The following is a 48260-nucleotide window of genomic DNA, read 5'->3' on the forward strand; positions in this document are numbered from 1 at the left end:
AAGCGGTATTGCGACTTTATAGAAAGTTATTGATTATGGAGCAATAACAAAGGACATCTTGCGATGTCCTTTAGTGTACTATTTAATTTGTTTATTGCTTTTTTTAATCCTTCCAGTCATCGTATGGATACATAGGACGCATAATTCGTTTGAACTCTAAGCGTTCTGTACGTTGATTGGTAGGTCCGTCTGTTAAAGACATAATGGTGTATTTACCGACCTTTGCAAAATCGGGAGATATATAGCCTTGCTTGGCGATAATTAGATCATATTGTGTCCAATCGATATTACTGGACGTAAACTGTTCGATTTCCGTATAGCTATAAGATAAGCCCAATACAACGACATCGATCGGATATGTATCAAGTGATACAGTAATAGCTTTACCATAGCTTCCTCGATCTTTAAATTCAGGTAATACATGCCCGATATAGCGAATCTTTCCTTCTATATGGATAGGAGCGGACAAAGCATCTTCGCCCATTCCAAGTTCAAAGGATACATGATTGCCGATGGATTCGTTTTTCAATACATCAAACGCCTTGGGATCGGTGATGCCGCTTACCAATATCTTTTTGTTGTGGGGCTTTTTGTAATCCATGATCTGACGTAATACAAAATTACTATAACCGGTAGCACCGGCTCCGCAATTATCGCCGGAATCGGTTAGGAATACCGGACGTTCCTGATGCTCCATAACCTTTTGTAAAGCTTCCTCTGCTTCTCCCCATACGCCTGTGTAATGGAAATCATGACGATGCTCAATAGCAAATTTAGCAATCTTGTCTGCCATTTCATTTGCATAAGCGACATCGTTTTCACTGTTTGGCACAACAATGACACCGGCACCGCACGTATCGTTATCATGTCTTAGATATCCGATGTGATAGGAACAGCTCATGATGCGCTCATCAGCTTCGATTTCATTTAACAGCTTGTTGATGGAAAGCATCGGTTCGTCCCATGAGCAGCATCTTTCTCCTCCCAATAACAGTGGAAGCTTACGATAAACAGGGTGAATGTTGCGACGGTTTTTCAGTAATTCTACAAAGCGCTGTGCAACAAAGCGATAGGTTTCCTTTATATCCGTATGTGGAGATTCCCGATAACAACGTACGATTTGACAGTTATTAACAAACTCGGAGGATAGATTGCCATGGGGATCCATGACGACGGCAATAGGTAAATAAGGACCTGTTAGCTTTCGAATTTCTCGTACGATATAATGCTCACCGGAGCCGCCTTCCAAACCGATAACATTACTGGCACCATGAAGAAATAAGAAAATACCGTCAATTTCATGTAAGTGCTCCTTTACGCCCTTTAGGATACGAGAGGAAATAAATGCAAAAGCATCTGATGCTACCAAACCTCCCGGGTGGCCGACAGCCATAAAAGAAGGGATTGGAGTAATGCCGGCATCTTCAAAAATATCTCTGACACGCATACTGTCCAATAGGTCATCGCCTGTTTTGTAAATATATTCATCGTATGTCATTTGGGCACTGACGTGTGCATTGGATTCTGATGAAAAATAACCCATCAATACTTTCATTTTTCAACCGCCTCAACAAAGCTCTTAACCAAATGAACGTCTACAACATCATAATCACATATATGTTCTCCACTGAGATAGGCATAGCTTACCTTTTCGGATAATGTTGTCGGATCACTGCAATAGGATTTACATGATGAGTGAAGCTGATAAAGTCCGCTTTCTTCCAACATTTGTTTGGCGTTGGCAGCATTGATTCCGCTTCCGGCAAGAATTTGAATAGAATCACCGTATTTGCTTTGTAAATCATGCAGTAATTTTGCACCGTCAATAGCTTTTGCCTCTAAACCACTGGTAAGTACACGATCAACTCCGCATTGAATGAGATCCTCCATTGCTTTGTATGGATCTTTGCATACATCAAATGCGCGATGGAATACAGCGGTTTTGTTGTAGGAATGAATTAGATCTACCATGTTTTTGGTTTTATCTGTATGAATGGTAAAATCCTCGTTTAAAAAACCGAATACGATCCCATCAGCACCGTTTTCCAATAGGATACGTGCATCTTCCATCATGGTATCGGTATCAACGTCATCATAACAAAATCCGGCAGCTCTGGGGCGTACCATGCAGATTACACTTAAAGAGGTATCACGTTTTACTTTGCGTAGGGTTGCGACACTTGGTGTTAGTCCTCCTACACTCAATGCACTGTTTAGTTCGACTCTGCTTGCTCCGCCTTTTTCCGCAGCAATGCAGTCTTGATAGCTTCCTGTGCAGATTTCAACAATTTTATTCATTTTCATCACCGTTTGCCACTCTTACGATACTTAATGCATAGATTTTGGCATTTTGAATAATATCTTTGCGATCCATCCATTCGTTCGGTAAGTGGCCGATTCCTTTCTGTCCCGGAAAACTTGGGCCAAATGGGACAATGTTTGGCATCAATTTCGCATACGTTCCTCCGGTCGTGGTTACCGGTGTTCCGTCCATTCCTGTTATTTTTTCATAGGTATCTTGCAATGTACGACATAAGAAGCAATCCTTTTCAAAACGAACGGGATCATAGTTTTGTATGCAGGTTAATTGCAGATGGGAAGGTAATTTGCTGCGAATCTGTTCTTCGATTTCCGCATTGGTGATAACCGCAGGATAGGATAATACAAATTCAAACGCCAACGCATCTTCACAATCTGCTAAGCATCTTCCACGTAGCTGCATTTGTCCGAATTCTTCATCATGAATATCCAATCCCAAACGATCGGCATGCTCATTGCTGGATAAAAGATATTCGTTTACAAAGGCATTGAATTCTTTTTGATGCTCATAAGAGCTGCTAACTCGATAACAGCATCGACCTCTTTCGGCATAGACCACAGGGTATTTGCAATCCGGTGTCCACCCCATGACCGGAGGCTTTTTAACTGAAAGATAGTGTGTTAAATCTTCAAAGCCGGTTTCTTCGTTGGTACCGAATAAAATCCATACCGGTCTTTTTAAATGGATTTTCAGCTCTTTTATAGCGTATAGAGCATACAGGCAAGAAAGGATAGGACCTTTGTTATCTAGGATACCACGTGCATAAATACGACCGTTTTCTTCATGAGCCGAGAATGGTGGATAAAGCCAACCATCACCGACAGGAACGACATCTAAATGACCGATAATTCCGATATAATCAGAATCATCGCCCTCTCCGTATTTGGCAATTCCCATTTTATGATCAACATTTTCTATTTCAAAGCCTAACTCCTGAGCAAGCTTTAAGGTTTCTTCCAATGCGTTGTTTACACCTTCACCAAAGGGCATATCCGTTTTCGCCGTTGATTGCACGCTGTCAATGCGTACGATTTTTTTAATGCCTTCGATCATACGATCGGATATTTCATCAATTTTATGTAAAAGCTTCTCTTCCATAAACGCCTCTTATTTGCGAACAAGTGGAGCGGTTCTGGTTTTCATATAGTTTTCTAACCATTCTTCACTTGCTACTTCAAAATATTGTTTTCCCGCTTCGTCAAATTGAACCAAATAAACCGTAGGTTCTTCTTTTTCGGTTGCTACGGCAAAAGAGAAGCCCTGAATGTTGGTCGCAACGCCCCATTCACCTTTGTTATTCATCGCAATCAAGGACATATCACCGGCTTTTCCACGACGTTTTTTCAATTCCTTATCGAAATTTGTAACCGCAATATCACAAGCCTCTTGTGGTGTTTTTCCTTCTTTCATCAAACGGACGATTTCATAGGAAACACAGCCCTTCATCACATCTTCGCCCAAACCGGTAGCACTGGCACCGCCCACCTCGGAATCGACATAGAAGCCGGAACCGGATATCGGAGAATCACCGACACGTCCCGCACGTTTCATGAATAAGCCGCTTGTGCTTGTTGCAGCACTCATGTGAGCGCCTTGATCTACGCAAACCATACCAACGGTGTCATGTCCGGAATATGGCTTTAGTTCCAAGTCCTTGGATTCCTTCACTCGATTGTGATAATGGATCTTAGCTCGTTCAGTCAACATGTTTTTGCGTTCAAAGCCATTGCGATGGGCGTATTTTTCAGCTCCTGCTCCAACCAGAAAGTTGTTTACCGGCTCTTTGGATAAAGCGCGGGCAATACTTACGGGATTTGCGTAATCTTTAATCGCACCGACACAGCCGATATCCAGTGTATCTCCGTCCATAAAGGCAGCATCGAGCTCTACCTCCATTTCTTCATTTGGAAGTCCTCCATAACCGACGCTTTTGTAAAACTCAAAATCTTCAACCGCACGAACGGCTGTTTCGATGGCATCGCCGCAAGAAGCGCCGTCTTTTAACATTTCTTTTGCTTCTGTAATACCTTCTAATGCCATTCGCCATGTTGCTATAATACCAAACATTGTCTTTCCTCCTATTTCCAAGTATGTACTTCTTATAAAATAATTAAAATCGCCTATCCAGCGATTTTAGTTGTTTTTAAACTTTTTCATCTGGACGATTGCTTTTTTCAATACTTTTTCTGCGTCCATCATTCCGTAATCAGCTGCATCAATAACAGCTACAGGAATCTTATCTCCGTATTTTTCGTTAATTTCATTATAAAGGAATTTTGTCTGCGGACCGATTAGAATGCAATCTAATGGTGTTTCTTCGATAATATCCTGAATTTTCTTGTAGGAGAATGCCTTGCATTCAATTGGCAGGTTGTTTTTGTCAGCTACCTCCTGCATACGCTGAGCCATCATGCTGGTAGACATACCGTTGTCGCAAAATAAGTAAACTCGTTTCATGTTATAGTACCTCCTATTTATTTTCTAGAGCTTGAAACTTTTTGAATATTATAATCTGTTGTTGGGCAAATGCTTTAAAGCTTTCCGCAGCCATCAACTGATCTTCTGCGTGCATCAATAACATATTCGGTGTTACAGGTTCTCCGCTGGCTTCCTTTTGAATAAGTGAAGCATGCGCCTCATGACCCTTAATAAAAATCTCTTCACCTTCTTTAATGAGTGCCTCCGCTTTTTCGAAATCATAGTTTTGAGCTGCCATAGCTGCTTCCATATACATTGATTTTGCAGAACCGACACAAGAGATTATTTGGAAACTAATCATTTCCAATCCTTCCATTTTGTTCCCTCCTTATACCTTTCGCTGTAATTTTACAATATTTAAGTGATGTTTTCATTCAACTCGGCTTCCTAGTGTTAGGAAATAAAGGTTCTACCTTCCTATAGGTAGGAAATAATTAAGCTAATTTATCTATCTATCTTTATTATAATAAAAATACCATAACAAAGAAAAGAGGAAAACTATGAAAAATTATGAATGGAGCTTAGATGCATTGTATAAGGGGTATGATGACCCGATTTTTCTTGAAGATATAGAAAAGTTGAAGAATTGGAAATGTACGTTATCCGATGTATGTCAAAAACTTCAAAAAGAAACAAAGGAAATAAAACTGCATGAGGGGTTAGCACTGCTAGAAGAAATACGAGAATATACTTATCGTTTGAAGATGTACACGCAGTTAAGATTAAGTGTTGATTCCAATGATGAACAAAATAACGTATGGTCTTATACCGTAAACAATTTGATTGCGGATATCAGCTATTATGAATCAATGGTATGGAATATCTTATTGGATATTGAGAATTTAGAAAGCTTGATTGAAACCGATGCAAAAGCAAGGGATTATCGTTTTCTTCTGCATGAAAAAATCCAAAAGCGTAAATATGATTTAAATGAACAGCAGGAGCAAATCCTATCCATGCTGTATCCTACCGGTATAAAGGCTTTTTCGGATATGTATTATGCCTTGACGGGGAATGCCAAAGTCAATTTCAGAGGGGAAGTTCTGCCTTTAACAAAAGTTAAAAATATGTGTCATGATACTTGTAAGGAGGTAAGAAAAGACGCATTTTTGGCGGAATTAAAGGCGTATGAAGCAATCGCAGAGCCATTGTCTTTTGCGATAAGCGCAATAAAAAGTCAGCAGCTAAAGGAAGCAAGATTACGAGGTTATAAGGATCCCTTAGAAAAGATGCTGATAGAAAGCAGAATGCGTAAGAATACATTAGATGTCATGATGAAAAGTATTGAAGCATACCTGCCGATGTTTCGTACCTATTTAAAGAAGAAAGCATCATTGTTAGGATATGCTCAAGGGCTTCCATGGTATGAAATTTATGCGACATTAGGAGAGTGCGGCTTTCATTTTTCGATTGAGGAATGCAATGCTTATATATTGAAGCATTTTAAACCGGTTAGTGAGCATTTGTATCAAATGGTCAAGCGCGCATTTGAAGAGGATTGGATCGATTATCCTACAAGAAAAGGAAAACAGCCGGGAGCTTTCTGTGAGAATTTAGGTTGGATCAAGGAAAGTCGAATGATTACGAATTATAATTATACGTTAAGTGATATCGTAACCGTTGCTCATGAGCTGGGACATGCCTTTCATGGAATGATGATTGAGAATCAACCGATTTTAAATCGGGAGTATTGTATGCCTTTGGCGGAAACCGCTAGTACATTTAATGAGAATATTATATACAATGCCTTAGCGGCGGATATGAATGCAAAGGATCGATTGTTGGTATTGGATACACAGCTATCTGCATTATGCCAAAATATATTGGATATTTATGCGCGTTTTCAATTTGAAAAAGCAGTTTTCGAGCATGTTGAAAAGGGCTTTTTAAATGCTTCACAATTATGTGAACTGATGAAAGAGGCATTGTTAAAGTCCTTTGGTGATGGCTTAGATCCGAAGTATTTACACCCATATCGTTGGATAACAAAGGTGCATTATTATTTGCCGGATATTGCTTATTATAATTTTCCATATACATTTGGGGCATTGTTTTCCAGAGGCTTGTACGCTAAATATCAAGCGGAGGGAAGTACGTTTATTCCAAAATACGAAGCATTGCTTCAAGCAACGACAACCAATACGGTGGAAGATGTAGCAAGGATTGCCGGTATTGATATAACAACCGATACCTTTTGGAAACAAAGCTTACAATCCATTGTGGATCAAATGCAGGAATTTTTGAAGTTGATAGAAAAGGAGTAGTTTATGTTTTTCGCAAATTTACATGATGATATCGGGAATGATATTTATGAGCATCGCTTTCAAGAGCCGAATCGTTTAGATGAATTTCATTATCCGCGTTTTAAACAAGGAAAGATGAAGTTTTCCGCAATTGTATGCTGTTTTAGCGGCAGTGAGGATTGGAAAGCTATGATGAATACTGTTTTATATGTGGAACGTAAGATTCAGGAAAGCCGTTATTTTTCCTTTCGAGAGGATAAAGAAATACAGGTGTTTCTTGCGGTAGAAGGAATGTGTGGTATTCAAGAGGAGGTGGAAGTGAAAATCCAATGGCTTTATGAGCATCATGTTCGTCTGGGCTCTTTGTGTTGGAATGATGAAAATGCTTTGGCAATCGGAGCTAAAAAAGGAAACAAGCCGCTAACGGAAAAAGGAATTCGGGCAATTAAAGAAATGAGTAGGCTACATATGGCGATTGATACAAGTCATTGCTGCGAGTGGAATTTTTATGATATCGCTAGGGTAAGTAAGGAAGCAATCATAGCTTCGCACAGCAACGTAAAGGCCTTGTATAATCACTATCGCAATTTAAGTGATCCGCAATTACAGGTAGTGAAAGCTAAAAACGGCTTGGTTGGCGCAATATGTGTACGTTGGTTCGTGAAGAAAAAAGAGGATAAAGCAACCTTGCAGGATTATATTGAGGTTATAAAATATCTGAAAGAAACGATTGGAGTAAAGCATATTGCATTAGGCTTTGATTTTATGGATTATATAGAAGGAATGGAAGAAAGCAATGTGACTGGGATAAAGGATATTACAGAAATCGGCAATATTGCAGCTGCGCTTAAGGAAAACGGATTTCAGGAAGAAGAAATCGAGAAAATCTGTTTTCAAAATGCAGTGGATTTTATGAAATCCTATCTATAAAGAAGAATGTGTTTAATGAAAGACCGGTTTACGTTTATGATGAAATTTGTTTTTTATAGTAATGGTGATGAGTATGATTCGATACGCAAAAGCCTTAAATAAGATAACCGATACTTTAATTTCTTTAACATGTTTTGTAGCATTGCTTTTTCATGATTATTTAACAGTCTATGCGTTTTTTATGCTATTGCCTTTTCTATGTGTTACTTCGTTATTGAACATATATGCATATTGGAAAGATAAAAGCTATGGGATCACAAAGCTATTGACCGGTTTGTTTTGGATAGCGGTTATCATAGTGGCGGTTATTACAAATATTTATAATTAGACAGTGAGAGGAAAGAAAACATAAAAAGAGTAGGAGGTATTGGTTTATTGCTTCCTACTCGTTTGCTTCTTATTCTTTTATTCAATAGGCTTTTGATAAAATTTGCCATAGAAATTCAAAGTGCTGTATGTATTGATCAATGCGTCGGGCTTTACGCTGCGGATACAATCTACGACATCTCGTACTTCATAGCTGCTGACAACGGTTTTACAAAGGTAAAACCGTTTTTTGCTGTACCCTCCATAAGCGGTAATAACGCTCATACCATGGTGAAAATTATTCATAAAGGCTTCGGTGATGACTTCCGGATCGTTGGTGGTTATTTCGATAGTAATTTGTTCATAACGCTGATAGAAGTTAGAAATCGTTCTCGTGGATATTAGCTGAAATATAATGGAGTAGCCGGCATGTTCCCAACCGAACAAATACCCGAATATAATCAGCATGGAGCAGTTAAATATAAAGACATAATCCCAAATGCTTTTATGGATTTTATTGGATACATATAAGGCGATGAAATCCGTTCCGCCGGTTGAACCATTTGCACGTAGTGCCAATACAACACTCATGCCGTATAGGAAGCCGCCAAACAATACATTCAATGTTAAATCATCGAATAACGGAGAAAAATCCAAGAACTGAAGAAATACTGATGTTAAGATGAATTGAATGCAGCTAAGTAAGGTGAAGCGATGGGAAACACTTTTATAGGCAAGCAGGGCAGCGGGGATGTTCAAGGCTAAAATCCCCAAAGAAGTGGAAAAGTTGAAACCGAATAGGTTGCTGATTTTGTTTAATAAAATCGCAACACCCGTAAATCCGCTAGATAATAAATTGCATGGATCCATGAAAACATTGATTACGTAGACTTGCAGAAGGCTGCTTGCGATAATCATAATAATAGATATAATAAAACGAATCGATTTTATTTTTTGAAGATCCTTTATTTTCTTAGCCATGAAAGCACCCCTCTTATAATAATTGCATATCCATTATAGGTAAAATAATACATTTGTTATATAAGACTGTTTCCTAACATTCGGAACAAAAGTTCTATTTCCTAATATTAGGAAATTGTAGGAGTTAAAAAAGCGTGGATTTGTAGTAAAATAATGTTTATAAGGAAGGTGTTTCTATGCTAAATAAGCGTCAGGAAAAGATTATTCTTTTATTAGATGATTCGAAAAGCTGGATAACAGGTAAGGAAATATCGCGTTTGATGAATGTGTCGGATCGTACGATACGTAGTGATATCGACACAATAAACAGATATTATGATAAACCGTTGATTGAATCGAATTTAAGAAGTGGGTATCGTATCAATCAAGAGGTATTGGTTACTTTGCCGATAGAGTTAAATACGGTAATTCCGCAGACACCGGAAGAAAGATGTATTTATATTATTCAGGAGCTGATGTTTGAGAAAAGCGAGATCAATCTGTTGGATTTGCAAGATCAAGTATTTATCAGTGGTTATTCCATTGATAATGATATTAAGCGTATCAAGAAAATGTTGGAGCCTTACGATGATATTAAGCTAGTTCGCTCTCGTAATTATATTCATTTGGAGGGGAGTGAACAAAGCAAGCGACAGCTGTATAAGGAGCTGTTATCTCAAGAAACACAAGGGAATTTCCTGAATTTGAATAGATTATCCAGTATGTTTCAGGATTTTGATCTATTAAAAGTGAAAAAAGAATTGGAAGATGTTTTGGATCATTATAACTATCATGTCAGAGAAATGTCGATGCCGATGCTGATGATTCATGTAGGTATCGCTGTTGAACGTATGCTGCGTTACAATTATATCGAAACTTCCAGATCGGTTCCCGAATTAGAAGAACATAAAGAATATTTGATTGCGAAAGAATTTTTTAAACGTCTATCCAAAAGAATACGCATTGAGGTTGTTGATGATGAGGTGAAGCTGCTTGCGATGCAGCTTATGGGGAAAAAGTCGGTTACGTTATCGAACGACTTGGTTAATTCCTATAAGAAGGACTTAAATGTGGATACACTGGTTGATGAGATCATTGAAAATATACATAATAATTTTGATATTGATTTTTCTAAAGATACCGATTTAAAAAACGGTTTGGCAGTGCATTTGCAGGGACTGATTGAAAGAAGAAATAAAAATATCAATATTTCCAATATCTATTTGCAAGAGCTGAAAAGAAAATATCCGTTGGTGTTTGAATTGGCAATCAGGGTAGGCGAATTTTTAGAACAGGTGCTGAAAACGGATATTTCGGAAAATGAATTGGGCTTTTTGGCATTGCATTTAGGAGCTGCTTATGAAAGATACAACACGAATAGTAAATATCGAGCAGTCATGATTTATCCGATCGATCAGGCATTGAGTGATTTTTGTGTAAAGAAGATTGAAAACTTATTCTCGGAGCGTATGGATATCGTGGCTTGTGTCAGCTTCTTTGAGGAAAAAAGCATACAGAGCATAAAGCCGGATATTATTTTAACAACCTTACAGCTAAAGCATAATTTGGAGATTCCTACGATTCAAATTTCGTTATTTTTGAATAATGAAGATGAAAGTAAAATCTTTCAAGCTTTAAATATCTTAGATAAAAAACGCTTCCGTAAAGAGTTTGAAGAAAGTCTGGTAAAGCTGATTGAAAAGAAAAACTTTTATTACGATTTAGATTTACAGACACCGCAAGAGGTCATCACGTATATGTGTGATCGCTTAGAGGAAGCCGGCTATTGCAATGAGGATTTTAAGAACTCGGTATTGCAAAGAGAAAAGATGGCAGCAACCAGCTTCGTATATTCCTTTGCGGTTCCCCATTCTTTAAATGTCGCAAGCATTTGCCCGTCTATCTCCGTTGCTTTTTTGAAGAAGCCGATTCAATGGGGAGATTTTGAGGTAAAGATGGTAATGCTGCTTGCTACAAATGAGGAGCAATCGAATATTTTAAAGATGTTCTTTTCTTGGTTAAGCAATATGATCAACGATGCAAATCATTTTGCGGCGTTATTAGAAACCAAAAGCTATGAAGAATTTATCGCAAAGATAATAGAATAAGAAAGAGGTACTTATGAAAAAAATGAATTCATTTCGAGCAGGTGTTAAATTAGGCGTAGGTAACATCAACAACTTTTCACGTTTATTTGCATATTTGATTGACTGGTATATCGCAACGATGATGGCAGGGATTCCGATCGTGTTGATCAATTCCTTTGTTAAGCACTCCACCGATGTATCACAGGATCTATCCAAATTACCGAAAGATATGGCGATCTTAGCCGGAATATTGGGGATTGTTTTCTATATCGGATATTTTGTTGTTTTGGAGTTGTTTGTGTATAAAGGACAAACCTTCGGTAAGCGCATCATGAAAATAAAGGTCGTTAAAAATGATGGAAGCGATGTGGATTTTTGGACAATTATCAAAAGAGAGGCAATCGGTGTTATGTTGATTGAGGGATATATTGCGAATAGCTCCAGTTATCTGCGTCAGGTGATATCCATTGCGACAGGTGTAAATATTATGGAAATGGCAACGTATCTGTTTGGTATCATCAGTGTTATTTCTATCTTGATTGGCTTGGCAAGCACATCTAGGAAAATGATTCATGATTATGTTGCCGGTACGTGTGAAATCAGCAATAAAGAGGAACAAAGTGGTGAAGCATTTCACGCATAAACAGTTGAAATATGATTTTTGATGCTGAAAGAATATGAAAAAGGACATCGTCGGGTGTCCTTTTGTGTATGGATAATGTATAAAGCTTGTGGACTTCTTTTGAGCTTTTGATATGTTTTAAAATCATGCTTAAACGAAGAAAAATAACGATTAGACTTTTTTTTGTTCTCTTAAATCTTTTCGTCGTATTTGTCGTGTTTAAATCCTATTTCGTTTCTATAATCATTTCGAAGGCTTTTTAAATTATGTTCTTCGGCAAGGCTTTCCCAATTTTTATTTAAGACCGCATCGATTTCTTTTCCATCTTTTGTCAGAATGAGTGATGATAAATCAGTTGAAAAGTCATTTATTGGGATATCATAGGCTTTACATTGTTTTAAAAAGATTTTCAGTTTTTCATAATCTCTTGATTCGAAACTCAATTTTAATCCTTTTTTTGTTTCTAATGTTAAACAAATGAAATATGTATTCGTTGGAAAACTAAAACCTGCACCCTTTGTAGGTAGGATACGTGAGTAAGCAGAAACGTTTACTTTTCCCAATGAAGAAAATGTAATCGAAATTTTATTTTCGACAAAAACTTTTCCAAAGAAAACAATACATTCTTTTTCAATCTTAGCATTTAATGAAAGGGGTGAGGTTTGTTTTGTGCTAAGCAAATTCATAATAGTGGTTGCTTGGTCCTTTTCTGAAAATTCTATTGACATTATATATTTATTCATTAGGGATAAAATTTCGCTTTTTTCCATTGTCATACCTCCTATCTTCGACTCTATTGCTATTAAAATATATTTTGATTTGTTTGGTTGTTAAATTTTATCAATGTTGAAGGATTATAATATTGTGAAATTAGAAGCTGTTTATTTTTTCTTTCTAGGTTTTGGCGCTGGCAGTTCATCATACATTGCATCAAATAAACCTATTAGAAAATCTTTATTATCAACTTCTTCCACGAATAACATTTCTTTGGCATTTTCGTATGGTATCGCATAGGTAACTGTTGGCATATATGAAATTGCAGACCTTGTTGGTTTAACAAGCAGTCTATCATCGTAGATACCGCCAATGATTTTTCCACGATAATAGAGGATATATTCTCCCATCATTGCTCGATATGTTATTTCTTGTAATTCTGATAATTGTTCTAAAATAAATTGCAGATACTCTTTACTTGACGCCATTTCTAAACCTCCAATCTTACACTTTATTATTCTAATGCTTTCTTTAAATCCATAACAAATTGCTTTTGTTGCTTTTTCAAATAAGCTTTTATAAAAGGTTTCATAAACCGCTTTTTAGGTATCACATATTCTGTGAAGTCTATTTCTGTTGCATTCCCTTTGTCTGTAAAAATACCGATCCAATGACCTTTCATGTTACTGTTCTCCATATCAAATTCCCAGCGTTTATATGGTTCTACAACGGTAACGGTAAATGTAGTAGCATATCCATTTTTAGTGTATTCGATAAATTGTTCGTCATTGATTATTTCTGTTTTGCTTACATCACTTCGCCATAAGGTATATCTATCAACAGCTAAAACAATACTCCAAACTTTTTGAATATCATGATTGATAATTGTATTTATATTTGAAACTGCCATTTTTATACGCCCTTTCAAATTTGATTGGTTACTTTCTTCTTAACTATATTATAACTATCTTCTATATCGGTCGCAATAAAAACATTAACGTTTACCTACAAGCGAGTTGTAAAAAAATAATCAATCATTTCCTAGAGATAGGAAACGATTTGATTTCTAAACTATGGGAAATCATGGTAAAGTTTTAATCGGAAAGAAAGAGAGGTTTCATTATGAATAAACTTGAAAAATTTTTGATGCCTTTAGCCGATGTTCTAACCAAGAACAGGGTGTTGATCGCAATTCGTGATGGTTTCCTAATTACTACCCCATTGCTGATTGTCGGTTCTATTTTCTTGTTGATTGCGAACTTCCCGATTCCAGGTTGGGAAAGTGCGATTGCCAATGTATTAGGACCGGATTGGACCGAATGGTTTACAGCGGTTTCAAGAGCATCATTTAACTGTACCGGTTTATTGACTGCATTAGGTACAGGGTATGCCATGGCTCGTGAGTTTGGCGGAGATAAGATTCAGGGAGCTGCTGTTGCGGCAGTTGCATTCTTTATCTTAATGCCTACATCTCATATAGCTACAGATGCAGAGGGAGCATTGGTAGAGGGAGCAACTGTTTCAGGTCTATCATTTGATTATATCGGACCAAACGGTATCTTCATGGCATTGATTTGTGCGATTCTCGGTGTATGGTTATTCTGCTATGCTTATAAAAAAGGTTGGACAATTAAAATGCCTCAGGGTGTTCCTCCTGCAGTAATGGATTCTTTTGCGGCATTGGTTCCAAGTGCAATCGTTATGGCATGTGCGTTCTTGATTCGTATCGTATTCTCATTTACGGAATTCGGTACAATGCAGGACTTCATCGTTGCTATTTTGCAGACACCGCTAGAAGGCTTAGGGGATACACTAGGTGCAAACCTGCTATATACATTTATGTGTTCATTCCTATGGTTCTTCGGTATCAATGGTCCTGCCGTAGCGAACTCTGTTTACTTTATCGGAAACGTATTGACTGCAAAACAGCTGATGGCATTTGAAGCCGGTCAGGCATTGCCATATATCTTTACCAATCCGTTCAGTAACTTCTTTACGAACTTTGGTGGTGGAGGCTCCACGCTCTCCCTTGTAATTCTGATGGTTACGGTATGTAAATCAAAACGTATCAAACAGCTTGGACGTTTATCTATCGTACCTGGATTCTTCGGAATCAACGAACCGATTATTTTCGGTTTGCCGATTGTATTAAATCCAATCATTATTATTCCGTTTATTTTTGTGCCAATGATAAATTTGACATTGTCTTATTGGGCGACGTTGGCAGATATCATTCCACGTACAACGGGTGTTAGTTTACCTTGGACAACACCGATTGGCTTCTCCGGTTGGTTATCTACCGGCTCATGGAAAGCGGCAGTATGGCAGATTTTCTTATTAGTGCTTGGTATTCTTATCTATTATCCATTTATTAAAACACTGGATAAAAAATACTTAGAAGATGAACAAAAGGCGGAAGCAAACGCTGAGGAAGCAGAAGAAGATTTCGATTTTGCGGACTTGGATTTAAGCGATCTATAAAATTTACAATAGATTTTCTATGGAATTGCTAGTTTTTCGTATATAATATTTACTAGATTAGGAGTGATGGGTATGATGAAAGTAATGATGATCTTTGATCAGACACAAGCCGGACTTGGCGGAAAAGAAAGTCCCGATTTACCAATGGGCGGTAAGCCTATGGCAATTGGTTCTTGTGGAATGTTTGAACGCTTCATGGAACAAAATGACGGTAAAGTAGTCGCAACGCTTTGGTGCGGAGATGGAACCTTTAAAGCCGATCCGGAATTGAATGCTAAAAAGTTTGCTGCAATGGCAAAGAAATTCGGACCTGATGTCGTTATATGCGGACCTTGTTTTAACTACGGAAACTATGGGTTGATGGCTGCAAAAACAGCAATGACCATCAATGAGCATACCGATATTCCTGCCTTTGCGATTATGTCAAAGGAATGCGAAGAAGCTATATCCGAATACAAGGATAAGGTTACGATTCTTCAGATGCCGAAAAAAGGCGGTATCGGGTTAAATGAAGCATTGAGCGAAATGTGTGTATTTGCGAAAATGTTGGTGGATAAACAAGATACAACCGATTTTATCGCTCAGCACGCCTATAAGTAAACATGATAAGGGATAATTCGATAAGAGTTATCTCTTTTCTGTTTTTCTACGAAAGAAAAGATTGCGAAGGAGTGAACAGCAGTTTCCTACCTTTAGGAAAAAAGGTTCATAAATATATTGGATAAAAAGACTATAATTAAAGAATAAGGAAGGGTGAGTAAAATGGAACAAAAAAGTATAGCTCTATTAGAAGAATTGACACAGGCGATTGGTATTTCGGGAGATGAGAAAGAAGTATCTCGCAAAATGAAGAATCACTTGGAAAAGTTGAGTGATGAAATTATATATGATAATTTAGGTTCTGTATTTGCAGTGAAAAAATGTGGTAAAGAAAATGCCAAAAGAGTAATGGTTTGTGCACACATGGACGAAGTAGGCTTCATGTTAAATGAAATCGGTGATAACGGACTTGCCGGTTTCATTAAAATCGGTGCTGTAAGTGATGCTGCTTTGTATGGTAGTCGTGTTCGTGTAAAAACCAGAACCGATGAAGTACATGGAATTATTGTTGCTGATGAAGAAGGTGCAGCTAAAGCGCTGGGAAAAAATATGAAGATTGATCTAGGTGTAAATGATTCCAAAGAGGTAGCAAAACTGGGTGTGATGGTTGGTGATAGCGCTGTATTGGACGGCAGCTTTATGACCTTAGGAAATCGAGCGATCGCAAAAGCCATTGATGCTCGTTTCGGCTGTGCTTTGGCAATTGAAATTTTAGAAGCGTTGAAAGATGAATGCCTTGATTTTGATTTGTATGTCGGTGCAAGTGTTATGGAAGAAATAGGACAACGTGGAGGAACAACGGCAACCGGATTGATTCAACCGGATCTTGGAATCGTATTAGATGGCGGTGCAGCCAATGATTATGCTGGAAAATCCAATGCGGTAGGACAGTTGGGTAAAGGTGTATTGGTACGCTACTATGATAAAGGAATGATGCCAAATCGTGCTTTGCTAGATGAATTGGTTTCGGTTTGTGAAAGCAATCAAATTGATTATCAGCATTATTATTCAATGAGCTTAACCGATGCTGCATGGATACATAAGCTATTTGCCGGTTGTCCGACATTGCATGTTGGAATCTGCGCAAGAAATCCACATACGGCCAATGCGGAAATTGATTTGCATGATTATGAATGTGCGAAGCGCTCTGCACTTGAGGTTCTTAAAGGCTTAAACGCTTCGAAAATCGATGCATTTAAGGAAGCGAATCGCTAAGAGGTAGTGCGTATGACAAAAGAAATTATTGGCGATATCAATTTAAAGATGCTGGAGGAATTCAGTGAAGCGCATGGAATCAGCGGAAATGAAAAAGAAGTCAGTCGGGTAATGAAAAAGTGGTTACAGCCTTATGCCGATGAAATTAGCTACGATAATTTAGGCTCTATTGTGGGTATTCAAAAAGGTGCTCAAGATGGCGTTAAGCTGATGATTGCAGGGCACATGGACGAGGTTGGTTTTTTGGTAAGAGAAATCGATTCGCAGGGATATATTCGAATGCTGCCGGTTGGTGGCTGGTGGGGCCATGTGTTGCCAAGTCAAACACTTGTGGTTACGACGAAGGAAGGGAAACGTTATCAAGGTGTTGTCGGCTCCAGTGCTCCTCATGGTTTGGCAAAAGAGGTAAAAGAAAAGGTCATTGCTCCGATGGATTTATTTTTGGATATGGGGGTAGATAGTGCAGAAGAAATCTACGAGTTGGGTATTCGAATCGGAGATATGATTACACCGGATACTAAATTTACGGTCATGAACAATCCGAATTATTTAATGGGAAAAGCTTGGGACGATCGCTTATGTGCGGCTATGATTGTTGATGTGATGCGATTGCTGAAGGCAGATTCTAAGCCGCATCATTGCAACCTATATGGAGTAGGAACCGTACAGGAGGAAGTCGGACTTCGTGGTGCCCGTACAGCAGCAAATATGATTCACCCCGATGTAGCGATTGCCTTAGATGTAACGACAAGTATGGATACCCCGATGGATAAGGGACAAAACGGACTTGGGAAAGGTGTTATCCTCAGTGTTATGGACGCCGGAATCATCGGCAATAAGAATTTCTTGTATGAAATGGAAAGCATTTGTCATGATTTAGGCTTGGATATTAACTATGACATGATGACAGTTGGCGGAACAGATGCGGATAATATTCATAAAGCACACGATGGGGTGGTGTCATTGACACTGTCGATCCCAACACGCTATATGCATTCCCATCGTTTGATCGTTCATCGTAAGGATTATTGGCAGACCGTCTTGTTGATGAGTGAATTCGCACGCCGTTTAGATCGCAATATGCTATCGAAATTAAAGGAAGGACATAACAGTTAAGTGATCCTAAAGTGATCGCTTAGGCTGTATGGCCTTTTCTTTTTGCTTATCGAAGTGATGCTATATAACTATTGTGTTGCTTCAAAAATCTATTTGTTTAAAAATAGGAAAATGTTATGTTTGCTTGAGGATTTTGAAAGACCGCTCTTTTATGTTCGATAACGATTTCGCTTAGCATTGATTATTCTATATTAAAACAACAGGTTGTGGAAATACAAAAAAACTTAGCTATTAACCAAGTATTTTTGTTATTATAGTCTGATAAACGAGGATTTATCGTTTCTTTATCATTACATAATTTGTAAGAAAAATCCCTTGTCGTTCTACCTGCTGTTCCTTAACAAGCTTATAGCCTCTTTTTTCAAAGAAAGGCTTTGCCGTAATGGAAGCATGAGTAGTGATATCTCCTTGAACGGCTTGTTCCAGTTGATTGCAGAGGGCGGTTGCAATACCTTTCTTCTGATAATTGGCGTGAACAAACAGACGATCGAGATAGCCTGTTTTATCTATGTCTCCAAAACCTACAATGGTTTCATTATCAAGCGCAACAACACTGAAATGTTCTTGGAGTGATTTGTTCCACTTTTCTAAATCTACTTGCTTTGTTGCCCATACATTTAATTGTTCTTTTGTATAATCTTTTGCATTAACAATATGAACTGTATTATAAAATAAATCTGTCAGTTCTTTGCAATCTGATGCTTGATACTTTCTGATAATCATTTTTTCCTCAACTTTAAATTTATTTGTTTCTTATGTTCATTATAGCGCAAAAAACCTATTTAATCTATAAGTGCAAGTAAAACGAAAAAAGAACAATTAACCTCAATGAAATTTAATGCTCGATTTTTCAGTGGAGAAAATTGTCCTTTTTTGTTTCTTTTTGTATGGATTTATGTCTATTATTTATAGGGTGATGAGAAATGAAATTTATCAATCAAAATGATATCATGATGTTTTTGGAAAAGCCGATTACACGTTTATCGGTATTTGAAATAGAAACGATTGATGCGATGCTTTCCATGTGTGAGCCGGCATTTATAAAAATGCAAGAGGATTTTAAGGTTCGCATTGATTTTGCGACCTTTAAATTTCAATTATTAAAAACGATGGGTGAATTTTTAAGTAAGTGTGATACATGCAGTGAGGAATGCTTGTCCAATCCGCATAAGCATGTTGAGGCGAAACGATATGAACAAAATCATATTGACAGTACACGATGGCCGACACGCTTACAAAAAACAACGCAAGAGAATTTCTTTATTATGGAATATTGCATTACTTATGCGGATATTTTATTCCGTTATTTATTAGATGCCGGAATCGAAAAGCAGGCAGCACATGTTTTAAGTGAGCAGGCGATGCTGGAATTGGCGAAATGGATCGAACAGAATTGTATTCGTAAGTGCAATTACGAATGTCTGCGTCGGTATCGCTCAATGGGGTATTGTACACTTTGTTCCTATATGATTCAGCCACTTCCATGTCCTAAAAAGCAGGAAATCAAGCCAAGTGTTTTAGGTATGCAAGAAGAGGATTTTATGTGTCGAAGAGAAGAAAGCCCGAAGAAAAAGGTCATGCATTAGTTCCAATGTCATTAAGTTAAGACATTTTTAAGAGAATTCCTATATTTTATAAAATATAGGGGTTCTTTTTTTCTAAATATGGTATTGACATAACCTTGATTTCGTGTGGCTAATAATGAATACTTTTTATATTCATTATTAGCCCTTTTTAGTAGGTGTATTTTTTAAGGAGGATCTCATTTATGTCAAATAAAAATACTAAAAATACCTACTATTCCCCAAAGTGGATTTCTTGTCGCTTAGACAATGTTATTGATTCTACAGTGGATTCAATCAAATGTTTTTGTGTCGATCAGACTTCTAATTTTACCAGAAGTCGGATCCTCACTCCTAAAACCCTTATTAAATTCATTCTTGGGTTGCAGGCTCATTCTTTATCAGGTGAAGTTTCTGATTATTTTACTTCTTCCAATATTGATATTCCATCAATATCTGCTGTTTCTCAACGTCGTGATCTGTTATATCCTGAAATTTTTAAATCTATCAACAGAAGATTTCTTTCTTCTATTGATAATTTGTCTACATTGAATGGTTACTATATCCTTGCACAGGATGGTTCTGATATTAACCTGCCTTTTTGGCATGATGATACTCAAATTTCTTACGGTCAAGATTCTATTGTTTGCCAATATCATCTGAATGCCTTATATGACTGTATCAATCATGTATTTTGGGAATCAAGAATTGATCTTCCAACCAAAAAAAGTGAAAAAAGCGCACTGATTGATTTTATCAATCACCGCAATTATCCTGAGAATTCGATTATTACAGCTGACAGAGGCTATGAAAGTTATAATCTTATAGCTCATTGTATTGAAAATAATCAAAAATTTGTATTTAGAGTTAAGGATATCGATACTAGAAGTGGGATTATGACATCTATATCTCTGCCTGATGAAACGTTTGATATTACTGTTACTCGTACCCTTACAAATCTCCAAACAAATGAAGTCAAGAAAAATGAAAACAATCAATTTGTATTTGTTCCTTCAACTTCTGTTTTTGATTATCTTGATGCCTGTAATCGTTTCTACAATCTCAGTTTTAGAATTGTAAGATTTAAAATAGCTGATGATAAATATGAAACATTGGTTACTAATCTTGATGAAAATGAATTTGGACTAAGTGATTTCAAAGATCTTTACCATCTTAGATGGAATGAAGAAACTGCATTCTATTATCTCAAACATGCAGTTGGTATGCTTTATTTCCATTGTAAAAAAAGACAGCATATACAGCAGGAAATATATGCATCAATTTTATTTTATAACTATGCAAATTTGATCATTCAAAATATAAAAAAGAAGATAAAGCTTAAAAAAACAAAGTATATATACAATATCAATGTAAGATCGGCATTAACCAATATAAGAAACTATTTTCGTAATCAAATAAAAGAATACATCCTGATTAGAAACATAAAAAAATATCTGACCCCATCAAGGCCAGATAGAAACGTTCAACGTTCTATAAAACGACAATCACCAAAAGCGTTAAATAATAGAACAAGTTGACAAAGTTATTCTAACATAATTTTTAGATATCGCAATTTTTTTCGAGCCTATTTCACAGGTTCTTTTAAAGTGCGTCAAAAATAAGATAAAAAGCTAAAATATCTAGGATAAAGCAAAAAGAACAGAACATAGAATCATGTCTGTCCTTAATTTAACATAAATAGAACTATCTTTTGTGCAATGTTACCTTAACTTAATGACATTGGCATTAGTTCATGGCCTTTTGTTTTGCTTTTGCTTCAAATTTTTCCTTTATTACTAGGAAACGATCGTGGGTTGCTTTCCCGATGACATCTTTTTCGTCCTTTGCGACAATGCTAAAGGAAATCTTTTTGCGCTCTACGGCAGTAATGGTAGCGGTGCAAGTTACCTTCATACCGACAGGTGTTGCGGCATCGTGTGTGGAATTCATACAAATTCCTACGGTTGTTTCCCCTTCTTCCATAAAAGGTTCTAGGCATTTTACTGCTGTATTTTCCATAAAGGCAATCATCATCGGAGTTGCGAAAACATCGACAACACCGCTTCCTACATGACTTGCCAACTGCTCCTTGGAAACGATCATTTCCTGTGTGAATGCACTGTTTATTTTAATCTCTTTCATAGACACCTTCCTTTATATTCACAATTATAGCATATCTTTTATTAGGAATGCCATACTAGGAGCAAGGAGGTTTTCAAATGTTTGCTTATCAAGGGAAAAAGGCTTTTGAGGTGCGAAATATCCACCCGAGTGTTCAATATTATCAGCTGCTCGATCAACAGCTGCATGGCTGTGAGGGAGGCTTGAAGCAAGCGATGTGCTATATTCGTCAGGCGTTTATGATTCACAACCCGAAGTTTTCACACATGTATATGGAACTGGCGGTTATGTTGTTGTCGGATATGGAGGTTTTAAGTGATATGCTTCATCAGCTGCATGGAGTAGATGATCGTTATTATGATGAATCAAATGATGATACGCCGGCTTTTGAAATCATTGCGCCCTGTCATCAATCCACTGAAAAAGAAGAAGAAAAGCACCATGTTAATAATGATTTAACAGCCTGTGTCATGCGGGATATGGACTTTGAAAAAAAGCGGGTATTGCTTTATGAGAAGCTGTATCATACAGTAAAGGAAGATAAAGAAGCACAACGGGCATTTTCGTATTTACGTAAAAGGGGAGAGGAAGCGTATAAGGTACTGCAAAATATCTTAACGATTTTATCCACTCATCAAGAAGGAAAGGATTTTGGCTTAGGCGATAGTCATAATGCCTTTGATTTGGATACCGGCAATTATTTTGATAAGCCGAATCCCTATTTTATCAATCCCGGTGATATAGAAAAAGAAGATTAGTATGCCACATTTTATGTTGAATGTGGCATTTTCTTGTTATAATGGTGCTAGGTGGTCGTGTGAGGAAACAAGTATTTTTAAGTAAAGAGGCTTTTTTGCGAAGCAAACGCTTAGGGAAGCGGAATATGCGGCTTTTGTTGGTTTTGCATATTTTGTTTTTGATGACATATATGGCAAGTGGATTATATGCGATGAATAAACTGTTTCAAGAAGATTTTGTGTTGCGATATTGCTTCATGGCAGTAATTGAGCTTATTTTATGGCTGCTTGCGGATATTATGGTATGGATTGCTTCTTCCAAAGGTCGCTTGGTTTATTTTGCGGTAAATATAATCAGTCTGTATGGGTGTTACTACCTTTGGCAAATCTTTCAATTTCCATTAGAAAATCTGTTGGATCAGAGCATTCGTCTGTTGTTCGTGCTTGCTTATTTTGGAAAAACCTTGCTTTTGTTTTGTTGCGGGCTACAATTTTATCAGGAGCCGATATGCTATGTATGGCAGCGATATGAAAGAAAGAGAGTTGATGCAGAGAAAGAAGATCAGTTGATGATTGATAAGCTGCTGAAGGCAAATGAGGAAGCACATCAAAAACGTCGATCGAATTATCGCATTGCGAAGCGGGCAATGAAAAACATGCGAATTTATACGATGCTGTTGGTAGCGGTAATTTACGGAGGTTTGTTGCTTTTCTATTTGGGTGGCTTTGTATGCAAGATGATTTTTCAAGACGATGTGTTGGCAATGGATTATGCTCAGCGTTTTGTTTTGCTAACTTCTTTGTTTAGTGCGCTTATATGGTCGCTGCCAACGATTTTGTTGTTTTTAAATCATGCATTCGCTAGGCTAAGTGTTGTCGTTGTGTGGGGCTTGCAGGCTTTCTATTATATGAAAGAAGCCACATCGGTTGTACAGGTCATACAGCATGAGCATTATAGTTGGCTTTGCTTGTTGGTTATTGTGCTTTTTGAGAGTGTACGCATTGGTTGCTTGTGGAGGCTTACGCATACGCTTTGGAAAGATCCGTTTTTAAAGGTGTATTGGAAATTGAAAAAAGCTGAAGGATAAGGAGGGTGTTTATGGAATTAAATAAATATATTGATCATACCAATTTAAAACCGACCGCAACATGCGAGGATATTTTTAAGCTTTGTATGGAAGCTAAGGAGTATGGCTTTGCCAGTGTTTGCGTTAATAGCTATTGGGTTCGCTATTGCAGTGAATTGCTAAAGGATAGTGATGTTGCGGTATGCACGGTCGTCGGGTTTCCGTTAGGTGCGATGAGCACCAAAGCTAAGACGGTGGAGGCAATAGGGGCTGTCAAAGATGGTGCAGATGAAATTGATATGGTTATGAATATCGGTGAGCTGAAGGCAGGAAATGATGAAGCGGTGCTTGCAGATCTTGTGGCTGTTATTGGAGCGGTGCAAGGAACCTGTGTGAAGGTTATTCTTGAAACCTGCTTGTTGGATAAAGAGGAGATCCGGCGAGCATGCAGCCTATGTGTAGAGGCGAAAGCATCGTATGTAAAAACCTCTACCGGATTCAGTGTGCGTGGAGCGACAAAGGAAGATGTTGCGTATATGAAGGAGTGCGTTAAAGGTAAGTGCAAGGTGAAGGCAGCCGGGGGTATTCGCAGCCATGCGGATATGATGGAAATGCTTGAGGCGGGTGCTGATCGTATTGGAACTAGTGCGGGGGTAAAGTTGATCAATAACTAGATAGCTTAGGGGCTATTGAAAGACTTATAGAATAGGGTTGTCGATTCGATGATATCGTAAAAGTTGTAGGCAATCCTTTTTTATGCTTTTTGAATTATGGTTTAGTGGAATTTTTCATTGGAAAAGGAAGAAATACAAAAAAATGATAAATTTATAAAAAAAATTAAAATAATGCTTGCCAAGAAAAAGAAACCGTGATATTATATACAAGCACTAAGGGAAACGAACGGTGCAAAATAAAAATAGAATATTTGGTCCAGTGGTGTAGTGGTTAACATGCCTCCCTGTCACGGAGGAGATCGTGGGTTCGAGTCCCATCTGGACCGCCATTTTTTTGCAGATGTAGTTCAATGGTAGAACACAGCCTTGCCAAGGCTGATACGGGGGTTCGATTCCCCTCATCTGCTCCATTTTTATATTTAGCCCTGAAATAAGGGCTTTTTTTATTTATTTTCAGATTTGGTGTAAATCCTTATATAAATATACAGAGTACCTTGTGTTGCAGCGGATATATTGTAAGGCTTTAGCTTGTATAGATAGTAAAGCAAGCATACCATATTTGATCCTTTCGCAGAATATCAAGACGAATCATATTCTCACTTCTCCAATCATGTGTCATATCAGTGTCTATTAAGGTGGCACAAATGGTATTCTTGTTTGCTGCTCTGCCTAGTTTCATTGTTAATAGGTTTTCACTGATAAAAAAGGTGGAAAAGACAAAGCTTGTGCAGCGATTGTATTGAAAGCTTTTCTTGTGAAGTTCTGCACGATATTTTTTTAAAGCAAGGCGATAGAGGTAATGACGATTTTTGTGCTGTATGCTAGTTGGGAATTGGAAGGAATTATATTGAATATTTCCGCTTCGATGCATGAAATCGACCATAGCCTTTAAGTATTGTTGATAATCTTCTATATAAGCGATTAGTGCATTATATTCGCTTTCTTTTAATTCTAGTTGAATCTTCTTTGTGTAGTACATAAAAACACCTCCATAAAGTAATACGATGGAAGTGTAATAAAAAAGACATTTTTAAATATAAAAACATCGCAATCTGCGATGTTTGTTTGTTTTATGGCGGAGTAGGAGAGATTTGAACTCTCGCGCCAGTTTCCCGACCTATACCCTTAGCAGGGGCACCTCTTCAGCCTCTTGAGTACTACTCCAAATCTGAATATGTTTATGCAATGCTATGCATTGCTTTAAAAGTATAGCATAAACAAATTTAAAAGTCTAGTAGTTTTTTTGGAAGAAGAAAGATATGTGTATGCGTATTTTTTACCGTGAGGTATTTTTAAAGGTTGCTGGTAATTTCTTGGGTTCTATGATACGATTTTTTTATAAAGAAGGGGTGAAAGTTATGCGACAAGCACTTATTTTTGATGTTGATGGTACACTTTGGGATACAACCTATCAACTTCCTTTATTATATAATGAAATGTTCAAAAAACTGGGATTTACAGAGAAATGCATTGATCGTAAAACAGTTATGGGATTTATGGGATATACAGAGGAAGAAATTGCGGCAATCATTTTCCCGAATCTTGAACATGAGGAACGTATGAAATATCTTGATATGATTACTCAAGAGGAGTGCCGTTATTTATTAACGCAGCCCGGTAAACTATATCCTGATGTAAAGGAGGTGTTGGACTATCTGCATCGTAAATATGAATTGTATATTGTATCGAATTGCCAAAAGGGGTATGTCGAAACTTTATATGCAGCTCATGGTTTAGAAAATTATTTTTGTGATTTTGAATGCAGTGGTCGAACCGGTCTTTCAAAAGGCGATAACATACGTTTCATCATGGAACGCAATCAATTACAAACGGCGGTTTATATCGGAGATACGTTGAAGGATAAGGAGGCTTGTGATTATGCTGGAATCCCTTTTGTTTATGCGGCTTATGGCTTTGGTAAAGTAGAGGAATATGCGTATAAAATTGATGCCTTTAAGGATTTGATGGAGCTTTTCTGATTTGACATGTGCTAAGAAAACATGATAAATTTATAGTTACGAAAGCGAGGGCGCTATGAATATAGAAAAAGATAATGTTACAGAAACAAAGATTGAAGGAAAGAGTGAGCGGTGCGTAGAAAAGGGAAAACCATCTTTTTCGGCACTTAAGGAAAAGGTTTTACGTTTATCGGAGGGTGTAAAAAAAGATAGTGATAAAGCAATCGTGGAAAATGCTTCTGAACCGATTTATGAAACGATCAAACGCCGCAAGCTGTTTTTTGTATCGGATATGGACGAGGAAGCGGAGTATCTGCATGAAATGTCGCTGCAGGGCTATCACTTTATAAAAAAGAAGGGTATGTGCTATTACTTCCGACAGGGAGAGCCTATCAACTATTACTATCACTTAGGATATTATGAAAAGGATAAGCGCGATGGCGGACGCTATTTGGATAATTATGTTGCGGCCGGTTGGGAAGATGTTTATCATGAAAAAGGGGAGTTTGACGGAATTTGGCATTATTTTCGTGTGGAAATGCCAACAGGAGAGGCTCAGCCTAATATTTTCAGTGATAAGGTTTCACGCTTGGAGCTGTATAATCGACTGTTGAGCAGTTGGCGCTCACTTTTGGCATTAGATGTAATTTGTTTTATTATGGGTATTTTCTTTTATTTGTTCATTGTCGGACACCCTTCGGATTTGTTGGGAATGTTTACGATGATTTGTACCTTTCTATTTGTTATGTCGATTTTGATTTTTATTATTTATTATCGTGCCTATCGAAAAATCAATCATAAACGCACAGAATTGGAAAACTTCTAAGAAAATCAATATTTTGCTTGCGTGAATGATGCATCTATGGTAAAATCATAGACGCAATGGAGGTTTAGCTCAGTTGGGAGAGCATCTGCCTTACAAGCAGAGGGTCAGCGGTTCGAGCCCGTTAACCTCCACCATGAAGCTTTTGAAACCTATCAAAGATAGGTTTTTTTCTTAGAATACTACTTGTGTATCAAGACAGAAAAGTGGTATAATACATTCGCTTAGAAATATGATATGCCGACGTAGCACAGTTGGTAGTGCAACGCACTCGTAACGCGTAGGTCGTAGGTTCAAGTCCTATCGTCGGCACCATATTGTGAATTGGCCTTTGTTTAAAGGCTTTTTTTTATGCTCATTTTTTAATTTGGTGTAAAGCTGTGCTGGACTATAAGTTGCTCAACTTAGTTTATGAGCGAAAGTGTAGAGTTGAAGTGATAAGCAATACGTGCGATAATATATACAAATCGTTTTGGTTCGAGGTGAAAGCATGACGAAGGGTATACTAAGAAAATTTATCGGAAGTTGCTTATTTTCTGTTTTGTTATGCTTTTGGATCAATATGATTCTAAGCTTTTTGGTTGTTGATGGGATAAGTATCGTTTATATAAATCATATTTATTTTTATGAGGTCGCTATGCTTGCCTCATTTTTTATAACAAATTTCGCAATGATGCATGCTAGACGAATAACGATGAAAAAAGTGCTTTTATCGGTAATCGGGAAACTGTGAAAATTACCTTTCTAAATGATCTGCATACCGGCTATTTTTGATTAGCGATGTGGAGTGAAATTGTTTTCTTGCAAATAAAGCTTTGAGAAGGGCATACTATAATAGGGGTGATTGGTACTTATGACAGAAAAGAAAAAGAAATTTGTTTATATTCTTGCTGCAGGTTTACTAGTTGTGTTAAGTGGTATCATTTTATACAGTGTGGATATTGCTTCTTGGTTTGATTTAGAAAAGCTTGAGGCGATGTTGAAGGAAAACGGTATATGGGGGATTGCTTTGTTTTTGGCAATTCGCTGTGTACAAACGATCTTTGTGTTTTTGCCGGGAGAAATTATTGAAATTGCCGCCGGTTATGTATATGGCTCTTTTTACGGCTTGCTACTATGCTTGGTCGGAAACTTCTTAGCGGGATATTTGATTTTTGTATTGGTAAGAAAATATGGTATAAAGCTTGTGCAAAGGTTTTATTCATTGGAAAAGTTAAGAGAAGTTAGTTTTTTAAAGAATCCTAAACGTAGAAACATTTTGTGCATGCTGATTTATTTGATACCGGGAACACCGAAGGATTTTTTATCCTATGTTATGCCGCTTACCGATATGAAGCTATCGGATTTTTTGATCATTTCCATTGTGGGACGAATTCCATCAGTAATTACCAGTACATACGGAGGACATATTTTAGGTGAAAACCAATATATTTATGCTGTGCTGATCTTTGCAGTTGTGGGAGCTGTTTCCGTATGCGGTGTGATGCTATATCAACGTTTAAGTAAAGCACATGCGCATAAGGAATCGAAAAGTGAAGTGATTGGCAGGAAGTAAATGATTTTGGAAAGGTAATTATTTCCAAGGAAATAAAAAAATCAATCCAAAAGGATTGATGAATATACACTATGGTGCAGTCGATGAGATTTGAACTCACACGAGCATACGCTCACTACCCCCTCAAAGTAGCGTGTCTGCCATTCCACCACGACTGCATGATTTGCGTTATCTATCATACTATACTTTACTGAATTTCGCTATCCTTTTTTGTAAAAGCTTATGTTTTTTATAAAGAATAGCACAAAGCTACATAATTCTCACATATTTTTATAGGATAATATTGACATTGGAGGAATGAACATGAAAATAACAAAGAAAACAAGTGAAGCATCGGTTATGGGCATGGTGTTTTATGTGGTGGCAGTTATCTTTTTAGCAATCGCTGCTTTTCAAATCTATCAGGCATATACGTATATTGCTTATCAAAGTACTGCCTATGAGCTGACGTTTGTGGATAGTTTAAGCGTATATATTCAATATTGCAGTTCTTACTTTGCATTTGCCTTTATTGCTTATGGAATCGGTAATTTGATTCATCGAGTTAGCTTTTTAAACAATACTTTAGCGGATATGATGAGTGATGCAGCAAAAGAACAGGAAACAGAAGAAAAAGTAAGTGCGGAGGAATGATTGCTTCTTTCTCATATTGGGGTAGATGATAAAAACGGAGATTTTTGTATGACTATGAAATTTAGTCATATTTGAAATCTCCGTTTTTCTTATTTCTTGTTTATCGAGCAAAGATTGTATGATTTATACTTGCTTTTCTTTTACAGCTCCTCTATGAGCAGCTCGGCAATTTGTACAGCATTCGTTGCGGCTCCCTTACGCACCTGATCACCACAGCACCAAAAGCTTAACGCATTCGCCTGTGTGCTGATATCCTTGCGAATACGACCGACATAGACCAAATCTTGATCGGTTGTATCAAGCGGCATTGGATATTGATTGCTTTTAGGATCATCAACAAGCTTCACACCCTTGGCATTAGCTAGCAGCTCTCTAGCTTTTTCTACGTCGATTGGCTGTTCGAATTCTACCATGATGGATTCGGAATGTGAACGCAGGATAGGGACACGCACGCAGGTACAATTTACAGCTAACTCAGGGCTGTTTAAAATTTTACGTCCTTCGTTTTGCATCTTCATTTCTTCACTGGAATAGCCGTTTTCATCAAAGCTGCCGATTTGCGGAATCAAGTTATAGGCTATTTGATGCTGAAACGTCTGAATTTCCACTTCCTTGCCATGTGCTAATGCTGCTAACTGTTGCTGCAGTTCCATGATGCCCTTCACACCGGCACCACTGACTGCTTGATACGTAGAAACAACCATACGCTTTGCTTTAGCATAGGCATGCAAAGGCTGAAGGGCTACCAATGCAATGATCGTTGCACAGTTGGGATTGGCAATGATGCCATGATGCTTTTTAATATCCTGTGGATTAACTTCGGGAATGATCAGGGGAACATCTTTATCTAAACGATAAGCTGAGCTATTGTCCACAACGATAGCTCCTTTTTCAACAGCGATGGGCAAATATTTTTTTGCAATATCGTTTTCTGCTGCACCCAATACAATATCTATATTATCAAAGCTGTCTGCAGTGGTTTCCTCAACGATATATTCCTTTTCATTCACCGTTATTCTTTTTCCTACGCTGCGCTTGCTGGCTAATAGATGCAATTCTTTGATAGGGAATTTTCTTTCATTCAAAATCTTCAGCATTTCTTGACCGACGGCACCGGTTGCGCCTAAGATTGCCACATTGTATGTTTTCATATTTATCCTCCTCAACTATGTATATGAATTAAATCACAAAGCTTTCATAAATTGTTTTGACGGTTTTTTCATAATCTTCATTTTCAACACCGACAATGATATTCATTTCATCGGTACCTTGTGCAATCATACGAATGTTGATGTTGTTTTGACCGAGTACCGCAAACAGCTTACCGCTGATTCCCGGCTTATACATCATTTGACGACCAACCGTTGCGATCAAGGCAATGTTATCAATGATCTTGATATCATCGGCATGGCATGCCTTTTTCATTTCACCGACCATATCATAAATAACATCTTTTACATCTTCATAGTTTACAACGATACTGAAGGAATCAATGCCACTTGGGATATGTTCGATGCTGATGCGATACGATTCACATACCTCAAGTGCCTTACGGATAATACCGATCTCGTCAGACATGTGATTTTTATAAATCGCAATAACGGTAAAATTCTTTTTTCCGGCAATTCCGGTAATGAGCTGTGCACTTGGCTTATCGTCTTTTTCAAGGATAATGGTTCCGCCTTCTTCCGGGTGATTGGTGTTTAAGATGTTGATGGGAATATTTTTTTCTTTTACCGGGAAGATGGCTTCTTCATGTAAGACACTGGCTCCCATATAGGAAAGCTCACGCAGCTCGCTGTATGTGATCGTATCAATGCGCTTAGGCTTAGAAACGATGCGTGGATCGGCCATTAAAATACCGGAAACATCGGTCCAATTTTCATACATATCCGCATCTAAGATGTCCGCAAGGATCGAACCGGTAATATCGCTTCCTCCACGCGACATGATTTTGATAGTTCCATCAGGCAGAGCACCGTAAAAGCCGGGCATCACAAAACGATCGTGCTTTTGCATATATTCTTTTAAACGTAGACGAGTTGCGTCAAAATCAATTTTTCCGTTGTAGCGGAAGATGATGATATCCTTAGCATCAAGAAAGGGAAAGCCCAGGTATTCTGCCATAAGCTTTGCGGTCAAATATTCCCCACGAGATACAAGATAATCGGTTGAAATGGTTTTGTTTAAGCGCTGTTTGAGCTCCTCTAAATCATTTTCGATGGGATAGGTTAAGTTCAATTCACGCTTCATAGTTAAAAAGCGATCTTCGATTAGCTGAAATAGTGGGTGATAATCGACACTGTATTTAATATGTGCTTCAATTAGATACAACAAATCGGTAACCTTGTTGTCGTTTTTGTGTTCACGTCCCGAAGCACTTACTACAACAAACCTACGTGCGCTATCACTTTCGATAATTTGTTTGACCTTAGCGAATTGAGTGGCATTTGCGACGGAAGAACCGCCGAATTTTGTAATTTTAATCATCATTTTCTCCTTCAAAAATACTTGCCATGAAAGCATTAGGATCTGTTTTCATGACCTCCCTCATATACTGATGCATGAGATAAACCGCTACCTTTTTAATATGCAGATATTCACAACCTTGATAGGTATCAAGCGTATAGCTGCAATCGCTAAATGCACCAAACGCCTTTGTACTGGTGCGAACGATATAATCGCAAAGGCATAGAGATTTATCATAGTGCATTTGGTTGGTAAAGCTAGTTTCAAAACGAGTGGTGTTTTCGTTGATATCAATCATATCCTGCACAATGGCATTGGCAGTTGGAAGCTTGCCTGCACCTTGCCCATAAAACTTTAAATCACCGATGGTTTTCCCATGCAGAGTAATCACATTATAATTGTTTTTGGTGTTACTTTCAATTTCATTTTGTGGAAATAAGACCGGCTCCACGACACAACCGTATTTGTTTCCTTGTCGTTTCGTTTTGGCAACTAAACGAATGTGGTATCCTAAATGCTTAAAGTAGGTAATATCCTGTTTGGTAATAGTACGAATGCCGTAAACTGGAAAATCTTCCGGCACATGAAAAGCATAGGCGAGTGATGCACTGATACGCAGTTTATTACGAATATCAAAACCGTCAATATCGGCACTTGGATCGGCTTCGGCATAACCTAAGCTTTGTGCTTCCTTTAAAATCTTATCAAAATCGGCATTATAGCGCTCCATGTGATCAAGGATATAGTTGCTTGTACCGTTAAAAATTCCGTAAATATGATCGATTTCATCAATACGCATGGCTTTATCCAAGCCTTCGATCCATGGGATTCCTCCGCCGGTCGTAGCTTCAAAATAAAACTTCACATGGTTTTCTTTTGCACATTCGATAAACTCTTGTAAGTATTTTGCCACAACGGCTTTGTTGGCGGTAACAACATGCTTCCCGCTTTTCAATGCTTGTAGGATATAGGTATGAGCCGGCTCAATGCCACCCATCGTTTCGACAACGGTATCACAGTCTTTGTCGTTTAAGATCGTATGGATATCATCACACATAGTGGACAGTATCTTGTTTTTTCCTTTGCGAATAAGGATATGCTTTACATGAAGCTTTTTTGTGAATGGAGTATGTGCCTGTTCAATAATCAAGGCTACTCCGGAGCCAATGGTTCCATAACCTAAAATTGCAATATTCATAATTCTCACCTCTGCTTATTTTTTTTGTCTTTTTATCAAAAACACTTGTATTTGTGATGTGAACATTGTATCATAATAAAAAAGGAAATGCAATAAGGAGATGAATGCAATGGATAAGATGTATCGAAGTACTAGAAATAAAGAACTTGTGCTATCTGCAAAGGAAGCGATTTTAAAAGGAATTGCCGATGATGGCGGATTGTTTGTATATGATGAGCTTGATCAGATCAGCTTGCCGCTGAAAGACATGATGGATATGACGTATGAACAGATGGCAGAGGTTGTCTTAACGCTACTACTGCCGGATTTTAAGGAAGAAGAAATCAAGCAATGTGTGAAAGCGGCTTATGAAAAACAATTCGATGATGAACACATTACGCCACTGTATTCGTATCAAGATACGCATATTCTTGAGCTGTTTCATGGTCCGACCTGTGCCTTTAAAGACATCGGCTTGCGTATGCTGCCACAGCTTATGTCAACTGCTTTGAAGGGACATGATGAAGAAAAAATCATGATTCTAACAGCTACCAGCGGAGATACCGGAAAGGCAGCACTAGCCGGCTTTTGTGATGTAGAGCGAATCGGAATTACGGTTTTTTATCCAAAGGAAGGAGTATCTTCCATTCAACAACTGCAAATGACAACACAGGAGGGAAAGAATACTTGCGTTTGTGCTTTGGAAGGGAATTTTGATGATGCGCAAAGCAGCGTAAAGAAAGTTCTTCATGATGCCTCATTCGCACAAGAGCTGAAGCAAAGCAAGATCTCGTTTTCCAGTGCCAATTCAATTAACATCGGCCGTTTGATTCCACAAATCGTATATTATATTTATGCTTATAAGGAATTGGTAAGGCAAGGAAAGATCAAGTTAATGGAAGAAGTTAATTTCTGTGTGCCAACCGGAAACTTTGGTAATGTGTTGGCGGGCTATTATGCAAAGCTGATGGGGTTGCCGATTCATAAGCTGATCGTAGCATCAAATGCCAATCATGTTTTGTATGACTTTTTAACAAGCGGGGTGTATGATCGTAACCGTCCATTTCATAAAACGATTTCACCAAGCATGGATATATTGATTTCCAGCAATTTGGAGCGTTTGTTATATTATAAGAGTGGAAAAAATGCCGCCTATATTCAAATGCTTATGGAACGCTTAGAAACAAGAGGGAGTTATAGGGTTGAAGATGAGCTGTTGAAGGATATTCAAAATGATTTTGTAGGTGGATATTGTGATGATGAGCAGTGTGCACGGGAAATCAAAGCCTTTTATGAGCAAAGTGGCTATGTTATGGATCCACATACCGCTACTGGCTATAAGGTTATGCGTGAATATGCTAGGCAGGACAAAGAACATGTATGTATACTGTTATCTACGGCAAGTCCTTATAAATTTGCGCCAAGCGTATATCAAGCGTTATTTAAAACGTGTAATATGGACGAATTTGCGTGTATGGAGGAACTTGAAAGGAAAAGTGGTGCAGCGATTCCACAGGCTTTGCGGGAGTTGAAAGAAAAAGCTGTTCGTCATCACGATGTCATTGAAAAAGATGCGATGCGGGAATATGTAAAAAATAAAACAAAGGAGATTTTGTTATGAAGATAAAGGTAAAAGTACCGGCAACTAGTGCGAATTTAGGGGTTGGCTATGATTGCTTGGGGATTGCACTTGATGCATATTGTATTGCTACCTTCGAGGAAATCGAGCATGGATTGGAAATCAGTGGCTGCGAGCAGGCATATTGTAACAGCGATAATTTGTTTTATCGCTCCTTTTGTGCCGCATTGGAGTATATGCAAAAAAAGGTACAAGGTGTACGGATTCATATTGATAGTAATATCCCTACTGCTCGAGGACTAGGAAGCTCGGCAACCTGCATAGTGGCGGGTATTACGGCGGCAAGCGCAATGTTTCAAAATGCTATGAACAAATATGAAATATTCGATTTGGCAGCGAAGTTAGAAGGACACCCGGATAATGTGGCACCGGCTATTTTTGGAGCTTTATGTGTTTCCTTTATGGAAGAAGGACATGCGAGCATGATTCGCTATGGAATTAAAAAGGATATGCATTTTATTGCCATAATACCCAATTATGAAGTGAAAACAGAAGATGCTCGAAAGGTTTTGCCTACGCAAATGAGCTATCATGATGCCGTTTATCAAATGGGCCGATGTGCCGCTTTTGCGAAGGCTTTGGAAATCGGAAATATGCTTATTGTGAAAAAAGCCTGCAAGGACAAAATGCAGGAGCCCTATCGTAAGCAGCTGATTCCGGAATATGATAAAATACGAGCACTGTGTGAACGATTCGGTGCAGATACGATGTTTTTAAGCGGCAGTGGTTCTACAATGATGGCACTGACCAGAGAAGAAGAATGTGCAATGCAATTGAAGAAACAGCTGCAAATTCAATATCCTGCTTGGGATCTTCGCATTCTGCATGCGACCTATGATGGTGTACAAAGTGAGGTGTTATAGAGTGGAAAAATATTATATTGTGGATAGTGTGATTTTACCGGAAGTATTGGACAAGGTGATTGAGGCAAGAACGTTGTTGCAAAACGGAAAGGTGCGTCAGGTGAGCGAAGCGGTTAAGCTTGTCGGAATTTCACGTGGTACTTATTATAAGTATAAGGACTATGTATTTTTGCCATCTTCCGGAATGAGTGAGCGAAAAGCCGTTATTTCTTTAATGCTACATCATGATAAGGGTATTTTATCCGAAGTTTTGAATACGATGTCAAAGGTGAATGCCAATATTTTGACCATCAATCAAAATATTCCTATCAACGGTTGGGCAAGTGTTGTCATTTCTTTTGATTTATGTGAGATGGAAAAATCAATTGACGAGCTATTAGCAATGCTAGAACAGTGTCGTGGAGTCAGCAATCTTCGCTTAGTTGCCGTAGAATAGCTCATGATGAGCTGTTTTTTTCTTGTGATTTTTCTATCAACTTTGCTTTTCTCTGTCCGAATATGATACCATAAATAGGCAAGCTAAGGAATGGGAGGAGAAGCTATGAAAGAGAAGCTTTTAAATCGTGTAAATGACATTGCAGCTTATGTTGCGATTTTTTCGCTCATCATCGTCTTACTTGTTGTAAGTATTGATGTAAATTGCTTCGATAAGAGCTTCTTTCATTCCGAATATGAGAAGCTGGAAACCGGTGTTTCCATTGGCATGACTCAAAAGGATTTGAATAAGGCAACGGATATACTGCTTGATTATTTAAAGGATAGACGTAATAATGTTGATGTGATGATTACCTTAAAAGGAAATGAACAGCCGGCATTTAACAGCAAAGAGGTTGCACACATGAGTGATGTGAAAAAGCTTTATCAATTTGCGATCAATTTAAGAAATATTTGTTTGGTGCTTTTTCTTGGAAGTACTGCATATTTGATTTTCCGTTTAAAAAAAGGTGCTTTAACCTTGCTAAGCATTGATTATATGAAGGCGGCTTCTGTATTTGCGGTTATTTTCGCTTTTTTAGGTCTTTGTGCATATTTTGATTTCGATGCCTTTTGGACCTTATTTCACGAGCTTGCCTTCCGCAATGATTTATGGTTGTTGAATCCGGCAACGGATTTAATGATCAATATGTTTCCGGCACCGTTTTTCTCGGCACTTGTCTTTCGGATCATTGCCATGTTTGCCGGCAGCTTTATTGTCTTATTCCTATTAAGCTACACTTATTTGCGTGTACGCTTAAATCGATTGCATCATGAGGTGAGTGAGCATGTGTAAAAAGCTTATTTTAGCAAGCCAATCGCCGCGTCGGAAGCAGCTTTTAGAAGAAAGTGGCTTAGACTTTGGTATTTGCAGCGAGAAGGTGGAAGAGGTTTATCGCAAAGAGTTAGGGAAAGAAAAAGCCATTGAGCAAATTGCTTATGATAAAGCTGATGCGGTTTTTCGTAAATATCCCGAGGCTATCGTGCTAGGTGCTGATACGATGGTGTGCTTTCAAGAGCATCGTTTAGGAAAACCGAAAGACGAAGAAGAAGCACGGTCCATGCTTCACATGCTCAGCGGACAGACACATGAGGTAATCACGGGTGTGGCACTTTTATCGAAAGAAAAACAAATTGTTTTTCATGCTACAAGCGAGGTAACCTTTTATGAGCTAAGTGAACAGATGATAGATGATTATATAAAAAGCGAGGAGTGGAAGGACAAAGCCGGTGCTTATGGTATTCAAGGTTTGGGTAAGTTGTTTGTTCGCTCCATTCATGGAGATTATTTTAATATTGTAGGGCTTCCGATAGCAAAAGTTTATCGAGAAATCAGAAATATGCAAAATAGTACCTGACTTTAGAGGTTGAATAGTAAAAAATGGTGCAAACCTCTAAAGACGGGTAAAAAATAAAAATTTGACGAAAAAAAAGACGTACATAAACGACATTTGGCTATTTTGGCTATGAGCAAGTGTTAAACTCCCGTATGTATTGTTATGTTTCTGAATTTTTATTCCAAAACCAGAAAAAAATATAGAATACTGTTGACATTGAAAGCGGTACCGGCTATACTTACAGTGTAATACAAATTAAGACTTGTTACTTAATCTAAGCTATTAAGGCAAATTCTTACGTTAGTTTATCTGAGGCGGTAAACTAAATGTTTGAGTTTGCCTTTTTAATTTGTATTAGGGGAGGAGAATCATGCTCAAGTTAGATAAACAGGTGTACAGGACATTTAAAGTAGTGAACAATAATATTGTTATCGTTAAAGATTCAAACGGCCGTGAAATGATAGCGATAGGAAAGGGACTTGGGTTTAAAAAAAGCAAGAATGATATTGTTTATCCTGAAGAAATTATGAAGACATATATTTATCTGGACAGACAGAAAAATTTAAATCTTACTTTATTTGAAGAAGTGCCTTTCGAAGTGATTGAAGTATCACAACATATTATTGATTATGCTGCTAAAACATTGAATCAAAAATATAATGTCAACTTACTTGTCAGTCTTTCGGATCATATTGATTTCAGTGTTAAACAATTCAGAGAGGGAAATAATACCTCAAAGTTGTTTAATGAAGAGATTAAGAGATTTTACGAAGATGAGTACCAAGTAGGTAAGTGTGCTATTCAATATATTAACGAAACTCTGCATGTAGATCTTCCAAAAGATGAAGCAACATCTATTGCTTTCCATTTGATTGTGGCGTCTCAAGAAAAAACAAATATTGAAACAAGAGAATTGCTCGAAGGCGTAAACAGTATTGTGAATATCACAATGAAATATCTTGGAAATCAGATAGATGAAGATTCGTTAGCGTATTCAAGGTACATTATTCACCTGAAATTTTTCTTAAGCAGAATTGTCAGTCATCAAACTTCTAACGGTTCTATTGAAGTTACTAATATATTCGGTCAATTGGTCACGAAGTATGAAGGAGTTGACAGGTGTATTCATGAAATCAGTGAATTTATTAATGGAAAGTTTAATTACAGATGTACTGATGAAGATTGTATTTATTTAATGATTCATATTGTAAGGCTGTATGAGTTACAAAGAAAGGACAATAATAATGGCTAAAATAGATTATGATAATTTGACAAGGCAGATAGTGGAATATGTAGGTGGTGTCGAAAATATCAAAACAATTACACACTGCGTAACACGTTTAAGGCTATATTTGAATGACAGAAATAAAGCAGAGGATGAGAAAATAAAAAATCTACCTGGAGTATTAGGTGTGGTTTATGGAAATCAGCAGTACCAGATTATTCTTGGTGAACATTTATTCCCTGTATTTGATAATCTTGAAAAAAATTATTCAGTACAGACAGAAGCCCCAATTAATGAGAATCTTGATGAAAATCTTGTGTCCGGTAATGAGAAGAAGAATTTCAAATATTATTTTGAAAAAGCAATTACATTTATGTCTCAGTCACTGACACCATTCATTACTGTAGTATATGGAGCAGGTATGCTGAAAGTAATTCTCTCTTTACTGAGTTACTTCATCCCATCAGTAGCAAGTTCTACAGCATATACAATGCTTAACTTCATGTCCAGTGCACCATTCTACTTTATGCCTGTATTAGTGGCATATGGTACAAGTAAAGTTTTAAAATCCAATCCTGCTTTTTCAATGGCAATTGCACTGACATTGGTATATCCGGATTTTAATACTATTATGACTGCCGGAGAAGCTACTACAATGTTTGGACTTCCTGTACATTTAGCTTCCTATGGTAGTACATTACTTCCAGGTATTTTTACAGCTATTCTATGTGCATATCTGGAAAGATTCTTCTACAGAGTAATTCCTGGATTATTCAGAAGTGTATTTGCTCCATTATGTGTATTCTTAATTGGTTTTCCAATCGTTGTATTAGCATTAGGTCCTATTGGTAATATTGTTGGTTCTTGGATTGTCGCAGGTATCATCTGGTTACAAGCACATGTAGGTGGATTTGCTCCGGGTATTATTGCCGCAGCTCAGCCATTCTTGGTTATGATGGGTGTAAATATGTTGCCTGTAGCTCCTATGATGGAATTGTTCTCTCGTACTGGGTATGATAACGTGTTCAGACCTGGTTGGATTTTACATAACATTTCTGAATGTGGTTCCTGTTGTGCTGTTGCTTTAAAAACTAAAGATAAAGAATTTAGGGCAACTGCATTATCAGCTGGTATCGGTGCTATGCTTTCCGGTGTTTCTGAACCTGCATTATACGGTGTTAGTCTTCGCTTGAAAAAACCGATGATTAGTATTGTAGCTGGTGGTATTGCTGGTGGTGCTGTTGCCGGGTTTATGGGTGCTAAAGCTTTTGCAATGGGTTATTCTTCTATCCTTGGTGTAGTTATTTTTGAAAAAACTATGGGAGCAATTCTTGCGGGTGTTGCTGTTTCCTTCGTGGTCTCATTTCTATGCACTTATGTTTTATATGATGGAAAGGGCATCAAATAAGTATGTTTAAGTTGTTTTCAAAAAAAGAAGAAAACACAAATGATTTTGCAGCTGTGGTAAGTGGGAAAATCATTCCACTTACTGCAGTGAATGACGATGTGTTTTCTAAAGGTATGATGGGAACCGGTGTTGCCATTGTGCCTGACGATGATGTAATTGTGGCTCCATGTGATGGAGAGGTCACAATGTTGTTTCCTACCATGCATGCATTTGGAATGAAAAATGAAGATGGTGTAGAAATACTGGTACATATCGGTATTGATACTGTAAATAAACAAGGTGTTGGATTTAAAAAGTTTGTAGATGCTGGCACAACAGTCCACAGAGGGGATAAAATCATTCGCATGAATTCCTATGATTTGAAACAGGAAGGATATGATCTGACAACAATGATGATTTTTCCTGGTTGTGAGAAGAAAATGAGTTTCACTACAGATGGATATGCAAAAAAAGGAAAAACAATAGTAGCTGAATATAAGAAAGAAGGAGAATAATATGGCATTTTTAAATAAAGAAGTAAAAAAGGAATTTCCTGAAGGATTTTTATGGGGTGGTGCAGTAGCTGCTAACCAATGTGAAGGTGCTTATCTAGAAGATGGCAAACAAATGTCTACTGCTGACATTAAAGCAAGAGGTTTTTTTGGAGGATTGAGAAGAGATGCAGATTATTATCCTACTCATAAGGCCATTGACTTCTATCATACCTATAAGAGTGATTTAAAATTGATGGCTGAAGCTAATTTTAATATCTTCAGAACATCTATCAACTGGGCCAGAATTTATCCGACTGGAGAAGAAGAAACTCCTAATCAAAAAGGACTTGATTTCTATCATGATATGTTTAAATACTGTCATGAACTTGGAATGAAAGTAATGGTTACTATTTCTCATTATGAAACACCATTATATTTAGTAGACACATATGGTGGATGGGATAATCGTAAATTTATTGGGTTTTATATGAAGTTTGTCAGAACGATTGTTGATAATCTTGACGATGTTGTTGATTACTGGCTGACATTTAATGAAATTGGTAACGCGGCTGTAAAACCTATCTGTTGGGATGCTGCATGTATTTATCCTGACAGCGAAAATCTGCTGCAAAGAATGTATCAGGCAGCACATCACCAGTTTGTAGCAAGTGCACTTGCAGTAAAGTATATTCACCAGCATTCTAACCATGCTAAAGTTGGGGCAATGATTGCGTACAAGACAGTGTATCCTTACACATGTAACCCAAAAGATGTTATTGCTGCTGAAAAAGAAAAGAGAAAAGAGTATTTCTTCTCCGATGTTCAGGTAAGAGGAAAGTATCCGGATTATATCTGGCAGTATTTTGAAGAAAATAATATCAAAATCACTTTTGAAGAGGGAGATGAAGAAATTATTGCTTCTTATCCTGTAGACTTCATTACATTCTCTTATTACAGAAGCAGAGTAGTATCTTCTGAAGAGACTGAAGCTGCTGAAAAGATTATTGATACAAATACACTTGAAGGTATTGTAAATCCATATTTACCAAAGACAGGATGGGGATGGTCAGTTGACCCAGACGGATTAATGCTGGCTTTACAGGATTTATATGACAGATATCAGAAGCCATTATTTATTTCTGAAAATGGATTAGGCGCTATTGACACGGTAGAGGAAGGTAATGTAATTAATGATGATTATCGTATTGATTACATGAGAAAACATGTTCAGGCTATGCAAAGAGCTATTGAAAAGGGTGTTGATCTGTTCGGATATACTATGTGGGGTCCTATTGATATTGTTTCTAATGGTACAGGACAAATGTCAAAGAGATACGGCATCATCTACGTTGATTTGGATGATGAAGGAAATGGTACAGGAAACAGATATCTGAAGAAGAGTTACAATTGGTACAAAACGGTCATTGGTACTAATGGCAAAGATTTAGGAATTGAATAAAAAATAGAAAAGATGTTCGGAAATCATAGAACATCTTTTTTATCAGGAGTTGTGAATATGGCAATATTGTTTTTAGATGTAGATGGGACATTAATTAATTATAAAGCACAAATACCATCATCAGCAAAAGAGGCGGTTATCGCAGCAAGAAAAAATGGGCATTTTGTATTTTTGTGTACTGGATGTTCTAAACAGGAAATACTGGAAAGACATTTTGATTTTGAATTGGATGGTTTTATTGGAGGAAATGGAAATTATATTGAAGTACAAGGCACAGAAATGTTTCATAAACCATTAACTTATGTTCAATGTAAACATTTTACAGATTGGTGTATTTCAAGATCTCTTGCCTATAGATTTGAGTGTAACAGTGGCATATATATCAGTGATGATTATATGGAAAAGTCAGTACAGGCTCGTATGAAATATGCATTTGGTAATAATAAATCAGCTGTAAATGCACCAATAAACCCAGCTTTTAGAAAAATGACATCAAAATATAGAGATGATGTAAACAAGACAGCATTTGTATTAAATAGTTATCAAGATTATCTGGATGCCGTGAAAGAGTTTAAGGATATGGTTGTGGGAACCTGGGGTGGAAAAGGGCAACTTGCCCTTTATGGAGATACCAGTCCCGAAGGAATCAGTAAAGAATTTGCTATCAATAAGTTACTGGACTATTTACATATGGATAAAAAAGAATCTATATGTTTTGGTGATTCTTCGAGTGATCTTCCTATGTTTAATGCCTGTAATATAAAGATTGCCATGAAAAATGGAAACGATGAAATAAAGCAAAAAGCAACCTATATTGCCGATGATGTAGATGATAATGGAGTATATAAAATGTTCAAACAACTACAAATCATTTAATATGATGCATATAAAAAACAATGTTAAATACATTTCAGAAGATTGTGAAATTTTGTGTATTCCTTTATGGCATGAATGGTTTTTAGATAGTATAGTACCTGACTTTAGAGGTTGAATAGTAAAAAATGGTGCAACACTCGATATTTGATTATCGAGTATGCATCATTTTTATTTGTTTATCTGTTAGATAATAATTTGTTATTGGTTGATTTAATTTTTTGGATAAATCTGTTACGAATTCTTTGCTGGTTAATAGATTTATGAATCTTGTTGAGTTGATTCTTACAACTCGGAATTTTCTCATGAAATCGTATATTGTACTTGCTGAGTATTTATTTTCCAGAATCTTGAATTGAAGGATTCGTGATAATAACACGGCTGTGTAACAGATGAAGAAATGCCCTTTGATCCGATTTTCTTTTTGTAGATAGACCGGACGTGTATCAAGTTCGGACTTCATGATGCGGAAGGATTCTTCAATTTGCCAAAGCTGATGATAAGCATTGTATATGTCTTTTGATGACATATTGATTTCAGATGTTACGAGCATATTATATCCGGCTAGTTCTTTGTCTTTGGCTATAGCTTTTAGATTTAGCTGGGGTTTTATACTTTTTCCCTGATCATCTAGAAACTGCATATATTTTGATGATTCACCATATTCTTCTTTTTTGGCCTGGCATGCACGGTGTGCCTTGGCTTTTTCAATCATTCTATTGATTTCCATCAGTTTCTTCTTCGCGAGACTGAAGTTATAGGTAACTGTTCTTTTTTCTTTTATATTACGAGTTATGACATTCCCGTAATCATCCTTGTATGAATAGGTAAACGTATCGATGCATTCCTTGATTTTATAAACGGGTTCTCCGTTCTGATTAAACACTGTTTCGAATCCGTCATCAAGAAGAACCCATTGTCCTTCTCTTTCAGGAAGGGTTTTTACAGATTTCGAAAACAGATAGCCATCTCCATTATCGATAGCTTCAATAATATTTTTAGCACAGTTAAGGCCTTTATCAGCAATTTGGATGGTACGGCCCTTGATATTGTTTCTTGATTTCAAATCGTGGATTAGATCACGCATGACCGGCTTTTCAGATTCATTGCCTGGGAATATCTTCATGCCGACTGGTAACATCTGTGCGTCTAAAAGAAGGCCCATTCCCACAATAGGGTCCCTTCGATTTTCTTTGGAAGGACCTCTTTTTTGAAGAGTAGATTCCTTATCGATTTCAAAGTAATAGTTTGTACAATCAAAATAAGAACGGCTGGAATCCAGAATAAAATTGTCATCAGTCGCAACGGTTAGTATTTCAACCAGTTTCTCATATTCTTCGCCCATGAATTCCAAGCCCTCCAGGAGTTGATCATAACTGAAGTTTTTTTGAACATATAGCTTTGGAAGAATATCATGAAAAGTCTGATGTTTGGATAAAGGCGCAACAACACGAGCATATACAAGAGCGGAAAAGACATCATATACATCGAACTCGAACTTCCTTGAAGAACTTAAATACCCAAAATGTTCTTTTACATCCAGTATGTTCAAGATTTTCGCAATTGGCACATAACCCAGACACAGTTCTGGTGAAACGTCAGAAATCTGTTGAAAGTTGATGCGACACTTTTCTGTCTCCCGTTTAGAATTCAGTTCATTTACTTCTTTCTGAAAATGAGAGATTGGATCATCTATACCCTGTTCGATAAGAGCATCAACGAACCCGATTTTACGAAAACTTTTATGTCGGGTGTTCTTGGTTTCTGGAGAATAAAAACTCTCATAGATGGAAAGATAAAGTCTGTCATTTCGTTTTGTTTTTTTAAGAAAATAGGCCATAGAAAGTGTCCTCCAAAGATTACACGTTTACACCATAATTATACCAAATAAATAAAAAAATAAAATAAATTTAAAGCACAAAAAACAACGATAAATACTGGAGAATCTCAACTTTTTCTCAGAATAGCCTCTAAACATTCATGGTGCAAACCTCTAAAGACGGGGTATTCAAGGTTTGGGTAAGTTGTTTGTTCGCTCCATTCATGGAGATTATTTTAATATTGTAGGGCTTCCGATAGCAAAAGTTTATCGAGAAATCAGAAATATGCAAAATAGTATTGAAAAATAACCGCGAGCTGATTATAATATAATAGCTCATAGGCCGACATAGTATAATGGTAATACAGGGCAATGGTAATGCTCAGCTCGCAGTTCAATTCTGCGTGTCGGCACCATGTTGTGAATTAGCCTTTATTTAAAGGCTTTTTTTATACTCGTTTTTTAATTTGGTGTAAATTTGGTGAATGATGTATAAATAAAATGATAAGCATTTATAATATCATTTGAATACGATAGCGATGGAGAAGTTAAAAGAAGCAGTTTTTATAGGGATAAAATAGGAAAAGGGAGATCAGAGAGATTGGTAAAAAGCTTTATGATTTTTGATTAAAATGATCGTAATAACAAATCCCATTGTATGATAAAGAAATCATCTTTTTATGTGGAGAATAGCGCTGATCTAAAGAAAAAAGAATTCGACAAAGCATGTGGATTTAAGAAAAGTGTGATAAAATAAAAAAGAAAGAGGTGGCATAATGAAAAAAATAATGATTGTATGTTTAAGTGTTTTTCTATTATGTGCCTGTAGTGGCAATACAGCAACAAAAAAGCCGGTGGAGCTATCGGCGCAAAATGTGATTGATAAGCTGGCGGATAAAAAGCAAAATTCGTTCTTGCTCTACCTGACAACAGAGGATTGTTATACGTGTGATGAATATGAAAAGGTTGTAAACGAATTGTTAAAGGAAGATCCCTTTGATATCTATTATGTGAGTATTGACTTAAATGAAGATGATGCAAAGGTAGTAGCTGCCTTAAATGAGTTGAATATTACGATCGGTAATTTTACCGAATTACCAATGACCTTTTATTTTTACCAAGGAGCATTGCTTCCGGAAAATAAAAAAGCCGGTTATATCGAAAAGGACGATTACCGTGAGTGGCTGAAAGGATTGCACTTGATGAAATGATACAATACATATATACAAAAAAAGATATAAAAGAGATGCTGTCCTCTCTTGGAATTTCCAAAGGTATGGTTGTACTCGTACAACCGGATATGCAGAAACTAGGATATTTAGCCGGAGGAGCGCAAATTCTAATTGAAGCTTTAATGGAACAGGTTGGTTATGAAGGCACATTGGTAATTCCGACCTTTACTTTATACTTGGCAGATCCGGCAAATCGTGAAATATCAATTGCCAGAGATCAATGGCAGTTATTGCGAGAATATGCTCTGCCATTTGATCGCAAGCTCAGTATGCCTCAAGAAAAGAATACGTTTGCCCAGCAGTTTTTATTAAATGAGGGAGTTATTCGCTCGTATCACCCACTATATAGCTTTGCTGCATGGGGGAAGTATGCAAAATTGATTTGTGATAAGCACCCGCTGCACTTTGGCTTAAATCAAGATTCTCCGTTGGGAAAGGTTGTTGATTTCAATGGCTATGTCTTGCTGCTTGGGACGGATTATCAAGAATGCTTGATGTTTCGATTGGCAAGATACCATGGAGAGCAGTTACCGATTAAGATTGTAAGTGCACCGATGGAAATAAATAAAAAAAGAATATGGAAGGATATGTTGGATTTAGATCATGATCAGCAAGATGTGAAAGATATCGGCGAAGCTATGGAAGATCGCTATATCGTAAAAACAGCTATGCTGAATCAAGGTCTTTGCCGCTTCTTTTCCGCACGCGAGGCGCAGGCATTGGCAACAACATATTTTCATATTCATAATGATTGAACAAGAAGCTTTACAACGTTACTTAAATAATGAGCATCGGTAATGTCAAAACGCTTGAGCATTGGCGCATCAATATCAAGAACACCTAACAAGGTGTTTTCTTTTATAATCGGAAGAACAATTTCGCTCCGACTCGCTGCATCACAAGCGATATGTCCGGGAAAGCTGTGGACATCATCTATTAACTGCAAGGTTAAGGTCTTTGCGCAAGTTCCACACACCCCTTTTCCAAGTGGAATATGCATACAGGCAACCTTTCCTTGAAAAGGACCGAGAATCAGCTCATCTTTTTTATATAGATAAAAGCCTGCCCAGTTGATATCTGGAAGCGAATGATAAAGAATAGCAGAAAGATTTGCCATATTCGCAATCATATCATGCTCTCCCTCCAACAAAGCTTTTATTTGTGCTATCATCGTTTCATATTGCTGCTGTTTCATAAAAACACCTACCTTGTCTTTATCATAACATAAAAAATGAAGTTGTGTATTGTTATTGAGGTTACTTTGCCAATAACAAATACACAAGCTTCGATTTCTTGATTCGACTGTTTAAGCCAATTCGCTTTTACTGTTTTCTGCTTTCGTATAGGCTTTGGAGATGTTTGCGGCAGTATCGCTTTTCATCTGATACCACCCTTGCTCACACATCATATTAAAAACATCACGCTGCAGCTTACAAACTGACTGATATAAGGCAGAGATTTCTTTATATAAGGCATCATTACTAGCTTCTTGCGTGAAAGTATTAAACTCTGCTTTCATGTGTTTTAAGCTAATCAATAGGTTTGTAGAGATATCTTTATCGCTATAATTCGCAGCCATTATTTTGCCTCCTTTTTTAAAATATCACACATAGTCATATAGTTGTCATGCAAGGCTTGATTAACATCTTCGAAACAGGTTTTAACGTCTTTGTTCGATAATGCTTCTAATTCATTAGCAATCCTTTTGTTTAAAACAAGCGTTTGATCTAATAAATCATTAAAATACATAATATCCTTTGGTGTCAGCATAGTTATCATTGTATGACATTTTATCGATGTCATATCGCTCCTTTCGTTTATTAGTATGCGACGAAAAAGAAATCGTATTCTAGGAAAATGATACAGCACATGATATAATGAAACACACTCGGAGGTGGGGTATGGAATTAAAAGAAAAGGATCATGTATATATTCAAAGCTTTAAGCATGACGGGAGCTTGCATCGTACCTGGGCATGCGGATATGTCATAGAGGCAAACGAGAAGCGCATTGTGGCGGTAACCAATAAAACATTGGTAAGTGAATCGGACGGGCGAAAATGGGTAACACGAGAGCCGGCGATTTGTTTTTTCTATCCGGACAAATGGTATAATGTTATCTGTATGATACGTAAAACGGGAATTCACTATTATTGCAATATTGCTTCACCGTCTTTATATGATGGGGAAGCAATTAAAAATATTGATTATGATTTAGATGTTAAAGTTGCGCCAAATGGCAAAAGCATAATTTTAGACGAGGAGGAATATGAGAGACATGGGAGAGAGATGGGGTATAGTGAAGAATTGAAAGAAGCGATAGAAAAGGGAATGAAACGAGTAATGGTGGATATACGATTACGGAATTCACCGTTCGAGCATGGGGAGATATGGAAGCTGTATGAAAGGTATCTAAAACAGGTAGGAGAGGATAGAGAAAAAGAGTAAAAAAAGAGAGAAGCAAAAAAAGTAGAAAAAAAGAAGAAATGGCTTGTTAGATTCGTATTTTCAGCTTGGGCGCTACTGCTATTCATATATGTAAACATAGCAATCTCTCATGTGAAATCAACCCTAGGCTTCTTAGGTATTATTATCGGTGGTATGGTTATTA

Annotated in this window: 54 protein-coding genes and 7 tRNA genes (1 of these 61 cut by a window edge); 39 read left to right on the top strand and 22 right to left on the bottom strand. The window is 37.3% G+C overall.

All coding sequences use genetic code 11. The features are described 5' to 3' along the window. Positions 1–2, top strand: partial view of a helix-turn-helix domain-containing protein gene (locus EUBDOL_RS10585; RefSeq protein ID WP_004800961.1) — a 2-nt sliver only. 775 nt of this gene lie to the left of the window's left edge; only 2 of the gene's 777 nt are visible here; its start codon lies off the left edge, out of view; only part of the stop codon is in view: it crosses the left edge, with 2 bases visible at positions 1–2. 101 nt (positions 3–103) lie between these two features. Here EUBDOL_RS10585 and EUBDOL_RS10590 read toward each other — a convergent pair whose 3' ends face one another. The 6 genes from EUBDOL_RS10590 to EUBDOL_RS10615 all read right to left on the bottom strand — a co-directional run bounded on the left by EUBDOL_RS10590 (position 104) and on the right by EUBDOL_RS10615 (position 5114). Further along, complete coding sequence (locus EUBDOL_RS10590; RefSeq protein WP_004800962.1) at positions 104–1555, bottom strand: M81 family metallopeptidase; 1452 nt, start codon at positions 1553–1555, stop codon at positions 104–106. Then, the gene (locus EUBDOL_RS10595; protein ID WP_177254229.1) at positions 1552–2298 is read right to left on the bottom strand and encodes a copper homeostasis protein CutC; all 747 of its coding nucleotides are present in this window, start codon (positions 2296–2298) and stop codon (positions 1552–1554) included. The genes EUBDOL_RS10590 and EUBDOL_RS10595 overlap by 4 nt, the downstream gene beginning before the upstream one ends. Beyond that, positions 2291–3418: a Sapep family Mn(2+)-dependent dipeptidase gene (locus tag EUBDOL_RS10600; protein ID WP_004800964.1), complete on the bottom strand. Its 1128-nt coding sequence runs from the start codon at positions 3416–3418 to the stop codon at positions 2291–2293. Before EUBDOL_RS10600 ends, EUBDOL_RS10595 begins: the two co-directional genes overlap by 8 nt. A 9-nt stretch (positions 3419–3427) precedes the next feature. Then, the gene (locus tag EUBDOL_RS10605; protein ID WP_004800965.1) at positions 3428–4387 is read right to left on the bottom strand and encodes a N(4)-(beta-N-acetylglucosaminyl)-L-asparaginase; all 960 of its coding nucleotides are present in this window, start codon (positions 4385–4387) and stop codon (positions 3428–3430) included. Positions 4388–4453: 66 nt separating this feature from the next. Further along, positions 4454–4777: a PTS sugar transporter subunit IIB gene (locus EUBDOL_RS10610; protein WP_022420282.1), complete on the bottom strand. Its 324-nt coding sequence runs from the start codon at positions 4775–4777 to the stop codon at positions 4454–4456. Positions 4778–4790: 13 nt separating this feature from the next. Continuing rightward, entirely contained in the window at positions 4791–5114 is a 324-nt protein-coding gene (locus EUBDOL_RS10615; protein ID WP_004800967.1) for a PTS lactose/cellobiose transporter subunit IIA, read from the bottom strand. Between the two features lie 184 nt (positions 5115–5298). On the opposite strand from EUBDOL_RS10615, the gene EUBDOL_RS10620 reads away from it, so the two are divergent. The 3 genes from EUBDOL_RS10620 (at position 5299) to EUBDOL_RS10630 (ending at position 8299) form a co-directional block, all read left to right on the top strand. After that, a complete protein-coding gene (locus EUBDOL_RS10620; protein ID WP_004800968.1) occupies positions 5299–7062 on the top strand; it encodes a M3 family oligoendopeptidase in 1764 nt (587 codons plus the stop codon). A 3-nt stretch (positions 7063–7065) separates the two neighbouring features. Further along, a complete protein-coding gene (locus EUBDOL_RS10625; RefSeq protein WP_004800969.1) occupies positions 7066–7971 on the top strand; it encodes a dipeptidase in 906 nt (301 codons plus the stop codon). 73 nt (positions 7972–8044) lie between these two features. Then, positions 8045–8299: a hypothetical protein gene (locus tag EUBDOL_RS10630; RefSeq protein WP_040463830.1), complete on the top strand. Its 255-nt coding sequence runs from the start codon at positions 8045–8047 to the stop codon at positions 8297–8299. 77 nt (positions 8300–8376) lie between these two features. Here EUBDOL_RS10630 and EUBDOL_RS10635 read toward each other — a convergent pair whose 3' ends face one another. Continuing rightward, the gene (locus tag EUBDOL_RS10635; RefSeq protein WP_004800971.1) at positions 8377–9258 is read right to left on the bottom strand and encodes a YitT family protein; all 882 of its coding nucleotides are present in this window, start codon (positions 9256–9258) and stop codon (positions 8377–8379) included. Between the two features lie 176 nt (positions 9259–9434). On the opposite strand from EUBDOL_RS10635, the gene EUBDOL_RS10640 reads away from it, so the two are divergent. Beyond that, positions 9435–11345 carry a BglG family transcription antiterminator gene (locus EUBDOL_RS10640; RefSeq protein WP_004800972.1) on the top strand — a complete coding sequence of 637 codons (1911 nt, stop codon included), beginning with the start codon at positions 9435–9437 and terminating at the stop codon, positions 11343–11345. A 13-nt stretch (positions 11346–11358) separates the two neighbouring features. Further along, positions 11359–11967, top strand: coding sequence for an RDD family protein (locus tag EUBDOL_RS10645; RefSeq protein WP_004800973.1), 609 nt, complete (start codon positions 11359–11361; stop codon positions 11965–11967). A 170-nt stretch (positions 11968–12137) separates the two neighbouring features. On the opposite strand, the gene EUBDOL_RS10650 is transcribed toward EUBDOL_RS10645, so the two are convergent. The 3 genes from EUBDOL_RS10650 to EUBDOL_RS10660 all read right to left on the bottom strand — a co-directional run bounded on the left by EUBDOL_RS10650 (position 12138) and on the right by EUBDOL_RS10660 (position 13570). After that, positions 12138–12716, bottom strand: coding sequence for a hypothetical protein (locus tag EUBDOL_RS10650; RefSeq protein WP_022420277.1), 579 nt, complete (start codon positions 12714–12716; stop codon positions 12138–12140). Positions 12717–12827: 111 nt separating this feature from the next. After that, entirely contained in the window at positions 12828–13148 is a 321-nt protein-coding gene (locus EUBDOL_RS10655) for a TfoX/Sxy family protein (protein ID WP_004800975.1), read from the bottom strand. Positions 13149–13174: 26 nt separating this feature from the next. Beyond that, the gene (locus EUBDOL_RS10660) at positions 13175–13570 is read right to left on the bottom strand and encodes an SRPBCC family protein (RefSeq protein ID WP_004800976.1); all 396 of its coding nucleotides are present in this window, start codon (positions 13568–13570) and stop codon (positions 13175–13177) included. A 212-nt stretch (positions 13571–13782) separates the two neighbouring features. Here EUBDOL_RS10660 and EUBDOL_RS10665 point away from each other — a divergent pair, with 212 nt between their 5' ends. The 4 genes from EUBDOL_RS10665 to EUBDOL_RS10680 all read left to right on the top strand — a co-directional run bounded on the left by EUBDOL_RS10665 (position 13783) and on the right by EUBDOL_RS10680 (position 18072). Continuing rightward, a complete protein-coding gene (locus EUBDOL_RS10665) occupies positions 13783–15141 on the top strand; it encodes a PTS sugar transporter subunit IIC (RefSeq protein ID WP_004800977.1) in 1359 nt (452 codons plus the stop codon). 72 nt (positions 15142–15213) lie between these two features. Continuing rightward, entirely contained in the window at positions 15214–15741 is a 528-nt protein-coding gene (locus EUBDOL_RS10670; protein WP_022420273.1) for a GrdB-related putative oxidoreductase, read from the top strand. Between the two features lie 162 nt (positions 15742–15903). Next, positions 15904–16956 (top strand): M42 family metallopeptidase, encoded by a 1053-nt coding sequence (locus tag EUBDOL_RS10675; protein WP_004800979.1) that lies wholly within the window; start codon positions 15904–15906, stop codon positions 16954–16956. A 12-nt stretch (positions 16957–16968) separates the two neighbouring features. Further along, a complete protein-coding gene (locus tag EUBDOL_RS10680; protein WP_004800980.1) occupies positions 16969–18072 on the top strand; it encodes a M42 family metallopeptidase in 1104 nt (367 codons plus the stop codon). Positions 18073–18345: 273 nt separating this feature from the next. On the opposite strand, the gene EUBDOL_RS10685 is transcribed toward EUBDOL_RS10680, so the two are convergent. Beyond that, positions 18346–18795: a GNAT family N-acetyltransferase gene (locus EUBDOL_RS10685; RefSeq protein ID WP_004800981.1), complete on the bottom strand. Its 450-nt coding sequence runs from the start codon at positions 18793–18795 to the stop codon at positions 18346–18348. 200 nt (positions 18796–18995) lie between these two features. Between EUBDOL_RS10685 and EUBDOL_RS10690 the strand changes: the two genes are divergently transcribed. Continuing rightward, entirely contained in the window at positions 18996–19658 is a 663-nt protein-coding gene (locus EUBDOL_RS10690; RefSeq protein WP_004800982.1) for a hypothetical protein, read from the top strand. Between the two features lie 182 nt (positions 19659–19840). Then, positions 19841–21172 carry an IS4 family transposase gene (locus EUBDOL_RS10695; protein ID WP_004800983.1) on the top strand — a complete coding sequence of 444 codons (1332 nt, stop codon included), beginning with the start codon at positions 19841–19843 and terminating at the stop codon, positions 21170–21172. Between the two features lie 208 nt (positions 21173–21380). Here the strand turns inward: EUBDOL_RS10695 and EUBDOL_RS10700 are convergent, their stop codons facing one another. Further along, positions 21381–21776, bottom strand: coding sequence for a thioesterase family protein (locus EUBDOL_RS10700; protein WP_004800984.1), 396 nt, complete (start codon positions 21774–21776; stop codon positions 21381–21383). 77 nt (positions 21777–21853) lie between these two features. On the opposite strand from EUBDOL_RS10700, the gene EUBDOL_RS10705 reads away from it, so the two are divergent. The 5 genes from EUBDOL_RS10705 (at position 21854) to EUBDOL_RS10725 (ending at position 24643) form a co-directional block, all read left to right on the top strand. Further along, positions 21854–22513: a manganese catalase family protein gene (locus EUBDOL_RS10705; RefSeq protein ID WP_004800985.1), complete on the top strand. Its 660-nt coding sequence runs from the start codon at positions 21854–21856 to the stop codon at positions 22511–22513. 59 nt (positions 22514–22572) lie between these two features. After that, positions 22573–23580: a hypothetical protein gene (locus EUBDOL_RS10710; protein WP_040463832.1), complete on the top strand. Its 1008-nt coding sequence runs from the start codon at positions 22573–22575 to the stop codon at positions 23578–23580. A gap of 11 nt (positions 23581–23591) precedes the next feature. Further along, positions 23592–24233, top strand: a complete 642-nt coding sequence (gene deoC / locus EUBDOL_RS10715; RefSeq protein WP_004800987.1) for a deoxyribose-phosphate aldolase — start codon at positions 23592–23594, stop codon at positions 24231–24233. 253 nt (positions 24234–24486) lie between these two features. Beyond that, a tRNA-Asp gene (locus EUBDOL_RS10720) sits at positions 24487–24562 on the top strand. 7 nt (positions 24563–24569) lie between these two features. Then, positions 24570–24643: transfer RNA gene (locus tag EUBDOL_RS10725), tRNA-Gly, on the top strand. Positions 24644–24756: 113 nt separating this feature from the next. On the opposite strand, the gene EUBDOL_RS10730 is transcribed toward EUBDOL_RS10725, so the two are convergent. Continuing rightward, positions 24757–25212 carry a hypothetical protein gene (locus EUBDOL_RS10730; RefSeq protein ID WP_004800988.1) on the bottom strand — a complete coding sequence of 152 codons (456 nt, stop codon included), beginning with the start codon at positions 25210–25212 and terminating at the stop codon, positions 24757–24759. A 94-nt stretch (positions 25213–25306) separates the two neighbouring features. Next, a tRNA-Ser gene (locus EUBDOL_RS10735) sits at positions 25307–25397 on the bottom strand. A 101-nt stretch (positions 25398–25498) separates the two neighbouring features. Between EUBDOL_RS10735 and EUBDOL_RS10740 the strand changes: the two genes are divergently transcribed. The 6 genes from EUBDOL_RS10740 to EUBDOL_RS10765 all read left to right on the top strand — a co-directional run bounded on the left by EUBDOL_RS10740 (position 25499) and on the right by EUBDOL_RS10765 (position 28569). Continuing rightward, on the top strand, positions 25499–26212 hold the full coding sequence (locus tag EUBDOL_RS10740; protein WP_004800989.1) for an HAD family hydrolase: 714 nt from the start codon (positions 25499–25501) through the stop codon (positions 26210–26212). Between the two features lie 55 nt (positions 26213–26267). Continuing rightward, a complete protein-coding gene (locus EUBDOL_RS10745; protein WP_004800990.1) occupies positions 26268–27017 on the top strand; it encodes a DUF2812 domain-containing protein in 750 nt (249 codons plus the stop codon). Between the two features lie 58 nt (positions 27018–27075). Beyond that, positions 27076–27151, top strand: a tRNA-Val gene (locus EUBDOL_RS10750). A gap of 102 nt (positions 27152–27253) precedes the next feature. Continuing rightward, a tRNA-Thr gene (locus EUBDOL_RS10755) sits at positions 27254–27329 on the top strand. Positions 27330–27504: 175 nt separating this feature from the next. After that, positions 27505–27747 (top strand): hypothetical protein, encoded by a 243-nt coding sequence (locus tag EUBDOL_RS10760; protein ID WP_004800991.1) that lies wholly within the window; start codon positions 27505–27507, stop codon positions 27745–27747. Positions 27748–27867: 120 nt separating this feature from the next. Then, positions 27868–28569, top strand: a complete 702-nt coding sequence (locus EUBDOL_RS10765; RefSeq protein WP_004800992.1) for a TVP38/TMEM64 family protein — start codon at positions 27868–27870, stop codon at positions 28567–28569. 72 nt (positions 28570–28641) lie between these two features. Here the strand turns inward: EUBDOL_RS10765 and EUBDOL_RS10770 are convergent. After that, positions 28642–28727, bottom strand: a tRNA-Leu gene (locus EUBDOL_RS10770). Between the two features lie 145 nt (positions 28728–28872). Between EUBDOL_RS10770 and EUBDOL_RS10775 the strand changes: the two genes are divergently transcribed. Beyond that, entirely contained in the window at positions 28873–29202 is a 330-nt protein-coding gene (locus EUBDOL_RS10775; protein ID WP_004800993.1) for a hypothetical protein, read from the top strand. A gap of 140 nt (positions 29203–29342) precedes the next feature. Here the strand turns inward: EUBDOL_RS10775 and EUBDOL_RS10780 are convergent, their stop codons facing one another. From EUBDOL_RS10780 to EUBDOL_RS10790, 3 genes are read right to left on the bottom strand one after another with little or no spacing between them, the layout of a single operon-like run. After that, complete coding sequence (locus EUBDOL_RS10780; RefSeq protein WP_004800994.1) at positions 29343–30353, bottom strand: aspartate-semialdehyde dehydrogenase; 1011 nt, start codon at positions 30351–30353, stop codon at positions 29343–29345. 28 nt (positions 30354–30381) lie between these two features. Then, complete coding sequence (locus tag EUBDOL_RS10785; protein ID WP_022419984.1) at positions 30382–31692, bottom strand: aspartate kinase; 1311 nt, start codon at positions 31690–31692, stop codon at positions 30382–30384. Continuing rightward, complete coding sequence (locus tag EUBDOL_RS10790; RefSeq protein WP_004800996.1) at positions 31685–32869, bottom strand: homoserine dehydrogenase; 1185 nt, start codon at positions 32867–32869, stop codon at positions 31685–31687. Before EUBDOL_RS10790 ends, EUBDOL_RS10785 begins: the two co-directional genes overlap by 8 nt. Before the next feature lie 109 nt (positions 32870–32978). Here EUBDOL_RS10790 and thrC point away from each other — a divergent pair, with 109 nt between their 5' ends. The 10 genes from thrC (at position 32979) to EUBDOL_RS10840 (ending at position 42602) form a co-directional block, all read left to right on the top strand. Then, positions 32979–34469 carry a threonine synthase gene (gene thrC / locus EUBDOL_RS10795; RefSeq protein ID WP_040463833.1) on the top strand — a complete coding sequence of 497 codons (1491 nt, stop codon included), beginning with the start codon at positions 32979–32981 and terminating at the stop codon, positions 34467–34469. Beyond that, entirely contained in the window at positions 34466–35350 is an 885-nt protein-coding gene (gene thrB / locus EUBDOL_RS10800; protein WP_004800998.1) for a homoserine kinase, read from the top strand. Before thrC ends, thrB begins: the two co-directional genes overlap by 4 nt. A gap of 1 nt (position 35351) precedes the next feature. Next, on the top strand, positions 35352–35786 hold the full coding sequence (locus tag EUBDOL_RS10805; RefSeq protein WP_040463834.1) for an ACT domain-containing protein: 435 nt from the start codon (positions 35352–35354) through the stop codon (positions 35784–35786). Positions 35787–35891: 105 nt separating this feature from the next. Next, complete coding sequence (locus tag EUBDOL_RS10810) at positions 35892–36620, top strand: TIGR01906 family membrane protein (RefSeq protein WP_040463836.1); 729 nt, start codon at positions 35892–35894, stop codon at positions 36618–36620. Next, positions 36613–37182: a Maf family protein gene (locus EUBDOL_RS10815; RefSeq protein ID WP_004801001.1), complete on the top strand. Its 570-nt coding sequence runs from the start codon at positions 36613–36615 to the stop codon at positions 37180–37182. The genes EUBDOL_RS10810 and EUBDOL_RS10815 overlap by 8 nt, the downstream gene beginning before the upstream one ends. A 349-nt stretch (positions 37183–37531) precedes the next feature. Next, complete coding sequence (locus EUBDOL_RS10820) at positions 37532–38413, top strand: PRD domain-containing protein (RefSeq protein ID WP_004801002.1); 882 nt, start codon at positions 37532–37534, stop codon at positions 38411–38413. Further along, complete coding sequence (locus EUBDOL_RS10825; protein WP_040462891.1) at positions 38406–39794, top strand: PTS transporter subunit EIIC; 1389 nt, start codon at positions 38406–38408, stop codon at positions 39792–39794. The genes EUBDOL_RS10820 and EUBDOL_RS10825 overlap by 8 nt, the downstream gene beginning before the upstream one ends. 2 nt (positions 39795–39796) lie before the next feature. Next, positions 39797–40288, top strand: a complete 492-nt coding sequence (locus EUBDOL_RS10830) for a PTS sugar transporter subunit IIA (protein WP_004797835.1) — start codon at positions 39797–39799, stop codon at positions 40286–40288. Position 40289: 1 nt separating this feature from the next. Then, a complete protein-coding gene (locus EUBDOL_RS10835; protein WP_004797837.1) occupies positions 40290–41726 on the top strand; it encodes a glycoside hydrolase family 1 protein in 1437 nt (478 codons plus the stop codon). A 57-nt stretch (positions 41727–41783) separates the two neighbouring features. Next, complete coding sequence (locus EUBDOL_RS10840) at positions 41784–42602, top strand: Cof-type HAD-IIB family hydrolase (RefSeq protein ID WP_040462892.1); 819 nt, start codon at positions 41784–41786, stop codon at positions 42600–42602. A 148-nt stretch (positions 42603–42750) separates the two neighbouring features. Here EUBDOL_RS10840 and EUBDOL_RS10845 read toward each other — a convergent pair whose 3' ends face one another. Continuing rightward, entirely contained in the window at positions 42751–44439 is a 1689-nt protein-coding gene (locus tag EUBDOL_RS10845) for an IS1634 family transposase (RefSeq protein WP_004797841.1), read from the bottom strand. Positions 44440–44614: 175 nt separating this feature from the next. Here EUBDOL_RS10845 and EUBDOL_RS11310 point away from each other — a divergent pair, with 175 nt between their 5' ends. From EUBDOL_RS11310 to EUBDOL_RS10860, 4 genes are all read left to right on the top strand, one after another. Then, entirely contained in the window at positions 44615–44728 is a 114-nt protein-coding gene (locus tag EUBDOL_RS11310; RefSeq protein WP_004801003.1) for a Maf family protein, read from the top strand. 32 nt (positions 44729–44760) lie between these two features. After that, positions 44761–44834 (top strand) — tRNA-Thr (locus EUBDOL_RS10850). Between the two features lie 360 nt (positions 44835–45194). Next, complete coding sequence (locus EUBDOL_RS10855) at positions 45195–45629, top strand: putative periplasmic lipoprotein (protein ID WP_004801006.1); 435 nt, start codon at positions 45195–45197, stop codon at positions 45627–45629. Next, complete coding sequence (locus tag EUBDOL_RS10860) at positions 45599–46405, top strand: aminoglycoside N(3)-acetyltransferase (RefSeq protein ID WP_040463838.1); 807 nt, start codon at positions 45599–45601, stop codon at positions 46403–46405. Before EUBDOL_RS10855 ends, EUBDOL_RS10860 begins: the two co-directional genes overlap by 31 nt. Here the strand turns inward: EUBDOL_RS10860 and EUBDOL_RS10865 are convergent. The 3 genes from EUBDOL_RS10865 to EUBDOL_RS10875 all read right to left on the bottom strand — a co-directional run bounded on the left by EUBDOL_RS10865 (position 46393) and on the right by EUBDOL_RS10875 (position 47453). Next, on the bottom strand, positions 46393–46845 hold the full coding sequence (locus tag EUBDOL_RS10865) for a GAF domain-containing protein (protein ID WP_004801008.1): 453 nt from the start codon (positions 46843–46845) through the stop codon (positions 46393–46395). The two genes, EUBDOL_RS10860 and EUBDOL_RS10865, sit on opposite strands and share 13 nt — an antisense overlap. A gap of 111 nt (positions 46846–46956) precedes the next feature. After that, positions 46957–47229 (bottom strand): spore coat protein, encoded by a 273-nt coding sequence (locus EUBDOL_RS10870; RefSeq protein ID WP_004801009.1) that lies wholly within the window; start codon positions 47227–47229, stop codon positions 46957–46959. Continuing rightward, complete coding sequence (locus EUBDOL_RS10875) at positions 47229–47453, bottom strand: oxidoreductase (RefSeq protein WP_235713719.1); 225 nt, start codon at positions 47451–47453, stop codon at positions 47229–47231. Before EUBDOL_RS10875 ends, EUBDOL_RS10870 begins: the two co-directional genes overlap by 1 nt. Positions 47454–47551: 98 nt before the next feature. On the opposite strand from EUBDOL_RS10875, the gene EUBDOL_RS10880 reads away from it, so the two are divergent. Continuing rightward, positions 47552–48097, top strand: a complete 546-nt coding sequence (locus tag EUBDOL_RS10880) for a DUF402 domain-containing protein (RefSeq protein WP_040463840.1) — start codon at positions 47552–47554, stop codon at positions 48095–48097. The last annotated feature ends 163 nt before the right edge of the window (positions 48098–48260 follow it).

The sequence above is a fragment of the Amedibacillus dolichus DSM 3991 genome (genome assembly GCF_000154285.1).
GTDB lineage: Bacteria > Bacillota_I > Bacilli_A > Erysipelotrichales > Erysipelotrichaceae > Amedibacillus > Amedibacillus dolichus.

Excerpts from the sequence above, each read along its gene's own strand:
- EUBDOL_RS10590 (WP_004800962.1), bottom strand. The coding sequence starts at position 1,555 with ATGAAAGTATTGATGGGTTATTTTTCATCAGAATCCAATGCACACGTC.
- EUBDOL_RS10595 (WP_177254229.1), bottom strand. The coding sequence starts at position 2,298 with ATGAATAAAATTGTTGAAATCTGCACAGGAAGCTATCAAGACTGCATT.
- EUBDOL_RS10600 (WP_004800964.1), bottom strand. The coding sequence starts at position 3,418 with ATGGAAGAGAAGCTTTTACATAAAATTGATGAAATATCCGATCGTATG.
- EUBDOL_RS10605 (WP_004800965.1), bottom strand. The coding sequence starts at position 4,387 with ATGTTTGGTATTATAGCAACATGGCGAATGGCATTAGAAGGTATTACA.
- EUBDOL_RS10610 (WP_022420282.1), bottom strand. The coding sequence starts at position 4,777 with ATGAAACGAGTTTACTTATTTTGCGACAACGGTATGTCTACCAGCATG.
- EUBDOL_RS10615 (WP_004800967.1), bottom strand. The coding sequence starts at position 5,114 with ATGGAAGGATTGGAAATGATTAGTTTCCAAATAATCTCTTGTGTCGGT.
- EUBDOL_RS10620 (WP_004800968.1), top strand. The coding sequence starts at position 5,299 with ATGAAAAATTATGAATGGAGCTTAGATGCATTGTATAAGGGGTATGAT.
- EUBDOL_RS10625 (WP_004800969.1), top strand. The coding sequence starts at position 7,066 with ATGTTTTTCGCAAATTTACATGATGATATCGGGAATGATATTTATGAG.
- EUBDOL_RS10630 (WP_040463830.1), top strand. The coding sequence starts at position 8,045 with ATGATTCGATACGCAAAAGCCTTAAATAAGATAACCGATACTTTAATT.
- EUBDOL_RS10635 (WP_004800971.1), bottom strand. The coding sequence starts at position 9,258 with ATGGCTAAGAAAATAAAGGATCTTCAAAAAATAAAATCGATTCGTTTT.
- EUBDOL_RS10640 (WP_004800972.1), top strand. The coding sequence starts at position 9,435 with ATGCTAAATAAGCGTCAGGAAAAGATTATTCTTTTATTAGATGATTCG.
- EUBDOL_RS10645 (WP_004800973.1), top strand. The coding sequence starts at position 11,359 with ATGAAAAAAATGAATTCATTTCGAGCAGGTGTTAAATTAGGCGTAGGT.
- EUBDOL_RS10650 (WP_022420277.1), bottom strand. The coding sequence starts at position 12,716 with ATGGAAAAAAGCGAAATTTTATCCCTAATGAATAAATATATAATGTCA.
- EUBDOL_RS10655 (WP_004800975.1), bottom strand. The coding sequence starts at position 13,148 with ATGGCGTCAAGTAAAGAGTATCTGCAATTTATTTTAGAACAATTATCA.
- EUBDOL_RS10660 (WP_004800976.1), bottom strand. The coding sequence starts at position 13,570 with ATGGCAGTTTCAAATATAAATACAATTATCAATCATGATATTCAAAAA.
- EUBDOL_RS10665 (WP_004800977.1), top strand. The coding sequence starts at position 13,783 with ATGAATAAACTTGAAAAATTTTTGATGCCTTTAGCCGATGTTCTAACC.
- EUBDOL_RS10670 (WP_022420273.1), top strand. The coding sequence starts at position 15,214 with ATGATGAAAGTAATGATGATCTTTGATCAGACACAAGCCGGACTTGGC.
- EUBDOL_RS10675 (WP_004800979.1), top strand. The coding sequence starts at position 15,904 with ATGGAACAAAAAAGTATAGCTCTATTAGAAGAATTGACACAGGCGATT.
- EUBDOL_RS10680 (WP_004800980.1), top strand. The coding sequence starts at position 16,969 with ATGACAAAAGAAATTATTGGCGATATCAATTTAAAGATGCTGGAGGAA.
- EUBDOL_RS10685 (WP_004800981.1), bottom strand. The coding sequence starts at position 18,795 with ATGATTATCAGAAAGTATCAAGCATCAGATTGCAAAGAACTGACAGAT.
- EUBDOL_RS10690 (WP_004800982.1), top strand. The coding sequence starts at position 18,996 with ATGAAATTTATCAATCAAAATGATATCATGATGTTTTTGGAAAAGCCG.
- EUBDOL_RS10695 (WP_004800983.1), top strand. The coding sequence starts at position 19,841 with ATGTCAAATAAAAATACTAAAAATACCTACTATTCCCCAAAGTGGATT.
- EUBDOL_RS10700 (WP_004800984.1), bottom strand. The coding sequence starts at position 21,776 with ATGAAAGAGATTAAAATAAACAGTGCATTCACACAGGAAATGATCGTT.
- EUBDOL_RS10705 (WP_004800985.1), top strand. The coding sequence starts at position 21,854 with ATGTTTGCTTATCAAGGGAAAAAGGCTTTTGAGGTGCGAAATATCCAC.
- deoC (WP_004800987.1), top strand. The coding sequence starts at position 23,592 with ATGGAATTAAATAAATATATTGATCATACCAATTTAAAACCGACCGCA.
- EUBDOL_RS10730 (WP_004800988.1), bottom strand. The coding sequence starts at position 25,212 with ATGTACTACACAAAGAAGATTCAACTAGAATTAAAAGAAAGCGAATAT.
- EUBDOL_RS10740 (WP_004800989.1), top strand. The coding sequence starts at position 25,499 with ATGCGTATTTTTTACCGTGAGGTATTTTTAAAGGTTGCTGGTAATTTC.
- EUBDOL_RS10745 (WP_004800990.1), top strand. The coding sequence starts at position 26,268 with ATGAATATAGAAAAAGATAATGTTACAGAAACAAAGATTGAAGGAAAG.
- EUBDOL_RS10760 (WP_004800991.1), top strand. The coding sequence starts at position 27,505 with ATGACGAAGGGTATACTAAGAAAATTTATCGGAAGTTGCTTATTTTCT.
- EUBDOL_RS10765 (WP_004800992.1), top strand. The coding sequence starts at position 27,868 with ATGACAGAAAAGAAAAAGAAATTTGTTTATATTCTTGCTGCAGGTTTA.
- EUBDOL_RS10775 (WP_004800993.1), top strand. The coding sequence starts at position 28,873 with ATGAAAATAACAAAGAAAACAAGTGAAGCATCGGTTATGGGCATGGTG.
- EUBDOL_RS10780 (WP_004800994.1), bottom strand. The coding sequence starts at position 30,353 with ATGAAAACATACAATGTGGCAATCTTAGGCGCAACCGGTGCCGTCGGT.
- EUBDOL_RS10785 (WP_022419984.1), bottom strand. The coding sequence starts at position 31,692 with ATGATTAAAATTACAAAATTCGGCGGTTCTTCCGTCGCAAATGCCACT.
- EUBDOL_RS10790 (WP_004800996.1), bottom strand. The coding sequence starts at position 32,869 with ATGAATATTGCAATTTTAGGTTATGGAACCATTGGCTCCGGAGTAGCC.
- thrC (WP_040463833.1), top strand. The coding sequence starts at position 32,979 with ATGGATAAGATGTATCGAAGTACTAGAAATAAAGAACTTGTGCTATCT.
- thrB (WP_004800998.1), top strand. The coding sequence starts at position 34,466 with ATGAAGATAAAGGTAAAAGTACCGGCAACTAGTGCGAATTTAGGGGTT.
- EUBDOL_RS10810 (WP_040463836.1), top strand. The coding sequence starts at position 35,892 with ATGAAAGAGAAGCTTTTAAATCGTGTAAATGACATTGCAGCTTATGTT.
- EUBDOL_RS10815 (WP_004801001.1), top strand. The coding sequence starts at position 36,613 with ATGTGTAAAAAGCTTATTTTAGCAAGCCAATCGCCGCGTCGGAAGCAG.
- EUBDOL_RS10820 (WP_004801002.1), top strand. The coding sequence starts at position 37,532 with ATGCTCAAGTTAGATAAACAGGTGTACAGGACATTTAAAGTAGTGAAC.
- EUBDOL_RS10825 (WP_040462891.1), top strand. The coding sequence starts at position 38,406 with ATGGCTAAAATAGATTATGATAATTTGACAAGGCAGATAGTGGAATAT.
- EUBDOL_RS10830 (WP_004797835.1), top strand. The coding sequence starts at position 39,797 with ATGTTTAAGTTGTTTTCAAAAAAAGAAGAAAACACAAATGATTTTGCA.
- EUBDOL_RS10835 (WP_004797837.1), top strand. The coding sequence starts at position 40,290 with ATGGCATTTTTAAATAAAGAAGTAAAAAAGGAATTTCCTGAAGGATTT.
- EUBDOL_RS10840 (WP_040462892.1), top strand. The coding sequence starts at position 41,784 with ATGGCAATATTGTTTTTAGATGTAGATGGGACATTAATTAATTATAAA.
- EUBDOL_RS10845 (WP_004797841.1), bottom strand. The coding sequence starts at position 44,439 with ATGGCCTATTTTCTTAAAAAAACAAAACGAAATGACAGACTTTATCTT.
- EUBDOL_RS10855 (WP_004801006.1), top strand. The coding sequence starts at position 45,195 with ATGAAAAAAATAATGATTGTATGTTTAAGTGTTTTTCTATTATGTGCC.
- EUBDOL_RS10865 (WP_004801008.1), bottom strand. The coding sequence starts at position 46,845 with ATGAAACAGCAGCAATATGAAACGATGATAGCACAAATAAAAGCTTTG.
- EUBDOL_RS10870 (WP_004801009.1), bottom strand. The coding sequence starts at position 47,229 with ATGGCTGCGAATTATAGCGATAAAGATATCTCTACAAACCTATTGATT.
- EUBDOL_RS10875 (WP_235713719.1), bottom strand. The coding sequence starts at position 47,453 with ATGACATCGATAAAATGTCATACAATGATAACTATGCTGACACCAAAG.
- EUBDOL_RS10880 (WP_040463840.1), top strand. The coding sequence starts at position 47,552 with ATGGAATTAAAAGAAAAGGATCATGTATATATTCAAAGCTTTAAGCAT.